At 62.7% G+C, this 57,671-nt stretch carries 51 protein-coding genes (2 of these 51 cut by a window edge); 25 read left to right on the forward strand and 26 right to left on the reverse strand.

What is annotated here, in order from left to right; translation table 11 throughout:
* Nucleotides 1-9,044: the 5' portion of an amino acid adenylation domain-containing protein gene (locus ACFT1A_RS27645; RefSeq protein WP_378449602.1), read on the reverse strand. Its footprint begins 7,198 nt before the window's first position; the window shows 9,044 of its 16,242 coding nt (coding positions 1-9,044); the start codon lies at nt 9,042-9,044; its stop codon lies beyond the left edge, outside the window.
* Nucleotides 9,045-9,236: 192 nt separating this feature from the next.
* Here ACFT1A_RS27645 and ACFT1A_RS27650 point away from each other — a divergent pair, with 192 nt between their 5' ends.
* Nucleotides 9,237-11,096, forward strand: coding sequence for a DUF4012 domain-containing protein (locus tag ACFT1A_RS27650; protein WP_378449603.1), 1,860 nt, complete (start codon nt 9,237-9,239; stop codon nt 11,094-11,096).
* Between the two features lie 201 nt (nt 11,097-11,297).
* Complete coding sequence (locus ACFT1A_RS27655; protein ID WP_378449604.1) at nt 11,298-12,329, forward strand: iron-siderophore ABC transporter substrate-binding protein; 1,032 nt, start codon at nt 11,298-11,300, stop codon at nt 12,327-12,329.
* 36 nt (nt 12,330-12,365) lie between these two features.
* Here the strand turns inward: ACFT1A_RS27655 and ACFT1A_RS27660 are convergent, their stop codons facing one another.
* The 6 genes from ACFT1A_RS27660 to ACFT1A_RS27685 form a co-directional block, all read right to left on the reverse strand.
* Nucleotides 12,366-12,869, reverse strand: a complete 504-nt coding sequence (locus ACFT1A_RS27660) for a MarR family transcriptional regulator (RefSeq protein WP_317826419.1) — start codon at nt 12,867-12,869, stop codon at nt 12,366-12,368.
* Between the two features lie 107 nt (nt 12,870-12,976).
* Nucleotides 12,977-14,215: a hypothetical protein gene (locus ACFT1A_RS27665; protein WP_378449605.1), complete on the reverse strand. Its 1,239-nt coding sequence runs from the start codon at nt 14,213-14,215 to the stop codon at nt 12,977-12,979.
* A 34-nt stretch (nt 14,216-14,249) separates the two neighbouring features.
* Nucleotides 14,250-16,241: an ArnT family glycosyltransferase gene (locus ACFT1A_RS27670; protein ID WP_378449606.1), complete on the reverse strand. Its 1,992-nt coding sequence runs from the start codon at nt 16,239-16,241 to the stop codon at nt 14,250-14,252.
* Between the two features lie 93 nt (nt 16,242-16,334).
* Nucleotides 16,335-16,841 carry a GNAT family N-acetyltransferase gene (locus ACFT1A_RS27675; RefSeq protein ID WP_378449607.1) on the reverse strand — a complete coding sequence of 169 codons (507 nt, stop codon included), beginning with the start codon at nt 16,839-16,841 and terminating at the stop codon, nt 16,335-16,337.
* A 140-nt stretch (nt 16,842-16,981) separates the two neighbouring features.
* Nucleotides 16,982-18,280, reverse strand: a complete 1,299-nt coding sequence (locus tag ACFT1A_RS27680; protein WP_378449608.1) for a DUF222 domain-containing protein — start codon at nt 18,278-18,280, stop codon at nt 16,982-16,984.
* Between the two features lie 48 nt (nt 18,281-18,328).
* Entirely contained in the window at nt 18,329-19,222 is an 894-nt protein-coding gene (locus ACFT1A_RS27685; RefSeq protein ID WP_378449609.1) for a 4-hydroxy-tetrahydrodipicolinate synthase family protein, read from the reverse strand.
* Nucleotides 19,223-19,293: 71 nt separating this feature from the next.
* On the opposite strand from ACFT1A_RS27685, the gene ACFT1A_RS27690 reads away from it, so the two are divergent.
* Nucleotides 19,294-20,202 carry a LysR substrate-binding domain-containing protein gene (locus ACFT1A_RS27690; RefSeq protein WP_378449610.1) on the forward strand — a complete coding sequence of 303 codons (909 nt, stop codon included), beginning with the start codon at nt 19,294-19,296 and terminating at the stop codon, nt 20,200-20,202.
* Nucleotides 20,203-20,208: 6 nt separating this feature from the next.
* Here ACFT1A_RS27690 and nadC read toward each other — a convergent pair whose 3' ends face one another.
* The 3 genes from nadC to nadA are packed head-to-tail and all read right to left on the reverse strand — an operon-like array spanning nt 20,209 to nt 23,686.
* Nucleotides 20,209-21,081: a carboxylating nicotinate-nucleotide diphosphorylase gene (gene nadC / locus ACFT1A_RS27695; protein ID WP_378449611.1), complete on the reverse strand. Its 873-nt coding sequence runs from the start codon at nt 21,079-21,081 to the stop codon at nt 20,209-20,211.
* Nucleotides 21,081-22,652, reverse strand: coding sequence for an L-aspartate oxidase (locus ACFT1A_RS27700; RefSeq protein ID WP_378449612.1), 1,572 nt, complete (start codon nt 22,650-22,652; stop codon nt 21,081-21,083). The genes nadC and ACFT1A_RS27700 overlap by 1 nt, the downstream gene beginning before the upstream one ends.
* On the reverse strand, nt 22,649-23,686 hold the full coding sequence (gene nadA, locus ACFT1A_RS27705; protein WP_378449613.1) for a quinolinate synthase NadA: 1,038 nt from the start codon (nt 23,684-23,686) through the stop codon (nt 22,649-22,651). The genes ACFT1A_RS27700 and nadA overlap by 4 nt, the downstream gene beginning before the upstream one ends.
* A 102-nt stretch (nt 23,687-23,788) precedes the next feature.
* Between nadA and ACFT1A_RS27710 the strand changes: the two genes are divergently transcribed.
* Nucleotides 23,789-24,517, forward strand: a complete 729-nt coding sequence (locus tag ACFT1A_RS27710) for an NUDIX domain-containing protein (protein ID WP_007733069.1) — start codon at nt 23,789-23,791, stop codon at nt 24,515-24,517.
* Between the two features lie 14 nt (nt 24,518-24,531).
* Here the strand turns inward: ACFT1A_RS27710 and ACFT1A_RS27715 are convergent, their stop codons facing one another.
* Nucleotides 24,532-24,864 carry a short-chain dehydrogenase gene (locus ACFT1A_RS27715; RefSeq protein WP_378449614.1) on the reverse strand — a complete coding sequence of 111 codons (333 nt, stop codon included), beginning with the start codon at nt 24,862-24,864 and terminating at the stop codon, nt 24,532-24,534.
* Nucleotides 24,865-24,975: 111 nt separating this feature from the next.
* Nucleotides 24,976-25,578 (reverse strand): TetR/AcrR family transcriptional regulator, encoded by a 603-nt coding sequence (locus ACFT1A_RS27720; RefSeq protein WP_378449615.1) that lies wholly within the window; start codon nt 25,576-25,578, stop codon nt 24,976-24,978.
* Between the two features lie 83 nt (nt 25,579-25,661).
* Between ACFT1A_RS27720 and ACFT1A_RS27725 the strand changes: the two genes are divergently transcribed.
* Nucleotides 25,662-26,492, forward strand: coding sequence for an SDR family NAD(P)-dependent oxidoreductase (locus ACFT1A_RS27725; RefSeq protein ID WP_378449616.1), 831 nt, complete (start codon nt 25,662-25,664; stop codon nt 26,490-26,492).
* An 11-nt stretch (nt 26,493-26,503) separates the two neighbouring features.
* Here the strand turns inward: ACFT1A_RS27725 and ACFT1A_RS27730 are convergent, their stop codons facing one another.
* From ACFT1A_RS27730 to bioB, 3 genes are read right to left on the reverse strand one after another with little or no spacing between them, the layout of a single operon-like run.
* Complete coding sequence (locus tag ACFT1A_RS27730) at nt 26,504-27,094, reverse strand: DUF2567 domain-containing protein (protein WP_378449617.1); 591 nt, start codon at nt 27,092-27,094, stop codon at nt 26,504-26,506.
* Between the two features lie 11 nt (nt 27,095-27,105).
* On the reverse strand, nt 27,106-27,330 hold the full coding sequence (locus ACFT1A_RS27735; RefSeq protein WP_019748812.1) for a hypothetical protein: 225 nt from the start codon (nt 27,328-27,330) through the stop codon (nt 27,106-27,108).
* On the reverse strand, nt 27,327-28,340 hold the full coding sequence (gene bioB, locus ACFT1A_RS27740) for a biotin synthase BioB (protein ID WP_024487821.1): 1,014 nt from the start codon (nt 28,338-28,340) through the stop codon (nt 27,327-27,329). The genes ACFT1A_RS27735 and bioB overlap by 4 nt, the downstream gene beginning before the upstream one ends.
* 164 nt (nt 28,341-28,504) lie before the next feature.
* Between bioB and ACFT1A_RS27745 the strand changes: the two genes are divergently transcribed.
* The gene (locus ACFT1A_RS27745; RefSeq protein WP_003941670.1) at nt 28,505-29,161 is read left to right on the forward strand and encodes a TetR/AcrR family transcriptional regulator C-terminal domain-containing protein; all 657 of its coding nucleotides are present in this window, start codon (nt 28,505-28,507) and stop codon (nt 29,159-29,161) included.
* On the opposite strand, the gene ACFT1A_RS27750 is transcribed toward ACFT1A_RS27745, so the two are convergent.
* Entirely contained in the window at nt 29,147-29,467 is a 321-nt protein-coding gene (locus tag ACFT1A_RS27750) for an AzlD domain-containing protein (protein ID WP_378449618.1), read from the reverse strand. The genes ACFT1A_RS27745 and ACFT1A_RS27750 overlap by 15 nt on opposite strands.
* Nucleotides 29,464-30,135 (reverse strand): AzlC family ABC transporter permease, encoded by a 672-nt coding sequence (locus tag ACFT1A_RS27755; RefSeq protein WP_378449619.1) that lies wholly within the window; start codon nt 30,133-30,135, stop codon nt 29,464-29,466. Before ACFT1A_RS27755 ends, ACFT1A_RS27750 begins: the two co-directional genes overlap by 4 nt.
* Nucleotides 30,136-30,241: 106 nt before the next feature.
* On the opposite strand from ACFT1A_RS27755, the gene ACFT1A_RS27760 reads away from it, so the two are divergent.
* The 3 genes from ACFT1A_RS27760 to ACFT1A_RS27770 all read left to right on the forward strand — a co-directional run bounded on the left by ACFT1A_RS27760 (nt 30,242) and on the right by ACFT1A_RS27770 (nt 31,746).
* Entirely contained in the window at nt 30,242-30,814 is a 573-nt protein-coding gene (locus tag ACFT1A_RS27760; protein WP_378449664.1) for a helix-turn-helix domain-containing protein, read from the forward strand.
* Between the two features lie 114 nt (nt 30,815-30,928).
* Nucleotides 30,929-31,342: a VOC family protein gene (locus ACFT1A_RS27765; RefSeq protein WP_378449620.1), complete on the forward strand. Its 414-nt coding sequence runs from the start codon at nt 30,929-30,931 to the stop codon at nt 31,340-31,342.
* A 29-nt stretch (nt 31,343-31,371) separates the two neighbouring features.
* Nucleotides 31,372-31,746 (forward strand): VOC family protein, encoded by a 375-nt coding sequence (locus ACFT1A_RS27770; RefSeq protein ID WP_347872989.1) that lies wholly within the window; start codon nt 31,372-31,374, stop codon nt 31,744-31,746.
* 5 nt (nt 31,747-31,751) lie between these two features.
* Here ACFT1A_RS27770 and ACFT1A_RS27775 read toward each other — a convergent pair whose 3' ends face one another.
* Complete coding sequence (locus ACFT1A_RS27775) at nt 31,752-31,916, reverse strand: hypothetical protein (protein ID WP_214888215.1); 165 nt, start codon at nt 31,914-31,916, stop codon at nt 31,752-31,754.
* A 288-nt stretch (nt 31,917-32,204) separates the two neighbouring features.
* Between ACFT1A_RS27775 and ACFT1A_RS27780 the strand changes: the two genes are divergently transcribed.
* The 7 genes from ACFT1A_RS27780 to ACFT1A_RS27810 all read left to right on the forward strand — a co-directional run bounded on the left by ACFT1A_RS27780 (nt 32,205) and on the right by ACFT1A_RS27810 (nt 39,214).
* On the forward strand, nt 32,205-32,333 hold the full coding sequence (locus ACFT1A_RS27780; RefSeq protein WP_003941742.1) for a hypothetical protein: 129 nt from the start codon (nt 32,205-32,207) through the stop codon (nt 32,331-32,333).
* On the forward strand, nt 32,317-32,850 hold the full coding sequence (locus ACFT1A_RS27785) for a tail fiber domain-containing protein (RefSeq protein ID WP_378449621.1): 534 nt from the start codon (nt 32,317-32,319) through the stop codon (nt 32,848-32,850). Before ACFT1A_RS27780 ends, ACFT1A_RS27785 begins: the two co-directional genes overlap by 17 nt.
* Before the next feature lie 10 nt (nt 32,851-32,860).
* Nucleotides 32,861-34,834 (forward strand): helix-turn-helix domain-containing protein, encoded by a 1,974-nt coding sequence (locus ACFT1A_RS27790; protein ID WP_378449622.1) that lies wholly within the window; start codon nt 32,861-32,863, stop codon nt 34,832-34,834.
* Nucleotides 34,835-34,940: 106 nt separating this feature from the next.
* Complete coding sequence (locus tag ACFT1A_RS27795) at nt 34,941-36,263, forward strand: hydroxymethylglutaryl-CoA reductase, degradative (protein ID WP_378449623.1); 1,323 nt, start codon at nt 34,941-34,943, stop codon at nt 36,261-36,263.
* A gap of 5 nt (nt 36,264-36,268) precedes the next feature.
* Nucleotides 36,269-37,234: a hydroxymethylglutaryl-CoA lyase gene (locus ACFT1A_RS27800; protein WP_378449624.1), complete on the forward strand. Its 966-nt coding sequence runs from the start codon at nt 36,269-36,271 to the stop codon at nt 37,232-37,234.
* 79 nt (nt 37,235-37,313) lie between these two features.
* The gene (locus ACFT1A_RS27805; protein WP_378449625.1) at nt 37,314-37,835 is read left to right on the forward strand and encodes a hypothetical protein; all 522 of its coding nucleotides are present in this window, start codon (nt 37,314-37,316) and stop codon (nt 37,833-37,835) included.
* Nucleotides 37,832-39,214 carry a tripartite tricarboxylate transporter permease gene (locus tag ACFT1A_RS27810; RefSeq protein ID WP_317826397.1) on the forward strand — a complete coding sequence of 461 codons (1,383 nt, stop codon included), beginning with the start codon at nt 37,832-37,834 and terminating at the stop codon, nt 39,212-39,214. Before ACFT1A_RS27805 ends, ACFT1A_RS27810 begins: the two co-directional genes overlap by 4 nt.
* A 55-nt stretch (nt 39,215-39,269) precedes the next feature.
* Here the strand turns inward: ACFT1A_RS27810 and ACFT1A_RS27815 are convergent, their stop codons facing one another.
* From ACFT1A_RS27815 to ACFT1A_RS27825, 3 genes are all read right to left on the reverse strand, one after another.
* Entirely contained in the window at nt 39,270-40,685 is a 1,416-nt protein-coding gene (locus ACFT1A_RS27815) for a diguanylate cyclase (protein ID WP_378449626.1), read from the reverse strand.
* A gap of 184 nt (nt 40,686-40,869) precedes the next feature.
* Nucleotides 40,870-41,553 (reverse strand): dethiobiotin synthase, encoded by a 684-nt coding sequence (gene bioD / locus ACFT1A_RS27820; RefSeq protein WP_378449627.1) that lies wholly within the window; start codon nt 41,551-41,553, stop codon nt 40,870-40,872.
* A complete protein-coding gene (locus tag ACFT1A_RS27825) occupies nt 41,550-42,695 on the reverse strand; it encodes an 8-amino-7-oxononanoate synthase (RefSeq protein WP_378449628.1) in 1,146 nt (381 codons plus the stop codon). The genes bioD and ACFT1A_RS27825 overlap by 4 nt, the downstream gene beginning before the upstream one ends.
* A gap of 38 nt (nt 42,696-42,733) precedes the next feature.
* On the opposite strand from ACFT1A_RS27825, the gene ACFT1A_RS27830 reads away from it, so the two are divergent.
* From ACFT1A_RS27830 to ACFT1A_RS27850, 5 genes are all read left to right on the forward strand, one after another.
* On the forward strand, nt 42,734-44,026 hold the full coding sequence (locus tag ACFT1A_RS27830; protein ID WP_378449629.1) for an adenosylmethionine--8-amino-7-oxononanoate transaminase: 1,293 nt from the start codon (nt 42,734-42,736) through the stop codon (nt 44,024-44,026).
* A gap of 57 nt (nt 44,027-44,083) precedes the next feature.
* Nucleotides 44,084-46,480, forward strand: coding sequence for a glycogen debranching protein GlgX (gene glgX, locus ACFT1A_RS27835; protein ID WP_378449630.1), 2,397 nt, complete (start codon nt 44,084-44,086; stop codon nt 46,478-46,480).
* A 13-nt stretch (nt 46,481-46,493) separates the two neighbouring features.
* A complete protein-coding gene (gene treY, locus ACFT1A_RS27840) occupies nt 46,494-48,887 on the forward strand; it encodes a malto-oligosyltrehalose synthase (RefSeq protein WP_378449631.1) in 2,394 nt (797 codons plus the stop codon).
* 94 nt (nt 48,888-48,981) lie between these two features.
* The gene (locus ACFT1A_RS27845; protein ID WP_378449632.1) at nt 48,982-49,794 is read left to right on the forward strand and encodes a mycofactocin-coupled SDR family oxidoreductase; all 813 of its coding nucleotides are present in this window, start codon (nt 48,982-48,984) and stop codon (nt 49,792-49,794) included.
* 66 nt (nt 49,795-49,860) lie between these two features.
* Nucleotides 49,861-50,790: an NADP-dependent oxidoreductase gene (locus tag ACFT1A_RS27850; protein WP_378449633.1), complete on the forward strand. Its 930-nt coding sequence runs from the start codon at nt 49,861-49,863 to the stop codon at nt 50,788-50,790.
* A gap of 18 nt (nt 50,791-50,808) precedes the next feature.
* Here ACFT1A_RS27850 and ACFT1A_RS27855 read toward each other — a convergent pair whose 3' ends face one another.
* On the reverse strand, nt 50,809-51,228 hold the full coding sequence (locus ACFT1A_RS27855) for a PaaI family thioesterase (protein ID WP_378449634.1): 420 nt from the start codon (nt 51,226-51,228) through the stop codon (nt 50,809-50,811).
* 55 nt (nt 51,229-51,283) lie between these two features.
* Between ACFT1A_RS27855 and ACFT1A_RS27860 the strand changes: the two genes are divergently transcribed.
* The gene (locus ACFT1A_RS27860; RefSeq protein ID WP_378449635.1) at nt 51,284-51,877 is read left to right on the forward strand and encodes a TetR/AcrR family transcriptional regulator; all 594 of its coding nucleotides are present in this window, start codon (nt 51,284-51,286) and stop codon (nt 51,875-51,877) included.
* Nucleotides 51,878-51,896: 19 nt separating this feature from the next.
* Here the strand turns inward: ACFT1A_RS27860 and ACFT1A_RS27865 are convergent, their stop codons facing one another.
* A complete protein-coding gene (locus ACFT1A_RS27865; protein ID WP_378449636.1) occupies nt 51,897-52,805 on the reverse strand; it encodes a DMT family transporter in 909 nt (302 codons plus the stop codon).
* 83 nt (nt 52,806-52,888) lie between these two features.
* On the opposite strand from ACFT1A_RS27865, the gene ACFT1A_RS27870 reads away from it, so the two are divergent.
* A complete protein-coding gene (locus tag ACFT1A_RS27870; RefSeq protein ID WP_378449637.1) occupies nt 52,889-53,779 on the forward strand; it encodes a LysR family transcriptional regulator in 891 nt (296 codons plus the stop codon).
* 1 nt (nt 53,780) lies between these two features.
* Here ACFT1A_RS27870 and ACFT1A_RS27875 read toward each other — a convergent pair whose 3' ends face one another.
* The 3 genes from ACFT1A_RS27875 to ACFT1A_RS27885 are packed head-to-tail and all read right to left on the reverse strand — an operon-like array spanning nt 53,781 to nt 55,070.
* Nucleotides 53,781-54,137: a PLD nuclease N-terminal domain-containing protein gene (locus ACFT1A_RS27875; RefSeq protein WP_019748838.1), complete on the reverse strand. Its 357-nt coding sequence runs from the start codon at nt 54,135-54,137 to the stop codon at nt 53,781-53,783.
* A 57-nt stretch (nt 54,138-54,194) separates the two neighbouring features.
* A complete protein-coding gene (locus ACFT1A_RS27880; RefSeq protein WP_378449638.1) occupies nt 54,195-54,818 on the reverse strand; it encodes a TetR/AcrR family transcriptional regulator in 624 nt (207 codons plus the stop codon).
* 57 nt (nt 54,819-54,875) lie between these two features.
* The gene (locus ACFT1A_RS27885; protein WP_378449639.1) at nt 54,876-55,070 is read right to left on the reverse strand and encodes a DUF1918 domain-containing protein; all 195 of its coding nucleotides are present in this window, start codon (nt 55,068-55,070) and stop codon (nt 54,876-54,878) included.
* 195 nt (nt 55,071-55,265) lie between these two features.
* Here ACFT1A_RS27885 and ACFT1A_RS27890 point away from each other — a divergent pair, with 195 nt between their 5' ends.
* Nucleotides 55,266-57,263 (forward strand): MFS transporter, encoded by a 1,998-nt coding sequence (locus ACFT1A_RS27890; protein ID WP_378449640.1) that lies wholly within the window; start codon nt 55,266-55,268, stop codon nt 57,261-57,263.
* A gap of 42 nt (nt 57,264-57,305) precedes the next feature.
* A protein-coding gene (locus ACFT1A_RS27895; RefSeq protein WP_378449641.1) for a TetR family transcriptional regulator crosses the window boundary here: on the forward strand, nt 57,306-57,671 show its 5' portion. 225 nt of this gene lie beyond the right edge of the window; the window shows 366 of its 591 coding nt (coding positions 1-366); it begins with the start codon at nt 57,306-57,308; its stop codon lies off the right edge, out of view.

Below are 57,671 nucleotides of genomic sequence, written 5' to 3' on the forward strand. Positions count from 1 at the left end.
TCGACGATGACATGCGGAACCATGTACGTCGGAAGAACTTCTGCGACGGCGGCGCGTAGCCGACCCGTGTCAACTCTCTCGGCGCCTGAACTTCTCACGTAGGCGACCAACAGCGGACTTCCACCTTCGGTCGCCCGTACCCCGGCGACGCAGAAATCGACCTTCGCGACAGACTGAATGACTGCCTCGATCTCGCCCGGTTCTATCCGGACACCGTTGACCTTCACCTGCGCGTCGGTTCGTCCGAGATAGTGCAGGCGATAGATATCGCCTTCGGGCTTCTGGGTTGCCGGTTTGGATATCTCAGGCTTCCACATCACCAGGTCGCCGGTTCGGTACATCCTGGCGCCTGAACTGGTTGCCACGAATCGTTCCGCAGTTCGGGCAGGTTGGCCGGCGTACCCGCGTGCGAGCATTCGACCTGCGAGATACAGTTCTCCGGCAACTCCCGGCGGCACCGGTACGAGTCGATCATCGAGCACCACCGCGTCGACCCCGGCCAGCGGATGTCCGACGGACCCGTCGTAAATGTCGCTCGACAAGTGTTCACTCGACAGGGGTTCGGTAGCAAGCGAATACATCGTCGACTCAGCGGGTCCGTATCCGTTGATCACTCTGCGTCCGGCGTGCCAACGCTTCGCCAACGCACCGCTGAGCCGCTCGCCTCCGAACATCACCGTTGCAAGGTCCGGCAGCGACGGAGTACCGATCGAGGCGACGACGGTAGGTGTGGCGCAAAGATGAGTAATACGCTCGCGCCTCAGCGCTGATGCGAGTCCCGAACCGAACAGTTCGTCGTCCTTCGCCAGGACGAGCGTCGCCCCGCACGTACTCGCGATGAGCACCTCGAGCATCGTCATGTCGAATCCTGGTGCTCCGCGATGGAGTACGCGAGAACCTGGCCCAGCCGAGAACCTACCCGGCAGGTCTTCGGCGATGACGTCGAGCCCGCCGTTGGTCACGATTACAGCCTTCGGGGTTCCGCTCGTCCCCGAAGTGAAGACTACGTATGCCGCAAGGCTGTCGGAATATTCGCGCGCCGAGTCTGTGACCTTCTCACCACCAGCGTTCTCACCAGCAGCGTTGTGGCTGCCGATCGTGCCGTCGCCCAGTGTTTCGAGAACACCGCGTAGCCGTGCCTGCGGCTGCTCCGGATCCACCAATGCCGGAGCTGCCCCGACCTTCGCGATTGCCCACAGTTGCACGATCGACGCAATGGACCGATCTGCAGTCCAGGCAGCGACCTGGTCGACTCCGATTCCCCGGGCGCGCAACTCGTCGGCTGCGACATTCGACTGGGCATCGAGTTCCCGATATGTCAGTGCGTTGCCCTCGCCCTCGACCGCCACAGCATCCGGGGCGGATTCGACGCCCAAGCGCAGCATCGAGGCAAGCGTCGTACCGGGACGTCGAGATCGACCAGGCCGGTCGGCCGCGCCGTGTGCGGGGACGAGAAGAGCTCGTTCCGCACTGTCCAACAGGTCGATTCCCCCTACGGCGACCTTCGAATCGATCGACACTTGACCCAGGAAGCGCTCGAACCGGCCCGCAAAGCTCGATACCGTCAGATCGTCGAATAGATCAGCGTTGTAGACGAATTCGAGGGCGAGACCGCCGCCGATCCCTGAATCCGTGACGTTGAGCTGCAGATCGAAATTTGCGTGCCTGACATCAGGAGCAATCTGTGTGACGGACAACCCCCGCACGGACCAGGTGGTGGGATGCACTGTTTGGAACGAGAGCGCCACCTGGAACAACGGGTGCCGCGAGCGTGATCGCGGAGGGTCGATCAAATCAACCAGCGATTCGAAAGGCATCTCTGCATGCGCGAACGCCGATACGTCGCGCTGACGAACCTGCTCGACCAACTGGCCGAAGGACTTCGACGGATCGACGTCGGTTCGGAGAACAATCGTCCCGGCAAACATGCCGACGAGCTCATCGAGTTCAGGTGCGGTGCGTCCGGACACGACAGTGCCGACAACCACGTCACTGCTGCCGGTGTGCCTCGCCATCAGCGCCGCGAGAGCAGCATGGACAACCATGAACATGGTTGCGTTGTTCGATCGTGCCACCGCTTGCAGGCCCGTCCGTACGGAACCTGAGATCGCCACTCGACACCTCGACGCGCGAGCGGACGTCGAGCGTGGGCGGTCCAGGGGTAGCGTCACCTGCTCGGGAAGGCCTTCGAGAGCTTGCTTCCAGTAACTGACAACGGGGTCTGGAACCCCCGATTCCCTCTGCCATGCACTGTAATCGGAGTATTCGAGCGCGAGCGGCGACCACTGCGGAGCTTGCTGCTCCGCGCGAGCGATGTACGCGACAGTGAAGTCACGTATCAGCACTTCCAGCGATCGAGCGTCGGCCGCAATGTGATGGACAACGACGGCCAGGACGTGCTCGTCGGGTGAAACCTCGAAAAGGGCCACCCGTACAGGCGGATCCGTGGTGACATCGAATCCCGAACCCACGAGTTCTGCGACGCGATTCTCGGCGTCCTCGCCCGCGAGCGCCGCGAGCTGAAGCGGCGGACTTGCCTCCCTGACGTCGAGCACCTTCTGAACCGGGCGCTCACCGACAACCGGGTACACGGTCCGCAGGGTGCGATGGTGATCGATCAGGTCACGAATGGCCAGTTCGGCTGCAACTACGTCCAATTCACCCGTCAGGCGCAACACGATCGGAATGTTGTAACCGGCGGACTTTGTATCCAACTGATTCAGAATCCACATTCGGTGTTGCGAAGCTGACAGCTGCACTTCTGTATTGTCCGAACGCGGAGCCAAAGACAGAGGCACCAAGGACACCGGCCCCGTGCCGTTTTGCCCCACACCGATTCGGGCAGCAGCAATTCCGGCCAGCTGATCGACGAATGGGCGCTCGAAGACATCGCGGACGTCGAGGTTGCAACCCAGGACGGCGTTCAGTCGCGACGAGAGTCGAGTGGCGATCAAGGAATTGGCCCCCTGATCGAAAAAATTCCGAACCGGATCGACATTCGGAACGTCCATCAAATCGCTCAGGATGGCTGCGACTGTCTGCTCGAAGAAGTCTCGTGACTGCCGAGAGGGCTGCGTGAGAGACACCGGGGTCGGCAGCGACGCACGGTCGATCTTGCCGTTGATCGTGACCGGCAATGACGCAAGTGGCATCAAAGCCGACGGCACCATGTACCCGGGCAACAACGAACGGGCAGTCCGCAATACGTCGTCGAGGTCGTGTCCCTTCTCCGGGGTGATGTAACCGACCAATGTCGGCCCGCTGTCGAGTTCTCGCACCACCACCGCGGCCTGCTCCACCGACCTGTGAGCCAGTAGCGCGGTCTCGACCTCGCCCGGTTCGACGCGGTAACCGCGCAGGGCCATCTGACCGTCGGCGCGGCGAACATATTCGAGTCGACCGGCTCGCCAACGGACCAGATCGCCGCTGCGGTACATCCTCGACCCGTCGAATCCCGGTTCAGGCACAAATCGTGAAGACGTCATCCCGGGTTGACCCAAGTAGCCTGCGGCCACCTGTGGACCGGCAACGTACAGTTCGCCGACAGATCCGGGAGGGACAGACTCGAGCGCGGTGTCCAGTACGTAGCTGCGCAAGCCCGGTAACGGAGATCCGATCGGCGAGGCAGCTCCGTCGCCGGCCGGTAGTTCGACACTGGTGACGTGAACGGTGGTTTCGGTGATTCCGAACATGTTGACGCCCCGCACATCCGGGTGCCGATCGAACCAGGCCTCCACGCGCCCCACGTCGAGGCGATCACCGCCGAAAACAATCGACCGGAGCGGAAGCAGCATTTCCTGCGTGACTTCCGCCAACGCATAGAAGGCAGCCGGGGTCTGATTCAGAACGGTCACTTGTTCCCGCACAATCAGATCCACGAATCTTTCGGGTGAGCGCGCGACGTCACCGTCCACGATCACCAGGGATCCGCCAGTGGTCAGCGCACCCCACATCTCCCATACCGAGAAGTCGAATGCGTACGAATGAAACATCGTCCACACATCTTCGGGCCCGAAGTCGAAGATCTCTCGAGTCGAGGCGAGCAGAGCCAACACGTTGCCCTGAGATACCACGACGCCTTTGGGGGCTCCGGTTGATCCGGAGGTGTAGATCACGTAAGCGGCGGACTCCAAGGGCGCAAGTGGCCAACCTTGCGCCGCGTCAGCCGTCTCGTCGACGGATACGACGGCATGTTCGTATTCACCGAAACGCGGAGCGGAACTGGGCGTCGACAGAATCGCTTTCGGACGCGCATCGGCGAGTACGTATCGGATGCGAGCGTCGGGATACTGCAGGTCGATCGGGACGTACGCGGCGCCCGCCCGAACGACCGCGAGAATCGCAACTACCAGGTCGATCGAGCGAGGGAGGCCGACGGCCACCCGATCCCCCACTCGAATTCCTCGATCGATCAAGGTGGCTGCGAGCGCCTCCGAACGAACGTGCAACTCTGCGTAGGTGACCCGAGAATTTCCACTCGTCACGGCGATTTCGTTCGACCGCTTCGTCGCGACCCCGGCGAACAGGTCGGACAGTGAGTTCGCACCAAGTGCTGGCGCCGGCACGTGCACCTGCAGTTCTTCGCGCTCGGCGACGCTGAGAACATCGATGTCACGCAACATAATTGACGAGTTCTCGGCGACCGAGTCGCACACTCGACGTAGCCGCTCGACCCAACCGCCCACGGTGGCCGCATCGAACAGATCGGCGGCATATCGGAAGGTGCCGCAAATGCCGCTCGCACCTCCGTCAACCGTACGATCTTCGCGCACAGTCACTTCGAGATCGAACCGCGGGTGCGCGGGAGGCAACGGAATTCCTCGAGCCGTCATCGTTCCCACGGCGATCTCGGGAACCGAAGCTACCGGATCGACGGCAAGAACCACGTGCAGGAAGGAATTCTTCTCGCCTGCGGCCCCACCGACCGCCCGCTCGACTACCCAGTCGAACGGGACGTCGGCATTGGACAGAGCCGCCACGTCGACGTCGCGTACTCGAGTCAAGAACTCACCGAAGGTGTCTCCATCGAGCAGGAGCGTTCGCAGCGCCACGGTTCCGACGAACATACCGACGGTGCCGTCGAACGAGGGGTGTGTTCGACCGGACGTCGGGGTTCCGATGACGATATCGGGCGCACCGGTGATCTTGCTCAGCGCGATCGCAAGGCAGGCGTGCAGCACCATGAAGGTCGTGCAGTCGTGTGCTCTGGCAATTTCGTTCAGCGCCGCGTGGACGGGCGAGGGCAGTTCGAACGTCACGTCCCGCGCCGACGACGGTTGGTCCGGCCGGCGGGATCTGTCCGCGGGAAGCGCCAGAGTCGGATCAACGCCGGCGAGAGCTGTTTCCCAGAATTCCAACTGACGGCCAGCTAGGCTCTGCGAATCCGTAGGATCACCGAGAACGGTTCTGTGCCAAGCGGAATAGTCGCGATAGTCGAGCGAGGGCGAAGGCCAGATCGGCGAACTCCCAGCGGCGCGGGCGTCGTACGCCGCAACAAGGTCCGAGACGATCGTCGCGAACGAAAGACCGTCCAGGGCGATGTGATGGGCGACCACGGTCATGCGATGGTCGGCCTCGCCGTCCGAGGTGAGGATCAACCGAAAGGGCAATTCGGTCGCCAGGTCGAACCCGGCCGCAACCAAATCCGCTGACGCAGAGTCGTATTCTTCGGACAGAACCTCGATCAGGGTCACGGACGCCGCAGACGCAGCCTGGATCGGCCACGTGTCGTGACTCTGGTCGAACGAGAACACCGTGCGCAGGACGGGATGGCGATCGGTCAGGTCAACTACCGACTCCCTCATCGCCGCTGCATCCAGAACACCACTGAACGAGACCTCGAACGCAATGTTGTACGCCGACGACTGCGGATCCAGACGGTTGAGTAGCCACAGACGTTGTTGTGCTGGAGCGATTTCCACGAGGACGTCGTCCGAAATCCGCTGGGGTTCCACCACCCACTCCGCCCGACCCTCGCGGATCTTCCGGGCCAGCTGCGCCGGCGTCGGGGCACCGAACACGTCCCTGACACCAATCCTTCTTCCGAAGGCGGAACTCACGCGCGCGGCGACGTACACGGCGTCGAGAGAACTACCGCCCCAGGCGAACAAGTCGGAGTGCGGTCCGAGAACTCCGACGCCGAGGACCTCGGCCATCACCGAGGCAATCAATTCCTCGTCGTACTCGATCGGGCGGCTTACCGCCGAGTGCTGCTCGGTGACAGCGGCCGTCGTCGGTTCAGGGAGCGCTGCACGGTCTGTCTTTCCATGGTTTGTGACGGGCAACGCTGCCAGAATCGTCACCGAACTCGGAAGCATGGAACGCGGAAGTAGTGAAGCCAGATGTTCGAGCACCGCCTCCTGACTCAACGGACGAGGTCGGTCATCTCCGTCTTCGCTCACGGTCACATACGCTGCAATCGACCCGGATCTCTCCACCACTGCTGCCTGCGAGACGCCAGGAGTCGACAGGAGCACAGCTTCGATCTCGCCCAGTTCGACGCGTACTCCCCGGATCTTCACCTGTTGATCAGTGCGGCCCAAGAACTCGAGTTGACCGGCATCGTTCCACCGCACCACGTCCCCGGTGCGGTACATGCGCGCACCAGCGTCGGCCGTACCTATGGGCGCCGCGACAAAACGCTCCGCCGTCAGCGCCGGCGAAAGGTACCCACGCGCCAGTCCTTGTCCCATCACGTACAGCTCACCCGCTGCGCCGACCGGAGTGGGACGCAACCACGAATCCAACACCACAGCGGCGACGCCGTCGATCGGGCGCCCGATCGGTGTATCACCGCCAGGCACCAGCGGCTCGCTCATGAATGCCGCGACAGTTGCTTCACTAGGGCCGTACGAATTCACGATGTCGACGTGACTCGACCACGCATCCACGAGCGACCCCGGCGGTCGCTCGCCGCCCACGTTCAATACTCGAAGATCCGGCAGTTCCCGAGGATCCATCGTCAGCGGAACCGATGGTGTCGAGATCAAATGCGTGACACCCTCGAGCCGCACATAGTCTTCGAGGTCCACTCCGCCGATCAATCCGGGAGGAACGATCACGGCAGTCGCACCGCAGCCGTGAGCAAGCAGAATCTCGAGGATCGCCACGTCGAACGACGTGGATGCCAGGAGCGCGACTCGGGAGGAACTATCGATGTCCAGTCGCCGTGCGTGAGAACGCAGCAACGGCAAAATGCCTCGGTGCGTGACCGAGACGCCCTTCGGCCGTCCGCTCGACCCCGAGGTGTAGACCACGTAGGCGGTATCGTCCAGGGACACGCGGGCGATAGATGAACCGACCCCCGCAGTTCGATCGATCGGCCCATCGACAGTTTCGTCGCCCCTGGGACTGACGACGCAGACCCAAGCCGGCACGCCTGCCGGATCGTCACCGACCACAACCGACACGTTGGCATCGTCGAGAATGAAAGCGACACGCTCGGAGGGTGTTTGAGGATCCACGAAAAGAAGAGCCGCACCGGCCCGCACTACCGCATGAAATGCAACTACGGAATCGGTCGACCGCGGGGCAAGGATCCCGACGACGTCACCTCGGCCGACGCCGTTCTCTACGAGCAAGGCGCACAGTGCATCCGCGCGAGCGCCGAGTTGGTCGTAGGTGACGTCCACACCTTGGTCGCGGATCGCGACGGCACTCCCCCGCCCTGTCCCGTCTCTGATGACCGAATCGAGCGTCGCGAATCCGTCCGTCCGCGGACCCAGCGCGGGGACCAGATCTTTCAGTTCGTTCGCCGAGAGGACAAGGAGGTCACCGAGCCCCCTGGTGGCCGAGTCGAGGAATCCCTCGAGTAGCCGAACGAACTGACGATGGTGCATCGCCAGATCACGTTCGCTGTACAGGCGCGGATTGGCTTCGAAGGACAGGCGAACGTTCTCCCCCGCGATCGACGGATAGATGCTGAAGAACAGATCTTCGGTGGGTCCGGATGTGAGGACGTGAAATTCACCGACGACGTCACCGAGCCGAATCGCTTCGTGAAACATCATGACGTTGACTGCCGGGCCCGCCGAGTCGCGGGATCCGCCTTGATCTCCCTGGAAACCCATGTCCTCGTAGCGGAATCGCTGGTGCCGCAGTGCGCCGGTCATCTGCACCGAGATCTGACGCACCAACTCTTGTGGCGACAGATCCCGATCAAGTTGCGCACGAACCGGCACGATGTTGGACAGCATTCCGCCCGAACGTCTCGACTTTGCCGTGGTGCGGCCGGACACCGGCAGGCTGAGGACGACGTCGTCGGAATCAGTCATCCGACCGAGATAGGACGCGAACGCACCGACGAGGATCGCCACCTCGGACGTAGTCCACTCTGTCGAGACATCCGAAAGCTGTTTTGCAAGAGTTGGATCCAAGGTCTGCACCATCATGCGCTGCGGCATGGACGTCAGCCCGGCGCCGTCGGCGAGGCGAACCGGGCGAGGCAGGCCCTCGGACATCTCCGTCCAGTACTGCTCGTCCGATCGATACCGCGCCGAGGATCGGTAGTCGACATCGAGGTCGTGCAGCGCACGTACCCCCGCACCACCGAAAGGAGTCAGCTTCTTGCCGTGAACAAGATGGGAATAGCGCTCGGCCACTCGCGTGGTGAGTGTCATCGCCGCATACCCGTCGAGCACGAGGTGATGGGCATGCGAATACCAGAAGTAGTGATTGTCTGCCAGGTGCAGCAAGGTCGCCGAGATCAAGCGATCCGACATCACGTCAAGTGGCCGTGAGTATTCCGCTGTCATCCACTCGTTCGCGCGCTGAACTGGATCCTCATCGCCGCGGAGGTCGAGGTATTCGAGATCGTCGACGATGGAGTGATCGACGACCTGAAGCGGCTCGGCATCAGTAGCGACGAGGCGAACGAACGCCGACTCCACTTCATGACATGCCGTATTCGTTGCCTCGATCAGCGCCTTGACGTCAACCGGTCCTCGTAGTTCCACGTACTGAGCCACCACGAACGGAGTTGACGGACTCAGTTGCTGCGCGAACCACAGCGCGAGCTGAGCCCGAGACAACGGAAAAGCACTCAACCCGTCACCTCACATTTCACCAGCCTTGTTATTCACGAACATTCGGTGGCTGATCACGTGAATCCATGGGAGCGAACACCACGAACGGCCGAACCGAACCCTACTGTCTCGTCTAAGTTTTCACCACCGGGCCAACACTGCTAGACATGTCGACGCAGCTTTCACGCACTCAAACGTCAGGAGCTTCAGCGGATGAACAACGACACGGTGGGACCAAAGTCCGACGACGATTCCGGGGCTGAACCGATCGGCTCCGACAACATCCCGCCGAGCGGTCCGGAGCGCGAATCCAAGGGGTCGGCTGCATTTCTCCGAAGCCACCGAACTGCAGTCGCGATCACGGCATCGACACTGGTCGTGGGCGGTTTTGTGGCCTGGCTCGGGTACACGGCATACGAGGCGCAGGGCAACCTGGAAGCGGCTCGCGACCATGCACAATCGGCAAAGAGTGCACTCCTTGCCGGGGATACGGGGGTCGCAGAGTCCGCCGCGGCGGAAGCCGATCTCGCGGCGTCGACCGCCTATGACAACACCCATTCGCTTCCCTGGAACATCGCCGCCGCTGTTCCGGTCATCGGGTCGCCCTTCGACTCGACGCGCCAGATGACCGAGGTCGTCCAGGGCCTCACGCGTGACGTTCTCGGTCCTGCTGTCACTGTCGGAACTTCACTCGCACCAACAGAATTGGTGCAGCCCGGCGGACGCTTGGCACTCGCACCGTTACGCGAAGCAGAACCGAAACTGGCCGAAACAGCTATCGCCGCGGAATTGCTGTCGTCGCAGGCACAGGAAGTTCCCGAATCGAAGTACCTGGGCCGAGTTAACGATGCCCGAGCAGAATTGCAGTCGCAGACAAGCGAACTGGCTACCCTGTTGACGAACACCGCCACAGCGGCTCGCATCGCACCGGCGATGCTCGGCACCGACGGGCCGCGCAATTACTTCATCGGTTTCCAGACCAATGCGGAAGCCCGCGGAACCGGTGGCCTCTTGGGCGGATACGGCATCGTCCGAGTCGACGACGGCGCCGCTCGGGTGGACACACTCTCCCCCAACTCCGAACTAACACTGGACAATCAACCGATAGACCTTGGTCCTGACTTCAACCAGCTGTACGGAACAAGTCGCCCGACCACCGATTCTCGCAACAGCAACCTCAGCTCGCACTTTCCCTACGCGGCACAGATCTGGCAGTCCCTGTGGTCACAGGAGTCCGGGGGTGAGATGGTCGACGGTGCGATAGCGACCGATCCGATAGCCCTGAGTTACATCCTGAAAGCGGTAGGGCCGATCAAGATGCCCGACGGGGAGTCGGTGACGGCTGACAACGTCGTGGAACTGACCGAGTCGACCGCGTATGCACGCTTCCCTTCCGACAACAAGGCACGAAAGCAGTATCTGCAGACGATCGCGGCTCGCGTCGTCGAGAAGATGACCGGGAACATCAAGTCCCCGAGCGCACTGCTGGAGGCACTGGGCAAGGGCGTCAGCGAGGGCAGAATCGCAGTGTGGAGCTCGCACCCCGACGAACAATCGGTGCTCGCCGACACGGTCCTCGGTCATACGATCCCCGGAGATTCGGCGCCGTATGCCGGTGTGGTGATCAACAACCAAGCCGGCAACAAGCTCGACTACTACCTCACAAGAGAAATCGACTACACGGCGCAGACGTGCACCGGCGACACCCGAAAGACAACGGTCACCGTTCGACTGACAAACAACGCACCCGACGCCGACCTGACCGAATACGTCAGCGGGATCGTCGACAACCCCGGACGACTGCCCAAGGGCACCAACGTGGCCGCAGTCACCCTGCTGGCAACGACCGGAGCAAAACTCGACGCGGTCTCGGTGGGCGGGCAGATTTCGTTTGCCGTCAACGGATCAGAGCAGGGTCACCCGGCCTACATGACGAGGGCCGTCATTCCGCGAGGACAGACTGTTGAACTGAAGTTCGATCTGACCGAGCCCACAGCCGAGGGCGAGGCGCGCGTACCGGTCCAGCCGCTGGTCGACGACCCGAAGATTACCGTCGACGTGCCTACCTGCTGAACGTGATCGGCAAACGTCTATCGCTCCCCTTCCGAGCGGACGTTTGCCGATCAGCGTCTTTCGGCAGCCTTCGATGAACTTTCAACAGATTTGAAACTTTGGCGAAGGCTAGCCTATGCTTCCTGACGCGCCTGGAACCGGCCGTCGGCTGCGATCCGTCGGAGTCTCACTCCTCGGCGCATCGACAACGGAAGGTTCCTCATGCGATACGCCCGTGTGCGCTCACTTCGCCGAACTGTGGCGCTGAGTGGATTGGTCATTGCCGCCCTAGTGGTCGGTGGATGCAGCAACAACAACGCTGAAACCGAATCAGGCAACAGCGACTTCGACACCGTCACCATCGAAAGTGCACTCGGAAACGCCGTCATCACGGAAAAGCCCAAGCGAATCGTGACCCTCGGCATGGGATCGGCTGAGACTGTGATCGCGCTCGGCACAATCCCGGTCGGCGTCGAAAAGTACTCATGGGGCAGCGACGACACCGGATATCTGCCGTGGGTCCACGAAGCGGTCACGAAGCAAGGTGGCGAATTGCCCGAGCAGTTCACCGGCGGAACCGACCTCAACATCGAAGCGATCATCGCTCTCGAACCAGACCTGATCCTCGCCCCCTGGTCCGGCATCACTCAGCAGCAGTTCGACTCACTCAACGCATTCGCGCCGACCGTCGCCTACGCAGAGAGCCCGTGGACCATCACGTGGGAAGAGCAGATCAACGTCATCGGCAAAGCCATGGGTGAATCCGAGAAGGCAATGGCCGAAATCGACAAGATCAAGTCGCAGTTCGCGGAATCGACTGCAGCACATCCGAACTACGCCGACGTCAGCTTCTCCTTCATCTACAACACGGGCCCGGGTACGCTCGGCGTCTTCTTCGCCGAAGAGCAGCGTGTGGCCATGGTCCGCGCACTCGGCTTGCAGGTGGATCCCGTCGTCTACACCTTGACGGAATCGGAAGGAACAGACTCAGCCGTCATCGGCCTGGAGAACGCAAACCTCCTCGACAAGTCCGACCTGCTCTTCACCTTCTACTCGGACCCGGCCAATCGGGCCGAGATCGAAGCGCAGCCCGCGTACCAGGCCATCCCCGCCGTGGCTCGGGGAACTGTGATCGCTCCGACCGAACAGCCCTTCGTCACGGGTTCCTCGATGATCAACCCCCTGACCGTGCCCTGGTCGCTCGAGCGTTACGTACCGATGATCGACGAGGCAATCGCGAAGCTGAACAAGTGATGTAGATACGCACTGTGCGATCGAGAAGCCCGTGTCCTATTCGGATGCGGGCTTCTTGCCGTCACGTTCGCTCTTGAATCGCATCCACTCACTGCTCAGCATGCGATTGTCGATGATCCACCCCATGTAATCGCGCATGTTGAGCACACGAATGTACGCGGGGCCGTTGGGGTTTGCGTATTGCAGCGCCTCGGTCGCAAGCTTGCGTTGATTCTCGAGATACACGTGCTCTGTTTCGAGGAATCCGCCCCACACGTCGGAATCCATGACGTAGTAGTGAGTCCGATCCCGAGGCTTGCGCGTGCGTTTGACGAAGCCCCGGTCGATCAACCGGCGAATGTAGGTGGACACCGATCCGCGACTTGCTCCGAGTGCCTGCGCCAACTCTTCGGCACTGACCCCTGGCGACTCGCTGATCAGCAGATAGCCCGCGATCCGCCCTTCGATACGAGCCCCACCACCGGACTGCCAGTACACGGAGAACTGGTCGATGAACCAGGTGGAGAAATCGTCACCGCGAGCAGGGCTGGCATCGCCCATTCGTTGAGCCTCCGACGTCACTGAGTACGAACAAAACTGAGTACGAACAAAACCGGTCCGAACAAACGGGGTCCGAACTATCCGCCACTATTGTGCCAGCACCACACTCACTGAACCGAAAGCATCAAGCCTGGAGTGGTTGCAATGAACTCGAGTTGTTCGGTCGTCAAGGGTGGTGCTGTAGTGGAGCCAGCCGATTTCGCGAACTGGGTAATCACTACGGTTTCGCCGGAGGGGTGGACAACCCGGACCGTGTCGTCGCCCGAGCCATAAGGATCGACCAGGCGAGTCACGGTCGTGGAGCCCGGCAACGTCAGTGTCTCACCCGGTTCCGGCACGGCGGTACCAACCGATATCTCGACATCGCTGCTGCCGTCCGCTGTCGAAGCGACGATTCGCTCGCACACTCCTCCCTGTCCGTAATCATTTGGAACCAACGAACCGAGTGGGCGTTCCAAGGTGACGCCTGCCGCGCCGAGGTCTTTCCACCGTGTATCGAGCAACTGATTCAGTCGGTCGACATCCATGCGCGTCGCAGGTGGGCCGGCATTCACAGAATCGGTGTAGCAGGATGCCATCGGCGGCGGCGTCGAGTCTGGAACCGGCGCAGTCACCGCAAGCCCTCGCGCGGTTGCGAGCCCGATCAGTTCGTCCATCGTCAAAAGCGGACCAGAATCCGTCGAAGTCTCCGTCGACGTGTCGATGCTGGCAACAACCCGGGATCCGTCGCCGAGATACGCGACGACACCTCGCTCGCCCCCGACATCCGAAGCGACTTCGTCCTCGAAATCGGCAATGTCCAGCACTGTTCCGTTCGCGAGATGCTCCCGCCGATCCACAAGACCCTCCAAGCACGGCGGCACCGGCTGATCCCATGCACGAACCTGAACCGAGACATCGGCCGTCTGCCCGCCGCGACTTACCGCCCCGCTTGCCCTCGTCGAACCGCTGAACTCGATCGGGTCGACCCCGTCAGGAAACGAGGCACCCCGGAAATTCTGGATCGGCGCAAACTCGAACGATTTCGACGGACTCGCAAATACAACGTCGACATCGGAAGGCAACGATTGGAGTAACGCGTCGCTCATGGCGGTGGCCTTCGGCCCCGAGAACCACGGATAGTCCGGATCGTCATAGCCAGGCTCGCCCGCGGAACCGTAGTTGAATCGTACCGGCGGACCTGGCGATTCAACCGAATCGCAGCCAGGAATCGACTTGCCTGTGTCCTCGTTCGTCACCGCCGCGACAACAGTTCCCAATGCGACGATCGAGACGATCACCAGCCCGTCGCGCCAGGTCCATTGCTCGCGACGACGGTTCGACTCGTGTGCGGTGTGCCCAGACATTTCTCGATCATTGCCTACGGCAACAACTACGTCACTATCCGACATACCCAGTGAGGTCGTAAACCGTGGAATTTCCCACTGTCGTCGATCCGAAATTGGCTTCGACCCATTCCTGGATGGCACTCGACGTGCTGTCCCCGCTTTGGCCCTCTCTCTGGCTTCCGCCCTGGCCACCGGCAATGTAGTAGTGAATTTTTCCGTCTGCCACGTACTGGATGAATTGATCCAATGTCGGTGCGGGATCGGAACTCCAACCGCCGATCGCCATCACCGCGGTATTGCTGGCCAACTCGTAGGTTGCTGCGCTTTGCGAACCGTTGGTCGCGGCCGACCACGTGGTGCTCGCATTGACCAGCATTGCCGTCAACTCGGAAGCACTTTCGCTGCCGCTACTCAGTTCTTGCCCGTCCGACGTCGGATTCACAGTCGCGTCAGAAGAATTCGGCGGAGCGTCACCGTTTCGCAGCTCTGGGCCCCCACCCATACCTCCTCCCCCATCCATTCCGGAATCGGACACCGCACCGGCGGGTCCGGCTGTCGGAATGGATCCGCCGTGCGCGGCTGCGGCAGTGGCAATCGCGTAAGACGCCGAACCGGCTATCCCTGCCAACGAGCCGATGATCAATCCAGCGACAGCAAGCTTTCGGAATCGATCCTTGGCTCCCACCAGAACCAGAATCGCGCCGACGATCGTGCCTACCAACAGAATCCACTTCAGCATCGGCAGCCAGTCGGCATTGCGGTGCAACAACACCCAGCTCCAGATTCCTGCGGCCAGCATCATCGCAGCCAAGCCGCAACGTCCGATCCAACGGGCACGGACCAACCACAGAGCGTATCCACCGGTCCCGATCATCCCCGCGACGGCGGGCGCAAGCGCAACTGTGTAGTAGGGGTGGATCGTGCCGGACATATAGCTGAAGATCAGGCCGGTAACGAGAAACCAACCACCCCACAGGATCAACGACGCGCGGAGAAGATCTGTGCGCGGTGCGCGTCCCCGGGCGAGCAGTCCGAACACCACTGCGATCAGTGCCGCAGGTATCAGCCAGGAAATCTGTATACCCATCTCGCTGCCGAACAGCCGCTCCAGTCCGGTACTCCCCCCGAAGCTCGAACCCGCACTGCCACCGTTCATTCCGCCACCGCCACCGGTGTTACCGAAAAGTCGACCCAATCCGTTGTATCCCAGCACCAAGTCCATGACGCTGTTGTTCGTCGACCCACCGATGTACGGGCGAGAATCCGCAGGCCACATCCACACTGCCAATACCCACCAACCGGCCGATACGACAACGGCCGTGGCTCCGATCGCCAAGTGGACCAAGCGAGCTCGCAGACGTGCCTGTCCGGCAATCACATACGCACCTCCGAATGCAGGTAATACCATCAACCCCTGCAACATCTTGGTGAGAAAAGCGAACCCCAGCGCAACACCGGCGAGGGCTACCCACATCGCGGCTCGCCGCCCCATCGCCGTGCCCATTGCCCGAATCACGAAGTAGCCGGCGAGAGTCATGAGCAGAACCAACAGTGCATCAGGATTGTCGAACTTGAACATCAGGGCGGCAGCCGGCGTAGCGGCCAACACAGCTCCCGCAACAAGACCCGCAGCGGGCGACGCCACTCGTTTGACGGCCGCATACACGAGCGCAACCGATCCGACGCCCATCAATGCCTGCGGAACTAGAAGGCTGGCACTCGAAAATCCGAAGATCCGTCCGGACAGACCCATGACCCACAACGAAGCGGGCGGTTTGTCGACCGTGATGAAATTCGAGGTATCGAGGGACCCGAAGAACCACGCTTTCCAATCTTGTGAGCCGGCCTGCGCAGCCGCAGCGTAGAACGTGTTGGCGTATCCACTCGCGGTCAGATTCCACAGATACAGGACCGCCGTTGCCGCCAACAGGGTCGTCAGCGCCAATCCTGTACGGCGAGTGCGGAACCACGACGGCGAGGGCTCCGCTCGATGGGCAGTCGGTGCCGGCCGCTGAGGTGGGGCCGGATGCAGAACGGCGGTCATCAGGAAGTCCCTTCACGAGTTACTGTCCTGTTAACGATCGCGTCTCCAACCCTGGCGTCACTGCGACCCGGCTGGAAGGTTGCTGTGAATGGATCAGGTCAGAGCGCGCTCGAACAGCACGACACTGAACCAACCGTTGTCGGCATCATCTCCGAAGTCACGACGCCCGACCTCGGTAAAACCGGCGTCCAAGTAGTAGCGACGCAATCGCACGTTCGTTTCCACACAATCGAGCCGCAGGTACTGCGCACCCTCCTCTACAGACCGTCGACACGCCCAGCGCAGTAAGCGTTCACCCATCGAGTCGCCCGAAAATGCTCGATCGACAACCAACCCGTGCACGTAGCCTGCAGGTTCATCCGAATCGGGCCAAACCTGAGGGTCTGACCAGATCAACCTCAGCGCACCGACGATCCTCGACTGCACCTGGTCTCGCGCGACATAGAACTCCCCTCGCGAAATCTGGGCCTCGATCTGCTCGAGAGACACTTCGCGAGGACGCCACTGAGCGATTCCACGTTCCGTCAACCAGTCTTCCGCTCCATGCCGAAGCGCCAAGATCGCCGGCGCATCACTTGCGATCGCCCGAACAACGTCCACAGTCGTGATCCCTCCCCTCGATACGACCATCCACAGGTGCGGCCCACAGCGGCACGACCTCTAGGCTCCGCCTCGGATGTATCTGCGAGATGGAGCCTATCGGCGTGAAGTTATGTCTCTGAACAGGTCCCACCACTCGGTCAGGTTTTGAATGTGGTGTTCGCCGGCCTGGGGTGCCGCTGCGGGTCGATCGAGGGCGGCGGGATGAACCACGGTTTGTTGTCGACACCCATTCTGATGTCCCACTTACCGACGAACCCGGATTTACGGTGCATCAGCCGGTGATGTGAACGGCACAGCAGGACAAGGTTGCTCATCACCGTCGGACCGCCGTTCGCCCAGTGCCGAATATGGTGCGCATCCGTCCACGCCGGAACGCAAGAACACCCCGGGAACGCGCAACCCCTGTCTCGGGCAATCAGCGCCACTCTCTGTTCGGCGGTGACCAATCGTTTTCCGGGTTTCGCATCCAACGGCGCCCCGTGATCATCGAGCAACACAGTCGACAGGAAACAATCACACCCCAACAACCTCGTCTGCGACACCGACAGCGGCCCGAGCCACGGCATGTGCCCGACATCAAGATCCGGCCGAGACTCTTCACCATCAGAAGGCGCTGCGGCGCAGTCCCGATGCTCAGCCAGATCACGCGCGTTGATGTGTACGTTCACGTGCGGGCGTTGGCCGCCGTCTGTTCCGGTTTTTGCGCAGTCGAGGTAGCGGCGGATCAGTTCGGTGAACCCGTCTGCCGTCCGCTTTGCTGCGGACCGGGCGTCGGGAGTTCCATCGGGTGCTGGGGTGGGCATCGTCAAATTCAACAGGGCCGAGAGCAGCATTTCGCCGGTGAGGGCGTCGAAATCCCCACGAACCACCACCCGACCGGTCAAGGTCGAGGCGATCCGCAGTTCGTTCCGGTCGACGTCTTCGGCGGGCGGAATCTCATCGGATTCGAACAACCGCTCCAACGTCGCGATAACGTGCCGTACCTTCGTCGTCGTCGCCTCCACCCCCGACGCAGCCGCCAACAACAAATCGATACAGCGAGGTAACGCTTCCTCCGGCATCCCCTTCGGCGGGGACTCGCAGAACGCCGCGATCAAGACTGCGTGATCGAACGAGCAATCCCCATCATCGAATCTCGCTGCTACCGCGGGAAACGGCCGCAGCGCGGCGCCCAGGGCGGCGATCTTCTTCCCGTCCCGAACCTGCAGCATCGTGTTCGCCGCCAACCATGCACCGACGCCGCGGCTGGCAATCACCTGATCATCCGGACGCATCGAGAGTTCGTCGACCACCGCCACCCGCACCGCTTCCAGGCGCAGAATCGCCGCACTCGCCTCGACAGCAGCGGCGCGCAACTCGGCAGCAGTCAACTGCCACAGGCGTCCGCGTAACCCCACCGCCGAGCCAGACACCACGTCCGACGACAAAACACTCATTGAATCCCCCGATCCCCACCCCCAACAATACTCGAACATACATTCGAGTCAAGAGTGATAGATCTCCAGCGCTCGATCCACCGATTCATCGCTCGCCGGTAGCAACGGCAATCGCACTTGGGGCGTCGGAATCTGCCCCAACGCATGCAACACACCCTTGATCACAGTCGGGTTCGGTTCGGAAAACAGGGCCCCGGACAGCTTCGACAACCGTTGTCCAAGGTCGCGAGCACTGTCCACATCGCCACTGTCCCAAGCCTTTACCAAGCGGACGAAGTCACCAGTCGACACATGAGCCGACGCCAAAATGCCGCCGGACGCGCCCAAGGCCAGGAGCGGTGCGAGGAACAGATCATCCCCGGCCAGTACGGCGAAGTCGTCCGGAAGATCCGCGAAGAGTTCGACGGCAGCTGCGTCGATACTGCCGGCGGCATACTTCACAGCAACAACCCCGGGCAACGCTCCCAGCTCCCGCAGTGTGCGACCGTCCAAATCGCACGCAGTTCGGTACGGCACGTGATAGACGATGAGCGGTACCGGGCTCGATTCCTGCAGGTACGTAAAATGCGCCACCACACCGGCTTTCGACGGCCTCGTGAATGAGGGAACCGGAACCAACGCCGCCGAGACCTCCGGCCACCGACTCAGACTGTCGAGCGCCCGCGCACTGCCCACCGTGTCGCTACCGCCAGCGCCGACGATGAACGTCGCGCCCCGCGCACGGCACACGCTCGCGCAGGTGTCCAGAACGGCCACTCTCTCCTGCTCCGTCAGGGTTGCGCTCTCCGCCGTCGTCCCGAGCGCAACGAGTCCGACCGCACCATCGGAGAGAACCTGGTGCGCAAGCCGTTCGAGTGCGTCGGTTGCGATACGACCGTCGCTCTCGAATGGGGTGATCAAAGGGACATGGATTCCGGCGAGGTCAATTCGAGCAGTGGTCATAGAACTCAGCCTCACCCAACAAACCTTGTAGGTCTAGTTCGCGTTTCCATCGTCGAGCGTAAGCTGAGCTGATGCTTGATGTTCGTCGACTGAGGCTCTTGCGTGAACTAGCGCTGCGCGGCACCATCGTTGCCGTCGCCGAGGCGTTGTCATTCAGTCCCTCTGCCGTGTCGCAGCAGTTGGCCGTTCTCGAACGTGAAGCCGGCGTTCCTCTGTTGGAACGCACGGGGCGTCGGGTGCGCCTCACGCCGGCAGGCGAGAACCTCGCACGTCACGCCGAAGTCATCCTGCAACGCCTGGAACAGGCATCGGGTGAATTGGTCGACGCTCGTCGTGGCCTCGCCGGACCGCTACGCATTGGTACGTTCCCGACCGCCGCACGCGCGATCCTCCCTCAGGCCTTGATCGCACTGTCGCACGACCACCCGGGATTGGAACCGATGGTCTCGGAAATCGACCCAGCCGACGTCGCCGACGCGCTACGAGCCGGGAATTTGGACTTGGCTTTGATTCACGACTACGACTTCGTCCCTCGCCCCACCGAACCGGGCCTGACGACATTGCCGCTGTGCAGCGAAGCCGTGTACCTCGCTTCGAGTGACATCGAGTCAGATCCCGGTAACGCTGTCGCATCGTTGACCGACTGCGTAGAACGTCCCTGGATTACCGCGATCCCCGGAACCGCTTGCCACGCAATGACCATTCGCGCGTGCCAAGCTGCCGGGTTCACACCGAAAGTGCGTCATCACATCGACGAGTTCGCCACTGTTCTCGCCCTCGTTGCTGCGGGACAGGGAGTTTCACTGGTCCCGGAACTCGGAGCAAGTCATCCACCACCTGGAGTGCAGCTCACGCCGATGCCTATTCGGCGAAGGACCAAGATCGCCCACCGAGCCGGCTCCGACGCACACCCGGCAGTCACAACCGTGACAAGCGCGCTTCGCTCGGCAGTCCCGCTACTGCTGGACGCCGAGCACTAGCGACACTTACATGTCGAGTCCGAGGTCGAGCACCGTCACCGAGTGTGTCAGTGCACCTACGGCCAGGTAGTCGACGCCGGTTCGGGCGTACTCTGCGGCAACGTCGAGGGTGAGACCGCCCGAGGACTCGAGCTTGGTTTCGGGAGCAACAGCGTCGCGGCGTTGGACCGCAATCTGCGTCTGCCAGAGCGGGAAGTTGTCCAGCAGAACAAGTTCGACCTTTTCCGCCAGCACCTGATCGAGCTGAGTGAGATTGTCGACCTCTACTTCACACTCGATGTCCGGCGCGAGTTCGCGGACAGCGCGAAGTGCAGCAACCACCGAACCGGCAGCAGCAACGTGGTTGTCCTTGATCAATGCGGCGTCACCCAACCCCATGCGGTGGTTGACTCCCCCGCCCACGTGCACTGCATATTTCTGCAGAGAGCGCAGGCCTGGCAACGTCTTTCGACTGTCGCGCACTTTGGCATGAGTGCCGGCGATGGCGTCGACCCACTGTGATGTCGCCGTGGCGATCCCCGAGAGATGGCAGACGAGATTGAGCATCGTCCGCTCTGCCGTGAGAAGTCCGCGGGTGGGCGCGACAACGGTGAGCACCGATTGACCTGGCGCAACCCGAGTTCCGTCGGAGACCCGATCGACTACCTCGTAGTTGCCCGCGCCGATCACCTCGTCGAGAACAAGCAGTCCGACGTCGATGCCGGCGACGGTACCCGATGAGCGTGACACGACCGAAGCCTTCGCGACCGCGTCAGCGGGAACCGTTGCGGTAGAGGTGATATCGGGGCCATAGCGCAGATCCTCGTCGAGAGCGAGCCTGACCAATGTGAGCAGCTCGTCACGGTCGAGCGGCGCGGGCAGGATCTTCTGCTCGGTCATCAATGAACTCCTGTCAACAACATGTCGGGTATTTCGAGCGCTCCATCGGCGCCCATCTTGATCCGAGTGCTGCGACGCTGATTCGGATCTGTCTCAGGATAGTCGGTGCGGGTATGGCAGCCACGGCTCTCGGTTCGCGCCACGGCCACGTCGACCAATGCAGTCGCGGTCAGTGTGAGCGCCGCGTCTTCGAGGTCCGGAGCGGCCACCGCCACTGTCTGTTCGGCGTCGGCAAGCGCGGCTCGCGCAGTCTGGAGACCGCCTCCGTCGCGAACCACCGACGCGTGTGCCGTCATGACGGACTGCACGGTCTCTCGCGGCAGGATCGGCATCGGCTTGCGCACCACGTTGACCACTTCGGCATGGACATCGCGACGCTCGGCAGCTGCGATTCCTGCACGCTCCCCGACTACCAAACCCTCGAGAAGGCTGTTGGACGCAAGGCGATTCGCGCCGTGCAATCCCGTGCGAGCCACTTCACCCGCTGCGTAGAGTCCAGGCACTCCCGTTCGTCCATGGACGTCGGTGGCGACTCCCCCGCACGAATAGTGCGCGGCCGGAGCGACCGGAATTAGTTGGGTGCGTGGATCGATACCGGCTTCGAGGCAGGACGCGGTGATGGTCGGGAATCTCGAATCGAAACCGTCGAGCTTTCGTGCGTCGAGATAGACGTGATCGGTGCCGAGATCTCGTAGGCGTGCTGCGATTGCCCGCGAAACCACATCACGCGGGGCGAGATCACCCAGCGGATGAACACCTGCGGTGACCGAATCACCGTTGGTGTCGACAAGAATCGCACCCTCGCCGCGGACCGCCTCACTTATCAGGGGTCGGCGGCCTACCCCACCCGGAGTGAAGAGCACCGTCGGATGGAACTGAACGAACTCCAGGTCCGCAATCGCCGCACCAGCCTCGAGTGCCAACGCGATTCCGTCGGCAGTTGCGCCTGGCGGATTTGTGCTGCACGCATACAGCTGACCGAGTCCGCCGGTAGCGAGCAGGACCGCTGGTGCATGGATCACCCCGAGTCCTTCCGGGGAGGAGACGATGAGTCCACACACCCCGCGGCGGTTGGTCACCACCTGAACTGCCGCCGCACCGAACAGGACGGGCAAGCCGGCAGCATTGAGAGCCCGCTGCACTTCCGCGCCCGTGGCGTCGCCGCCGGCGTGGATGATCCGACGTGTGCTGTGCCCACCCTCGCGGGTGCGCGACACCTCACCGTCTCGCCCGCGATCGAAGACCGCTCCCAACGCGGCCAGCGCAGCAACAGCGTCGTGACCAGCTTCGACGATGGAATAGACGGCTTCCTCGTCGCACAAACCGACGCCGGCCTCACACGTATCCGCAACGTGCGATTCGACGGAATCCGTATTCAGATCGTCGACGACCGCGATGCCACCCTGCGCGTACTGAGTCGAGGTGTCCGTCGGACCACCCTTGCTGACAGTGAGTACTTTCAGTCCCCGCAGAGAAGCGGTGCGCGCTGCGGTGAGGCCGGCAACACCGCCTCCCACGACGACCAGGTCGGCATGGGCCTCCCAGGCGAAACGCCCGGCAGGGCTGGTCACTCGCCGCCGCCCGGATTACCGATCTCGATCATGCGCTGCACCGACTTCTGTGCACGCTTGGCCATCTCGAGATCGACGTGGACCTCGTCCTTGCCCTCGAGAAGGCAGCGAAGCAACGCGGCAGGCGTGATCATCTTCATGTACGGGCACGATGCGCGGTCGTTGACGGCCTGGAAATCGACGTCGGGCGCTGCCTTGCGCAACTGGTGCAGCATCCCGATCTCGGTTGCGACCAGAACCTGCTTGCTCTTGGTGACGCGGGCAGCGTCGAGCATTCCGCCGGTGGAGAGGATCTTGACCTTGTCCGCGGGGACCGCGCCTTCGCCAGCGAGGTACAGAGCCGAAGTGGCGCAACCACATTCAGGGTGCACGAACAGCTCGGCATCGGGGTGCGACTTGGACTTGGCCGTCAGCTCGTCACCGTTGATGCCGGCGTGCACGTGGCACTCGCCCGCCCAGATCTGCATGTTGGTACGGCCGGTCACGCGCTTGACGTGGGCTCCCAGGAACTGGTCCGGCAGGAACAGCACCTCGCGGTCGGCATCGATCGAGTTGACCACGTCGACGGCATTGGACGAGGTGCAGCAGATGTCGGTGAGTCCCTTCACCTCTGCCGTGGTGTTCACGTACGACACCACCAGCGCGTTCGGGTTGTCGGCCTTCCACTCACGAAGCTGCTCGGCATTGATCGAGTCGGCCAGCGAGCAGCCGGCCCGCTCGTCCGGGATCAGCACGGTCTTGGACGGCGACAGGATCTTCGCGGTCTCGGCCATGAAGTGCACACCACAGAAGACAATCGTGTCCTCGGGTACCTCGGCTGCGATTCGCGAGAGAGCCAGGGAATCTCCGACGTGATCGGCGACGTCCTGAATCGCAGGCAGCTGGTAGTTGTGCGCAAGAATCGTCGCGCCGCGTTCGCGAGCCAGACGTTTGATCTCAGCGGCCCACTCGGGGGTCGCTTCGACTCCGTTGTATCCGCCGGGGCCGTCGTGAATCTGCGAGGCCGATCCCTCCCATAACGTCGTGGTCGTCATGGCGTTCTCCTTCACCGTGAACCCGGGCTCGTCACCCAGTTCAAATCCGGACGGGCTGGCCCGGATTTCCGTATTCGAGGTTTTCGACTTAGGATCGAAAACGTGCCCAATAGTAACACCACCCACGAAGTGCTTGCAGCGGTGTTCCAAGTTCGCACCTTCCCCGCAAGCATCGCCGCAGGTGACGGCGATCACTGCCCACAAGGACGCGAAGAGTTGGCCGTGCTGCTGTGGCAGCGTGCACTCAACCCGCAGAAGGGCACGTGGTCCCTGCCCGGGGGCACTTTGCGCGACGACGAGGACCTGACGACCTCCGCTCGACGACTCCTCGCCGAAAAGGTCGACCTACGAAAGGTCGCCCACCTCGAACAACTCTCCGTCTTCAGTGATCCACAACGAGTGCCGGGCCCGCGCCGCATCGCGTCGACCTTCCTCGGACTCGTTCCCCTCAGTGCCGATCCACAACTTCCACCGGACACTGCCTGGCACCCCGTTTCGAAATTGCCGGAGATGTCGTTCGACCACGGAACCGTCGTGCGGCACGCGCGCAATCGACTGGCTGCAAAACTCTCCTATACCAACATCGCATTCGGGCTGGCGCCCGAAGAGTTCGCGATGTCGACGCTTCGCGAAATCTACTGCGCTGCACTCGGTTACCAGGTCGATGCCACCAACTTGCAACGCGTACTGGGGCGTCGAGGCGTTCTGACTCCCACCGGCAACACCGCACCGTCCGGCAAGTCGGGTGGACGTCCACCGGCGCTGTACCGTTTCACCGACTCCACCTTGCGGGTCACCGACGAATTTGCCGCACTACGGCCCCCGAGCTGACGTCGATCAGATTCTCAGGCAACGGCTTCGAGATTTCCGCGTTGCAACCACACCGAGGTCACGGCGCCGCCCGGATCGATGACCCGGTTGATTGCACCGAACCGTGTCGTCACCCGATCGAGAATCCGATCGGCCTGCCAACGATCCGTCGGATCGGCGACGATCGCAAAGAAGCGATGGGCAGGTTTGCCCGCCATGACGCGCACCAATTCGGTGACCGTCCGAGCCGTGACTGCCACGCTCCAACCAGCGTCGAGAAACTCGGCGGCAGTGCGCGCACCGTGCTCGAATCCGATGTCCGTAACCAGTACAACTCCCCTGTTCGGGGCGATCTCTGAAACACTCATTGCGGAACCTCCAGTCGGAATCAAACTTCTTGACTCCTATGTAAGTCCGCAATCTTGTGCTTCCCTTGTGCTGGTTCTGTGAGAACTCTGGGGAATTGCGCGCGCCCCACCTCAGACAGATCGAGACAGCCCCGCCCAGAAGACCGTCGAGGCCGCGTTCACCACATCGCCGACCGGTACGTCGCCCAACATTCCGCCCGCAGCAAGCGTCGCGACGCCATGGAACGTCGCAAAGGCAACCAGCGCAATACTTTCCGGATCACCGGCGGCAATATCACCCGCGGCCTGAGCCTCCGATACGAGCCGGACGGTCAAGTCCATCGTCGCGAGCCCCGCGTTGACGACAGTTTCGGCGGCGCCCGGTGCATGCTTGTTGCTGTACATCAACGACAAGAGTCCGGGATGGTCCAGCGCAAAATCCACGTAGGCATTCGCGAGCGAGGAGAACCGGGCCCTCGCGGTCGGTGGAGCATCCGCGACTGCCCGCTCGAGCGCACCGGTCATCCGATGGAATCCACTTTCGGCCAAGGCATCGAGCAAAGCCTGGCGATCACGAAAGTGCTTGCCAGGAGCCGCGTGGCTCACGCCCGCCTCGCGCGCGAGTTGCCTCAGCGACAACTTGTCGACGCCATCTCGTTCGAGTGTTGCTTCGGCCGACACCAGGAGTTCCTGTCGCAGGCTGCCGTGATGGTACGGCTGTTCGTGGGCGGGCATGGTGGCACCATATCAAAATGTTGTCATTGACAACTATGGTGTCAGTGCCTACATTTGGGATCACCCGAACCGAAGGAGCCACCATGGCCATCGACGTAGCCGGAACCACCGTCCTCATCACCGGAGCCAGCGCTGGGCTCGGAGTGGAATTCGCTCATCGCTTTGCCGCTCGCGGCGCACACCTCGTTCTGGTCGCCAGGCGGGCAGACCGCCTCGAGGCACTCGCCACCGAACTCCGTGGCGCCCACGGCATCACCGTGACAGTCCTGCCCGCCGACCTGGCCGCACCCGGCGTCGGCGCGACCCTGCACCAAGAAATCGCCAGTCGCGACATCACGGTCACGTCCCTGATCAACAACGCCGGATTCGGAACACACGGAGCATTCGTGGACGAAAACCTCGAGCGCGTCACGTCCGAAATTCAGCTCAACATCGCCACACTCGTCGAACTGACGCACACATTCCTGCCCGACCTTCTCACCGGCCGCGGAGCACTGGTCAACATCGCCAGCACCGCGTCGTTCCAGCCGACACCGGGCATGGCGGTCTACGGCGCATCAAAGGCGTTTGTACTCAACTTCACCGAAGCGCTCTGGGCAGAAGCTCGCGGTAGCGGATTGACCGTGTTGGCAGTATGCCCCGGTCCGACGCGCACCGAGTTCTTCGACGTAGTCGGCTCCGAGGACGCAGCGGTCGGGCGAATGCAGACGGCAACTCAGGTGGTGGACACCGCTTTCCGAGCACTGGATCGACGCAACGCGCCGCCGACCGTCGTATCAGGACTGCCGAACTGGGTGTCCTCGATCAGCACTCGCTTCGCAACCCGCCGGTTGGGGGCGCTGATTTCGGGCCGACTGCTGGGTGACGTGCGAATGAAGTCCGAAGCGAAGCGCTCGTCGACGTCGCCGGCATAGCGATGTAACAGCTACGGGAGCTTCGGCTGGATCTCGTCTTCGGTCTGTTCGGTCTCGGTGGCCGGATCCCCGGATTCCGGATCCCCAGATTCCGGATGGTCACCCACACCGAGGTCGTCGTACGGATTGAGCACTGCGAGAACCAAAGTCACGACGCACGCCGCGAGCGGCTGAAACAGAAGGACGAGCAAGGTGCCGATGTTCGGCGCCCGCGCGATGATCTCCCCGACCGCCGGATTGTCGGCCGTGGGGAATCGCAGTTTGGTCACACCCGAACCCACGAGTGCCATCAGGCCTGCTCCTACCGCTGAGCCGACGATCAACCCGCCCAGGGCATACGGGCCTCGACTCAGGTGTGCCAGCCAGGCAGCCACCGCCGACAGCACACCGACGATCAGTGCCAGCCAGATGAATACTGCGCTCGCGTCGAACTGGTGAAGACTCTCACCGGTCAACGCGACGCCGCGCCCCTCGGACACCACCAACAGGTGCTCTGCCGGAGCCAAGAACGCCCACAGCACACCAACGAGCACGCTCACACCCGCAGTGGTTGCGGCGATCACGATCGCGGTGCGCAGACGAGTCTGCCGAAGAGAGATCACACAGAGTGACGCTACCTGCGGGCGGCGTCGATCGAGTCGACGACACCGTGACGGGAGCATTTCGCCCACCATCCGTCAGGACTGACCTGAACGATCATGCGACGTCCGCACTGCTCGCAGAAGCGAGGTGGCTCGAGCCCCATCGACGCCGCAGTCGGCGTCGGATCGTCGACACCGTCGACGATCCGACGCCCGGTGAACGGGTTGTACCGCTCCTCGGTCACCGGAGTGCTCACAGAGTGTCGTTCAGTGCTTTGATCGGCATCTGCAGATCGACCAACAGATCCAGATCCTTCTCGGCGGGACGCCCAAGCGTCGTCAGGTAGTTGCCGACGATGACGGCGTTGATTCCGCCGAGGATGCCCTGCTTGGCACCCAGGTCGCCGAGAGTGATCTCGCGTCCACCGGCGAAGCGCAGGATCGTGCGAGGCAGCGCGAGACGGAATGCCGCCACGGACTTGAGCGCCTCGCTGGCGGGCAGCACGTCCAGATCACCGAACGGGGTGCCCGGACGCGGGTTGAGGAAGTTGAGCGGGACCTCGTCCGGTTCGAGTTCAGCCAGGTTGGCCGCGAATTCTGCGCGCTGCTCCAGCGATTCGCCCATGCCCAGGATTCCGCCGCAGCACACTTCCATGCCTGCTTCGCGAACCATCCGCAGGGTGTTCCACCGCTCTTCCCACGAGTGCGTGGTGACGACGTTCGGGAAATGCGACTTCGAGGTTTCCAAGTTGTGGTTGTACCGGTGCACACCCATGGCGGCAAGTTGGTCGACCTGTTCCTGGGTCAGCATGCCGAGCGAACAGGCGATCTGGATGTCGACCTCGTTGCGGATCGCCTCGATGCCGGCGGCGACCTGAGCGAGCAACCGGGCGTCGGGTCCGCGGACGGCTGCCACGATGCAGAACTCGGTAGCGCCCGACTTCGCAGTCTGCTTGGCAGCTTCCACCAGGCTCGGGATGTCCAACCAGGCCGCACGAACCGGCGACTGGAAGAGTCCGGACTGCGAGCAGAAATGGCAGTCCTCAGGGCAGCCGCCCGTCTTGAGGCTGATGATGCCCTCGACCTCGACCTCCGGTCCACACCACTTCATACGCACATCGTGGGCGAGAGCCAGCAGGTCTTCGAGCCTGTCGTCGTCTAGCCGGAGTACGTCGAGCACCTGGCTTTCGGTCAGGCCAACTCCTCTTTCGAGAACTTGCTCGCGCGCCTGGTCGAGGATGTCGACCGTCGCAGGGGCCGTGCTAATCGGGGGCGGGGTCACAGACGTCTCCTTCAGAACCAGCAAAATTGAACACCGTACAAGTTGAACGGTGTTCACGTTAGAGACGTGGTGGAATACTGTCAAAGGCGGGTCCGATCGACATCTGATCGCGAGCGGTCAACAGCGAGGCGAAACGAGGGGAACAACAAGTGCAGTTGCGACGCGGCGACGTGCTGGACGGCGCCATGGCGATACTCGACGAGTTCGGGCTTGCCGACCTCACGATGCGTAGGCTCGCAACCTCGCTTGGCGTCCAACCCGGCGCTCTCTACTGGCATTTCCCGAACAAACAGACCTTGCTCGGCGCGGTCGTCGACAAGATCCTCGAAGACCTCGACGCCCCCGTTGACGCGGACACGTGGCAAGAGGCGTATTCCGAACTGGCACACAGACTTCGGTCTGCCCTGCTGGCGCACCGCGACGGCGCCGAGTTGGTCAGCGCCACCTTCGCCTCGCGGATGACAAGCAGCAAGGTGCGCGAGCACTTCGTGCAAGCCGGGCAAGAATCCGGCCTCTCACGAGAGCACGCCCAACTCGCGGCGTATGCCCTGCTGTATTACGTACTCGGCCACACCGTCGACGAGCAGTCCCGAGCGCAGATGGAAGAAATGGGGGCACTCACCCGGGCTCCCATCTCCCCCGACTCCCCCGAGGTCATCGGCGGCGGTTCCGACGAGGACCTCCTCGACGGCGATCCGACAGTGCGATTCCAGTTCGGCCTGGACCTCTTCATCGACGGCATTCGCACTCGCCTGAATTCGATCCCCGATTCAACGCCCATCGAATCGGCTCTACGACACTCCTGACAGTCGCAGCAATGCAGTAGTGCCGGCCGCGACAATCACCACGACCACCAACGGGGCCTTGAACCAGGCGCAGATACCTCCGGCCACCACGCCGAGCATCCGCGCCGGACCCGCAACGTCATGTCCGGTGAAGATCGTCGAGGTCGCAACCACTGCAAGCAACAGCACCACGACAGCACGATCGAGGGTCTTCTCGGCGAAGCCGGAGAGCGTCACCCGAGCTCGGAGCAGAACACCACTGACCCGCAAAGCGTAAGAGCCGCAAGCGAACACGACAATGCCGATCCAGACCGATGCAGCATTCATCGAACCTTCTCCCGGAACGGTATCGTCACCGCGATACTCAGCAGAGCTACGAGCGGCGCGGTACCCGACGGCAGGAACGGTGACGTGGCCACTGCAACCGCTGCACCGATCACAGCGGCAAGCAATGTCACCTTTTCCCTCAATGCGGGCAGGACAAGGGCCAGAATGACGACCGGAAATGCGGCATCCAATCCCAACGCGGCCGGATCTTGGACGACGCTGCCGAGCAGCCCACCCAGGAGAGCTCCGATCGGCCACGACACCGCGATCCCGATCCCACAGAACCAGAAAGCCGCACGCTTCTGCTTCACCGAGCCCTGCGCCATGGCAACCGCGACGCTTTCGTCGTTGACCAGGTGCGCGCCGACCACCTTGCGCCAGCCCGAGCCCCTGCGCCAGCCTGAATCCGTGTGGCGAGCCTCGCCGAGAAAAGATCCCGCTGCCAATCCGTAGGCGAAGTTTCGGGAGTTGATCAGCAAGCCGGCTACAACTGCAGCGAGGGCGCCGCCTCCGGCCGCGATGATTCCGATGAACAGGAACTCCGACGAGGCACCCAGAACGAGCACAGCCAAGGCAAGCAGCTGCCACAGCGAGAATCCAGCTGATCCTGCCGTCACACCGTAGGACACGCCGACGATGGCCACGGAGAGACAGATCAGCACACTCACCCGGATTGTGTCGCGATCAACTGTTCGCCATAAAGAACGCATGTATTCTATGTTGAACGCATTGAACCCGTTCGTCAAGAAGAACGATCGATCGGAGAATCGAACGATGGGTAGTGGTGAAACCAGCACGGATCAGAGCCCTCAGAAGCTGGTGGCAGTCGCACTCAAACGCGAGCGCACCCGAGCGGGCTTGAGCCTCTCGGAGGTCGCCCGGCGCGCCGACATCGCCAAATCCACACTCTCCCAACTCGAATCCGGCCTCGGAAACCCGAGCCTCGAAACACTGTGGGCACTCGGCAACGCATTGGGTGTGCCATTCTCACAACTCGTCGACTCGCAGGCACAGACCGTTCAGTTGATTCGAGCCGGAGAAGGGCCCGCGATTGCGTCGGCAAACGCGTCGTACATCGCGACTCTCCTGGCGCCCAGCCCACCGAACGCTCGCCGCGATCTGTATCGGATCGTCGCCGAGCCGGGCGATCCGCGCATTTCGACTCCGCATGCCCGCGGCACCACCGAACACGTTGTGATCGGTACGGGTCGGGCCGAGGTCGGGCCGACCGCAGATCCGATCGAGCTCGGACCGGGCGACTACCTCGCATATCCCGGCGACGAGGAGCACATCTTTCGGGCACTCGAACCAGGCACGACGGCGATCCTGGTTTCGGAGCACACCTGAGCCTCGATCAGTTTCACCGATGAGTTTCGTCGCTGCGGGAAGTCTGTATCTGCAAGGTGATGTGGCCAGCGCCTCGATCACCGACGCCAGTAACGACCAACAGCAGGAGGACACATGTCCGGATCCAGCATCAGCAGCATTTTGCTCTCGAGCACCAACCCCGAACGCTTGCGCGACTGGTACGCCGAGGCGTTCGCCCCGAAGGTGGACCGCACCCCGGGCGAACCCGGCTACGACGTCCTCGAGTTCAACGGTTTCTACGTGATGCTCGACAGACGCGACGACGTCGGCGATACCAACCCGCAGCCCGGCCGAATGTTCCTCAATGTCGAGACCGACGACGCCCGGTCGATCGCGCAGCGCATCGATGCACTCGGCGGAAACTGGTTCGCCCCACTCGAAGACCGCGGGGGCAGTTTGTTCGCCACCGCTATCGACCCCGACGGAAACTACGTTCAGATCATCGAGTTCAGCGAGGAAGCCAGGGCCGAGATGGAATCCGGAATGACGGATTCCCAAATCACCTAGTCCGGCAACCGCTGGGAACGGAGATAGTCATGCTTGCAGACACGAAAGCATTCAGCGGATTTTCGGTGACTGACATCGACGCTGCAAAGAAGTTCTACGGCGAAACACTCGGGCTGAAAGTGACCGACGAAGACATGGGACTCATTCGCCTACATCTTGCCGGCGGAACCGAGATCCTGGTTTATCCGAAACCGAATCACGAAGCGGCGACGTACACGATCCTCAACTTCGTCGTCGACGACATCGACACAACCGTCGATCAACTGACCGCACGTGGTGTGGAGTTTCTGAAATACGACGGATTCCCCCAGGATGCGCGAGGCATCATGCGTGGCAACGGCCCCGATATCGCGTGGTTCACCGACCCCGCCGGCAATGTTCTGTCGGTAATCAAGGAGTCCTGACGCGCTTAACCGCTGAACAGCTGTGACTGCCGCTGTTCAGCGGTGTCGGTATTGGAGCGTTCCGCTGCCGCAGTTTCACGCTCGGCCGCCAATTGCTCGGCGCTTTTTGCGTCGACAACGGGCTCCGACGCACTGAGGTCGGAAAACAAGCCACTGTTCGATTCGTTCACATGCCACCCTTTTGCCTGGTCATCGTTGCCGCGCGCAGATAAACCTGCGTTAGAGATCGGTCGATGGCTACTTAAATACTGCCGCCCGTACGGCGCCGACAAGACGCCGATGACTCAGCAGTTCTTCACCCAGTCTTGCACGCCTGTGTTTTCCACGAGAAATTCGGTCCAGACGGGTTGTCATCGACCGCACGGCGGAGCAATGTGAAAGATGAGCGCGGAGCAGGTCGGCAGCACTTTCGTCGGACACCTGGCCCCTCAATTCACCGCACAATTTTTGGAGGAATCATGTTGGGAATTGCTTTGGGCCTCGGCAGCGCTGCTGTCGGAATCGGCCTCGGACTGCTCGGCGCAGGAGCGGGAATTCTGCTGAGCGACAAGACCGTCAAAACCGCACGACGTGAACTCACCGCCTGACGAGGGCGAGCGCACTGAAAGAGGCGAGCGCACTGAATACCTCGGCGTTGGAGTCAGCACTCGAGTGAACGCCGCGATGCGCCATCCCGCGCACTGGGTGTTCTCACGGGCCACGCGACGACGGGGCGTGCATACGGACGCGGTTGTTCCGACCAGCGCCCAGGATGTGCTCGACAGGTTGACAGCCCTTCGAATAAGCACGTGGAGTTACGGTTTCGACCACAAGTCGATCCGTCACCTGGGTCCGATGGCGCAGGATTTTGCAGCGATTTTCGGCTTGGGATCCAACACCCGTCGTATCTCCGCCGTCGATGCGAACGGCGTGTGCATGGCGAGCATCCAAGCCTTGAACCGCAAAATAGGCGCCCTCGAGACAAAAGTCAGCGCGCTCGAGAAGGAACTCGACACACTGCGCACGAAGACGGGAGAGACGAGAACGGATCGAAATACGTTAGAGATGAACAACAATCACAAATCCTCGGCGCTCGACGAATTCGGCGGTTCCACCGGTCTGTAGTTTGTTCGGTGTGACCGCCCCTGATTCAGACTCCGACTCGGACCCCAACCAGATTGCCGCACTGTTCGACGTGACATCCGACGCTGTCGGAGACGAACACGTCGAACAGGCACTTTCCGAATTCGGCCTTGGCACAACGGAGATCACGGCGACCGCGGCCCGCATCCGGGCCAGTCGGTCGGAATTTCGTCGACTGCGCCGCCGCGAGAACGAATTGGCGGTCCTCTATTCGAGTGCGCGCGAGCTTGCGCAGGTTCGCGACGTCGACACACTGCTGCAGAGACTGGTCAACCGCGCACACGACATCATGGGTACCGACGTCACGTACCTGTCCGAGTTCGACGTGATCACTCGCGACCTGAATGTTCGAAAGACGGCCGGCGCGGTCTCGCCGGAGCTCCAGCATCTGCAGGTTCCTGCGGGCGCCGGCTTGGTCAGCGCGATTGCCGAATCTCGTGCGGCCCAGTGGGTCCAGAACTACAGCGAATACACGCAGTCGCGGCACGACGAGGTGGTCGATGCCGCGATCGTCGCCGAGGGTCTGGTGGCGATTCTCGGTGTGCCGATGCTCTCGGACGGCCAGATCCTCGGCGTCCTGTTTGCCGCCGACCGCCGGGAACGACGATTTACCGCAGATCAGATCGCCCTGCTCTCTGCTCTCGCCGATCACGCCTCGGTAGTCCTGCAAACCGCACGGGCGCTGGACCGGGCCGAGGAATCCGCCGCCGAGACCGGGCGAGCACTCGACGAGCTGCGCGAGCACGTGTCCGCGCGGGACAAATCGAACATCGTCCACCAGGATCTGATCCATGCCGTTCTCCGCGGCGGTGGCTATGCCCAGGTTGCACGAACTCTCAGCAGCGCACTCGAGCGCAGCACCGTCGTCGTCGACAACGAGCTACGCCCTCTCGTGACATCGTCGGGTGAGCAGATCACGACGGTGCCGTTGTCGCTACCTCGCGCCGTGTCCGATGCCATCGACCAGAGTCGCCGCAGTGGCCGATGCACGTTTGTCGCCGATAACAGCGAGACCGTGATCCAACTCGTCAGCGCCGTCACCGCCGGAGAATCATTCCTCGGGGCGATCTTGCTGAATCGATCGGACGCGCCGATCGGACCCGTCGAACTCAGGACCGTGGAACGGGCAGCTCAGGTTACAGCGATTCTCGTGTTGCAACACTCGGCGGCAGCAGCAGCGGATCGGCGCGCACGTGACGAACTGGTCGCCGACCTGTTGAGCACTGCGCCCGAGCGGAGGCGCGATCTCGAACGTCGGACCCGCAACCTCGGTATCTCCCTCGGCGAACTCGACACCGTCCTCGTGGTGTCGGTCGCTCCGGAACTCCGCACCGCGACGCTCCGTGCAATCGGGCAGAGTCTGCCGGTCGGAGCTTTGGCGTCGCAGCACGCCGGATTGATCGCGGTGGTCTCGCGCTCGGGGAACCCTGCAGCCGCGGCGACCGTCGTTCACCGCCAGATCACCGGTTCGGTAGGACCCCACGCTGTAGTGATCGCGCCGGCAACGGCGGAGCGCCCCGAAGAGCTCCCGGCGCGCTTCACCTCTGCGCTGCGCACCGCCCGCCTACTGTCGGCGTTGGGCAAGACCGACGGCGCGGTCACGACTGCGTCGTACCTGCCGTACACCGTTCTGTTCGGCGAGAATCCGGAATCACTCCATCAATTCGTCGACGAAGTAATCGGCCCGGTACTCGCCTACGACCGTGACAAGGACACCGATCTCATGGCGACCCTTCGGGCTCTGGTCCGCAACGACGGCAGCCCGACCAAGGCTGCCCGCGCACTCAACTACCACCCGAACACCGTCGTTCAGCGACTCGACCGCATCCGCACGCTCCTCGGTCACTCGTGGCGTGAAGACGAGAACTTCTTTCGCGTGTCCATGGCGACGAGGCTCGACGAACTTCGAGAAGTGGGAGCCGAAGAGGGTGGAAGCGACATCAACGACAGCGGCGATGGTGCATGACACTACAATTTCGACCGATCGATGTGTTGTGAGCACGTGGTCTGGCAGGCATCAACCTCCCTACTGTGAAGCGGAGCACAGAACCACTTCAGGAGGACGACCCCCCGTGTCATCAACCAACAGCCGATCAACCAACAGCCGATCAACCAACAGCCGATCAACCAACAGCCGCATCGCCGATTTCCGGTCCTACGACGTCGCCGCACGGCGCGCCGAGATCGTTCGCCAGACCGACCTGACCGAAGCAGACATCGCGGTCTACGACGCTGCCGACGGCCTCACCATCGATCAGGCCGATCGCATGGTCGAGAACGTCCTCGGCGTCATCGGCATCCCGGTCGGCGTGGCCACCAACTTCACGATCAACGGCAAGGACTACCTGATCCCCCTCGCCACCGAGGAGCCGTCGGTGGTCGCCGCCGCGAGTAACGCTGCTCGCATCGCACGCGGACTCGGGGGCTTTCACGTCTCGAGCACCCAGCCGATCATGCAAGCCCAGATTCAACTCGTCGACGTAGTGGATCCGGCAGCTGCCCGCATCCGACTCCTCGAGGCACGTGAAGAAATCATTGCACTCGCCAACGAGCAGGACCCGAAGCTGGTCAGCGTCGGCGGTGGTGTGAAGGACATTTCGGTTCGCATCATGTCCTCGGACAAGGCCGCCTACGTCGTCCTCCACCTTCACGTCGATGTACGAGATGCGATGGGCGCCAACGCAGTCAACACGATGGCAGAGGCAATCGCGGATCGAGTAGCCGAGATCGGCGGCGGGCATGTCGTTCTTCGCATTCTCACCAACAAGGCAGATCTGCGGCTGACGCGCGTTCGTGCCGTGTTCGACGCCGAATTGATCGGCGGCGCAAAGGTAGTGGACAACCTGATCCATGCCGCACGCTTGGCAGAGCTGGATCCCTACCGCGCCGCGACACACAACAAGGGCATCATGAACGGCATCAGCGCCGTGGTGTTGGCGACCGGAAACGACACGCGCGCAGTCGAAGCCGGGTGCCATTCCCATGCAGTCAACGCCGACGGAATCTACTCCTCACTCTCGCATTTCGAGAAGAATGCCGACGGCAACATCGTCGGCACCCTCGAGCTACCCATGCCGGTCGGCCTCGTCGGCGGCGCCACCAAGGTGCACCCGGTAGCGCAGGCCGCAATCAAGATGCTCGGCGTCGAGAGCGCCGAAGAACTCGCCGGCATCATTCTGGCAGTTGGCCTCGCACAGAACCTGGCTGCTGTCCGCGTTCTCGCCAGTGAGGGTGTCCAGCGCGGGCACATGGGACTACACGCCCGCAACATCGCTGCCACCGCCGGAGCCCAGAAGAGCGAGATCGACGCCGTGGTTGCACGCCTGATCGCGGACAAGAGCATTCGCGTCGAACATGCCGAGAAGGTTCTCGCCGAGATCCGCGGCGGAAACTGACCACGATGACCGAAACAGTTGCAGGATCAGTGTGGAAGCCGGCGCCTCATCGAGTGTCGGCGACGGATCTACCGACCGCGGTCCGGGTCTACGAAGTCGGACCACGCGACGGACTTCAAGCCGAAACGGCAGTGATCCCGACCGAGACGAAGGCCCAGTTCATCGAACGCCTGGTCGCGGCCGGTTCCCGCACCGTCGAATTGACGAGCTTCGTCTCGCCTCGATGGATCCCGCAACTTGCCGACGCGGAAGAATTGATGGGTCGACTGCACCTGCCGGACTCGGTACGCACGGTCGTCCTTGTCCCGAACCGCAAAGGTCTCGAGCGGGCCGTTGCCGCCGGGGCAAGCGAAGTTGCCGTATTCGTCAGCGCCACAGAAGAATTCGCAAGACGCAACCTCAACTCTACGGTGGACGGCGCAATCGCCGCGGCCGCCGAGGTCACTGCCGCCGCGCGAGCCCTGGGACTTCCCGTCCGCGGGTACATCTCGATGTGCTTCGGCGACCCCTGGGAAGGCGCCGTGCCGGTCGAGCGTGTCGCCGACATCGCGAAAGCATTGATCGACTGCGGTGCCACGTCGCTCTCTCTCGGCGACACCATCGGCGTCGGCACGCCTGGCCATGTGCTCGCCTTACTCGGTGCGATCCGCGAACGTGGCATCCCCACTTCGCAGATCGCGATGCACTTTCACGATACCTACGGCCAGGCACTGTCGAACGTCTACGCGTCGCTGACTGCGGGTGTCTCCGAATTCGACAGTTCCGCAGGCGGTCTCGGACGGTGCCCGTATGCCAAGGGCGCGACCGGAAATCTCGCCACCGAGGACTTGGTGTGGATGCTCCACGGCCTCGGGATCGACACCGGCATCGACCTGGATTCCCTTACCGACACAAGCAGTTGGATGGCGGAACAGATCGGACACCCGAGTCCGTCCCGAGTTGTCAGCGCCCTCCGCGCAGCACGCACCTGACACTCGTCGCGCAAGCCCCTCATCTCGCAAGTCCCCCACCTCGCAAGCCTCTCGCCATGCATGACACTGGAGAAGACTGATGTCACCACCGCAGTCGGCAACGACGCCGACCACCACCACCGAACCGACCGAGCAGCAGACGTACCTCGAAGTCTGGGGCGACACCGTCAACGGTCGACACCTCGCGATCTCCGTCCTGGTCGGCAGTGTCGTCGGCGCTTCGGCCCTTCTCGCGGCCCAGGCACTGTTCGAACGGGTCGTCAGTGAACCGTCGTTGGCCCAGGCGTACAGCCTGCTGGTCGGCATCGCGGCCTGCCTGCTCGCCGGCGTCGTCTGCGGAATCTTCATCAAGCCGAAGAGGATAGTCGCGTTGGCGGCCGCCGACGCGGAGTCGATCGACGGCGTCATCACGATGATGAGTGAACAACGCCAGGGTCTGGGCACTCTCGCCGACATCCCGGAACAGAGCCAACAGGAACTTCGCGAACTCGGTCTGTACGACCATTTCGCCGCCGCCGAGGCAGAGCACGCACCGGCCTCGAACGCACCGGCCGAGCACGCACCGGCCTCGAACGCACCGAAGGACGGTGGGCGCGCATGAGTTCGGTCCTGACCAACGAAATTCTGATTGCCGTTCTCTTCGGCATCATCGGCGCGGTCGCATTCACGTTCATCGGATTGATTTCCGGCACGGACGAGACCGCCACCATCGCGCCACTGACGCTGCTCGTGATCCTGCTCGGCGCTCCCCCGGCCGCGGTGTTCACGTTCTTCCTCTCCGGCGCGATCGCCAAACACATGACGCACGCGGTGCCGACGATGCTGCTGGGCATTCCCGGTGACACGATGGCGATTCCGCTTTTGCCGGAGGCGCAGATGATGCGCTCACTCGGCATCCCGCACATCGCACTCCGCAAGGCGATCTCGGGAGCAGTGATCTCGGCGTTCGTCGCTGTGCCGGTTGCCGTGCTGTTCGCGACCATCCTCGCGCCGTTCGCCGATACCGTTCAATCGATAGCACCCTGGCTGTTCCTGGTCGCCGCCATCGGTATCGCCTACGCCTCGCCGGGCCGCTGGGCCGGGGTCGTCGCTCTCGTTCCCTTCGTGATCTTGATCCTCGGCGCCCGCGCGTTGACGTCGAATTACGATGTGTCGCTCAACATCAGCTACTTCCTTGCCATCGCAGTCGGGCCGCTGATCGCGGACCTCGCACTGACCTTGGGTCCGTCGACCCGTAAGGACATGGAGCGCAGTGAACCCAAAACTGTTGCACTGGCCCCGGACATCAAAGGGTGGAAGGGATACTTCCCCAATCCCCTGAAGGTCCTCGATCGCAAGCAGATCGGTTACACCGCAGCCGCTTCCACGGTATCGAGCGCAACATTCGTCTTCAGCCCCGTCGCCATGACCGTTCTGATGGGTGAGCTGGTAGGTGCGCGAATCAAGAACGGCTATCACCGACTGACCACGATGGTCTCGGCGAAAAACGGTACTACGGAATCCACCTACATCGCAGAAACCCTCATCCCGCTCGTCGCGTTCGGCCTTCCGCTCAGCCCGCTCGCGGCAGGTCCCGCGGCACCTCTCTTCAACGCTCCGCCGGTTTTCGAGACCAATCAGGAAACCGGAGTGATCAACAATCTCTCCACGTACCTGACGCAGTGGGAGTTCCTGCTCTACGGCCTGCTGGCAGTGGTCACGGCAACGGTCATCGCATATCCGTTTGCCATGAACTACGCGTACCGCGCAGCGTCAGCGGTGGTCAAGCACATCAGTCACGAAGCTGTGATCGCGGTGTTCACGGGACTCGTCGTCGTCATCAGCATCTGGGAGGGCGGCATCCTGGGCCTCCTGATCACCGTGACCGTCGGCTTGGTCGGTGGCCTTCTCGGGCGTCTGTTCAAGATTCACGGCGGTGTCCTGTTCATGGGTTACTACGTCGCCCTGTTCAGCGTTCCGGCACTGATCAACCTCTTCTGAATCGCTCGACACCACCAGCCCGTGCGGACCTGCAAACACTGCGGGTCCGCACGGGTTACGTGACTTCTCCGAGCGTCAGCGAGACCGTTCGATTCCGGTCGAGTTTCTTCGCTTCGTACAAGGCTTCGTCGGCGCCGTCGACCAGTTGCGTCAGATCTGCGTCGCCGTGAGGTGAACACGCGACACCGATGCTGACGGTCGGCCCGAAGTCGCCCAACACTGCTGACGAATTCTCCGCCTGCGCGCGTCGAATCATCTCGGCCGTTGCGGTTGCACCTTCCAGATCGACACCTGTCATCAAAACGACGAACTCCTCGCCGCCCAAGCGGGCGAACAGATGCTTGTCGTCGAGGTTCCGCCGGACCTGGTCGGCAAAACTCACCAACGCGGTGTCGCCGGCGCGGTGACCGAGGTTGTCGTTCACCAGCTTGAAGTGATCCAGATCCATCATCAGGACGCTGACCGGACGTCCGGAGCGTCGACGCGGATCGGTCGCACCCGTCACGCCGCCGCCTCGCCGGAAGAACTCGTCCCGACGCAACGCACCGGTGAGGTCGTCGTGGGTCACGGCTTGCGTCAGCGCTTCGAGCGCGCGGCGGCGCTCGAGGATCACACATGCCACCGCGATCGGCGCTACCGCCAGCAGCGACAATCCGATCTGGACCGACGCACTGACGGGCGAGAGGCCTTCGCTGGACAATCCGAGATGACCGTCGGCCGTCAGCACCAACGTCCAGGCAGTTGATACCGCTGTGAGCATCGACGTGACAAAAACATTGGTGAGCAAGGCTGCAGTCACGAGCGCGGGCATGGCGAACGCGATCGCTCCGGCTCCGCCGATCACCCACTCCAAAATGATGCAGACCGCCAGGAGCGCTGTCGGAACGAGCGATCGACGCACAAGTGCGGCAACGGCTTTCGGGTCTCGATCAACTCGCCGAAGCGAGGGGAACGTCAGCACCAATGGGACGATGGTCATGTAGTTGACGAACTCACTCGAGAACCAGAGCAACCAGCCGTCCCACCACTGTCCGCCGAACAGCACGCGGTTTGCGATTCCGCCGACGAGCGCTGCCATCGACGCGCCGACGACCGTCATCGACACGAGATATCCGACAGACTGAATACTGGTCAGACGACGATCCTCACCGTCAACCCAGCGAAAGGCGTAGAAGGCGCTCGCGACCCCGACGATGTTGGCCGCGTTGAGCCACACCGTGGACTCCCACGCCCCGCCGGTGATCAGGTCGGCTCCGACATAACCTGCCACTGCGCAGATCCAGGTGAGCGGTGTCGCGGAACGCGGTGACCGAAAGAGAATCCCGAGCAGCAGCGCGTTGGCCGGCCAGAAGACAGCAAGCGTGCCGGGTAGGCGGCTCAGAATTCCGACCAGGCACGAGACGAAGACGACAACACCGATGAGCACTGCGCGGCGTACGGCCGATGACGACAATCTTCCGACCGTACTCACCACCTACATTCGACTGACCAACTCACAATTCGACAACCACGATCGGGTGACTCGGGCCCAGGACTCTGGGTCGCCCAAGACGCCGGCCGAAATATACCGACCGGAATCGTACGCGAGGGACGCCGAATTCCAGGCGCCCCGCTGTGCCTTGGCTATCGATGCAGACAAATCGGATGTTACGGCTCTAGTTGGCCAAATGAGACTTGCCGAGCGCGGCCCAAGCGGTCTGAGCAAACTCTCGGGCACTCACGCTGCCGCTACCGGCCGGCATTGCTCCGACAAGGGGGACGCCGCTGACCGAGACCAGATCCTCGCGATTACACCTCTCGGCCAGGTCCGGTTCCTGCGGCCACGAACCGATCACCAACCCGGCGCAGTCCACGCCGGATGCCCCGAGCGCTTCCACTGTCAGAGCAGTGTGATTGAGCGTGCCCAGGCCGGAGGCGACCACCAGCAAGACCGGCGCTGACAAAGCCGCGGCAAGATCACGCGCGGTGAATCCGTCCGTCCCCAACCGGACCAGCAAGCCGCCGGCGCCTTCGATCAGAGTCAGGTCGTGAGTGGCGTCCAGGTCGGAAGCGACCCGGACCACGTCGTCGAGCGCCAACAACGGGAGACCACTTCTACGCGCAGCAGTATCGGGCGCCAAAGGTTCGGGATACCGCGCCAACTCGACCAGCGTCACACCGCCACCGGTCAGACGGTCGACCTCGGCCAGATCACCCGCACCGTCCACGTCGACGCCCGTCTGCGCTGGTTTGAGCACAGCGACCGACTTTCCGGACTGCAGGGCCACCGAGGCCAGTGCTGCCGTCACCACAGTTTTCCCCACGTCGGTCGACGTTCCGGTGACCACGAGAATGCTCATGCGCGGGCACCTGCCAATACTTCGCGTAGTACGAGTGAGATCTGCTCCATCTCGGAAGGAGACAGCGTCGCTCGTGCGGTCAGACGCAGCCGTGACGTCCCTTCCGGTACCGACGGTGGCCGGAAGCATCCGACATGCAGCCCCTGGTCCCGGCACGCCGACGCGGCATCGAACGCCCGTTGCGGATCACCGAGAACGACCGAGACGACGGCAGATTCAGGCGATGGGGCCCCGGTGACGTCGGCGAGTTCGGTCGCCCGGGCAAGGACGTCGAGCGCTCGCGTCGGCTCGCGCTGGAGGACGGCGAGTGCAGCCCTGGCCGCGCCGACGGCAGCCGGTGCGAGACCGGTGTCGAAGATGAACGTTCTTGCCGCGTCGATGAGATGCGCGCGGATCTTGTTGTCGCCGAGCACAACTCCGCCCTGGCTGGCGAGCGACTTCGACAACGTCGCCGTCACGACGACGTCGGGTTCACCGGCCAAGCCCGACTCGTGAACGAGTCCGCGTCCACCGGCACCGCGCACACCGATACCGTGCGCCTCGTCGACCAGCAGAATCGCGCCGTGTTCGCGGCACACCTGATGCATCTCCCGCAGCGGAGCGAGATCTCCGTCGGCACTGAAGACCGAATCGGTGACGACCAGCGCTCGCTGTTCGGATCTGGTGCGCAGCGTGTCGGCGAGAAAGTTCACGTCCGAATGCGGGGCAACTGCTATCCGCGCGCGTGAGAGTCGGCAGGCATCCACGAGCGAGGCGTGTGATCCTGCGTCGGAGACGATCAACGACCCGGGCCCCGAGAGGGCCGTCACCGCGCCGAGATTGGCGGTGTATCCGGAGGAGAAGACGAGCCCGGAGTCCGCCCCGACGAACTCGGCCAGTTCGACTTCGAGCAGTTCGTGTTCGGTGGTGGTGCCGGTGACCAGACGCGAACCCGTGGCGCCTGCGCCCCAACGGCGCAGAGCCGCCGTTGCGCCCTCGATCACGTCGGGGTGCCGTACGAGTCCGAGGTAGTCGTTCGACGCCAGGTCGATCAGCGGGGAGTCGACCGTGCGCGGACGGAGTTCGCGGCGCAGTCCAGCGGCCCTACGGTCCGCTTCGACGGCAGTGAGCCAATTCAGCGAGGTGTTCACTTTTCCGACCATACTTGAACACCGTTCAACTCAATGGTTAGGGTGCATCCGTGCTCACAACCGGACTTGATCCTCATGACGTCTCCGCCATCGATGCCGATGTCCTCTGGCATCCGTACGGATCGTTTCCCGCGTCGACTCGTCCGCTGATCGTCGACTCTGCCCAGGGGGCCACCCTCACGCTCTCCGACGGCCGGCGACTCGTCGACGGGATGAGCTCGTGGTGGGCCGCCATTCACGGCTACCGCAATCCCGTACTCGACGCCGCCGCCGCGCGGCAACTGGGCAAGATGAGCCATGTCATGTTCGGCGGACTGACGCACGAACCCGCCGCTCGCCTCGGGCGAATGCTCGTCGACATCACACCACCTCACCTCGACAAGGTGTTCCTCTCCGATTCCGGTTCGGTGGCCGTCGAAGTCGCAGTCAAGATGTGCCTGCAGTACTGGCGGAGCCTCGGAAAGCCGTCGAAAAATCGTTTGATGACCTGGCGCGGCGGATATCACGGTGACACATTCACTCCCATGAGCGTCTGCGATCCCGACGGCGGCATGCACTCTCTCTGGACCGACGTCCTTCGCCCTCAGGTCTTCGCCCAGACACCCCCGGCGGACTATCTCCCCGAGTACGTGCAGGAGTTGGAAGCGCTGCTGGCGGAGCATCACGACGAGCTGGCCGCAGTGATCGTCGAACCGGTAGTCCAAGGCGCCGGCGGAATGCGCTTCCACGACCCCGCGTACCTGATCGACCTCCGTAACCTCTGCGACAAGTACCAAGTCCTCTTGGTCTTCGACGAGATCGCCACCGGATTCGGACGCACCGGAGAACTGTTCGCCGCCGATCACGCCGGCGTCAGTCCCGACGTCATGTGCGTCGGCAAAGCACTGACCGGCGGGTACATGAGTCTGGCGGCAACGCTGTGCACCACGGAGATAGCGGAGACCATCACCGCCGGTGAGGGCGGCGGGCTGATGCACGGCCCCACCTTCATGGGCAATCCACTGGCGTGCGCCGTCGCGGTGGCGTCGACCGAACTCCTACTCGCGATGGACTGGCGGCGTGACGTCGCCGCCCTCGAACATGGTCTCGCTCGCGGCCTCGCCGAAGCCGTCACCATCGCCGGGGTTGTCGACGTCCGGGTCAAAGGCGGAATCGGAGTGATCGAACTCGAGCAGCCGGTCGACATGCAGAGCGCGACCGATGCAGCCGTCGACGCCGGAGTCTGGCTACGACCGTTCCGAAACCTCGTTTACGCGATGCCGCCCTACCTCTGTTCGGAGGCAGAGGTGGAACAGATCACAGCCGGAATGCTTGCAACCGCCCGCAGCCAGGCAAAACGGTGATCAGAGGCGTAGACAGTCGACGAGATTCGATCGGCTGCACCCGATAGGGTCTGATTCATGGATCAACCGCCGAGCGCGCCCTCAGCCACTCCCATCCCGGTATGGCCTGGCAGTGCGTACCCACTCGGTGCAACCTACGACGGCGCGGGAACCAATTTCTCGCTCTTCTCCGAGGTCGCCGAAGCTGTCGAACTGTGCCTGATTGCCAAGGACGGAACCGAAACCCGCATCAGGATGGACGAGGTCGACGGTTACGTCTGGCATGCGTACCTTCCGTCGGTATCCCCCGGTCAGCGATACGGCTACCGCGTGCACGGGCCGTACGATCCGGCGGCAGGTCTGCGATGCGATCCGAGCAAGCTCCTGCTGGACCCGTACGGAAAAGCGTTCGACGGAGATTTCGACGGAGATCGTTCGCTGTTCTCCTACGACGTCGAGTCGGCGGGTGATCCCGATACTTCGGCTGACGACGACACTCCTGCAGTGGAGTCGGAAGAAGCGACCGACGGGACGAGTTCGGAAGCCGAATCGGCCGAAGCTGAACCGACTGAAGGCGTGTCGACTGAAGCTACATCGACCGAGGTGGACCTCGAGGACGAAGACGAGGACTCCACCGGCGATCAAGAGTCGGACGAGGTCCTGGGCTCCGACCCCGAACCCTTCGACCCGGAACCGCTGGTCGACGAACCCGCCACCATCCCTTTCCCCCAACATGATTCGCTCGGTCACACGATGTCGACCGTCGTCATCAATCCGTTCTTCGACTGGGCATCCGACCGCTCACCGAAGCGTCCGTACCACGAGACGGTCATCTACGAAGCGCACGTCAAGGGCATGACCGCAACGCACCCCGGAGTTCCGGAGGAGTTGCGCGGCACCTACGCCGGACTCGCGCATCCGGTGATCATCGAGCACCTCACCAATCTGGGTGTCACGGCGATCGAACTGATGCCGGTCCACCAGTTCATGCACGACCAGGTGCTGCTCGACCAGGGGCTGCGAAACTACTGGGGTTACAACACCTTCGGCTTCCTCGCTCCGCACACCGACTACTCCTCGGCAGCAAAACCCGATGCGGCCGTAGCGGAATTCAAGGCCATGGTGCGCAGCTTCCACCAGGCGGGTATCGAAGTGATCCTCGACGTGGTCTACAACCACACCGCCGAGGGCAACCACATGGGACCGACCATCAGCTTCCGCGGAATCGACAATGCCGCCTACTACCGCCTGGTCGACGGCGACGAAGCGCACTACATGGACTACACCGGAACGGGCAACAGCCTCAACGCCCGTCATCCGCACACCCTGCAGCTGATCATGGACTCGCTGCGGTACTGGGTCACGGAAATGCATGTCGACGGTTTCCGCTTCGACCTCGCCTCCACACTCGCCCGTGAACTGCACGACGTGGACCGGCTCTCCGCCTTCTTCGATCTGGTGCAACAGGATCCGATCGTCAGTCAGGTGAAGCTGATCGCCGAGCCGTGGGACGTCGGCGAAGGCGGTTACCAGGTCGGCAACTTCCCCGGCCTGTGGACCGAGTGGAACGGCAAGTACCGCGATACCGTCCGCGACTACTGGCGCGGTGAGCCGGCGACCCTGGGCGAGTTCGCTTCCCGCCTCACTGGTTCCTCTGATCTCTACGAGGCAACCGGACGACGCCCCGGCGCGAGCATCAATTTTGTCATCGCCCACGACGGTTTCACCCTGCACGATCTCGTCTCGTACAACGAGAAGCACAACGAAGCCAACGGCGAGAACAACAACGACGGCGAGTCACACAACCGATCCTGGAACTGCGGCGTCGAAGGCCCCACGGACGACCCGGAGATTCTCGAACTGCGTGGACGCCAGAGCCGGAACATTCTCGCAACGCTGATGCTCAGTCAAGGCACCCCGATGCTGGCTCACGGTGACGAGATGGGTCGAACTCAGCAGGGCAACAACAACGTCTACTGCCAGGATTCGGAACTTTCCTGGATGGATTGGACTCTCGCGGAAACCAACGCGGACCTCGTCGAGTTCACCAAGCGCGCAATTGCCTTGCGCGCCAAGAACCCGGTCTTCCGGCGTCGTCGATTCTTCGAGGGCCGACCCATTCGAAGTGGCGATCAGAGTCGCGACATAGCCTGGCTCACGCCGTCAGGCGAGGAAATGACTCCGGCCGACTGGGACAGCGGTTTCGGCAAGTCGTTGGCTGTCTTTCTCAACGGCGACGCGATCCCGGAACCGAACTACCGCGGCGAGCGCGTCACCGGAGATTCGTTCCTCCTCTGTTTCAACGCCCACTACGAGGATCTCGAATTCTCCACCCCCAACGCGGACTACGCGTCGGAGTGGACCGTCGTGCTCGACACGTCGGTCCCGACCGGTGAGAGCGACACCGTGATCAAAGCCGGCACAACGTTGGATGTAAAAGCGCGAGCATTGACGGTACTTCGCAGAACCGCCTGAGGGAGACGTGCACATGGCCCCGATAACCAGCACCTACCGACTGCAGTTGCGCCCGGACGCGTTCACCCTTCGTGATGCGGCCGCACTGGTGGACTACTTCGACGCGTTGGGGGTCTCACATCTTTATCTCTCCCCCATCCTCACGGCAACGTCCGGGTCGACGCACGGCTACGACGTCACCGATCCGACAACCGTGTCCGCTGGACTCGGCGGCCGCGAGGACTTGGTGGAGTTGTCGCACGCGGCCCGGGCACACGGAATGGGCCTGATCGTCGATCTCGTCCCCAACCATGTCGGGGTTGCCAAGCCACGCGAAAATGCCTGGTGGTGGGACGTTCTCACGCATGGACGGGGGTCGGAGTACGCGGATTTCTTCGACATCGACTGGGCCGAGGACAACGGAGCCAACGGAGCCAACGGCGCGGACGGCGCGGACGGCGCCGACGGAAAACTTTCGCTCCCGGTACTGGGCAGCCAGGACGATCTCGAAGCCCTGACTGTCGAAAAAGATGGCGAGGAAACACTTCTCGCGTTCTACGAGCACCGCTTCCCTGTCGCGGCCGGTACCGAATTCGGATCCCCACAGGAGGTCCACGCCAGGCAGTCGTACCGACTCGTCCCGTGGAACGCCGGAATCATCAACTACCGACGGTTCTTTGCCGTCAACGAACTCGCTGCCCTGCGCCAGGAGGATCCCCGAGTCTTCGAACTCTGCCATCGGGAACTGAAGTCGTGGGTCGACGAAGGACTGATCGACGGAGTTCGCATCGATCACCCGGACGGACTCGCCGATCCGGCAGAGTATCTGGGGCGTCTGCGGACACTGCTCGGACCAGAGCAGTGGCTTGTGATCGAGAAGATCCTCGGCCACACGGAACCACTCGATCCGCTGCTCCCGATCGACGGCACCACCGGATACGACGCCCTCAATCAACTGGGCGGCATCTTCGTCGATCCCGCCGCCGAACTCGAATTGACCGAACTCTCTGCAGATTTGACCGGCGACGACGGGGACGGCGCATGGTTGCATCACACCGAACGTCAGTTCAAACGCGACACCGGGCGCGGTGACCTGGCACCCGAGGTTCGCAGGCTCGTACGCGCAATCCAGCGCGAAACCGGAAGTCGTTGCAGTGAGACCGAACTGAACGACGCAGTTGTCGTCGCGATCGCCCGGATGCCGGTGTATCGATCCGACTACAGTCCCCTTGCCGGTTTGGCCGCTCGTATCGTCGGCGACATGCACGAGTTGGCCCCTGGGCATGAAGCAGCGTTCAACGTATTGGCGCAAGCGCTGGTGAACGGCGGTGAAGCAGCGGTTCGTTTCCAGCAGGTGTGCGGCGCTGTCATGGCCAAGTCCGTGGAAGATCGACTCTTCTATCGAACGGCGCGCCTGGTCTCGCGTCAGGAAGTCGGCGGCAACCCGGCATCGATTGCTGTCTCCGTCGCCGAATTCCATCTCCACAACGCAGACCGAGCGAAGCAGTGGCCGCGTGCGATGACGAGTCTTTCCACTCACGACACCAAACGCGGCGAGGACGTGCGAGCGCGAATCGGTGTTCTGTCCCAGGTGCCGACCCTGTGGTCCCGGCTGATTCGCGACTGGGAAGACGTCTGCCCCAGCCCTGATCCACTGACCGGATTGTTCTTGTGGCAGAACATCATCGGCGTGTGGCCGACCGACGGTCGTTCCGCGGCCTCGGTTCCCGAGCTGCGCGAGCGTATACACGCCTATGCGGAGAAGGCTGTCCGCGAATCCGGCGCGAAGACTTCCTGGAACGATCCGGACGCCGGCTTCGAATCGGACGTGCACAGGTGGATCGACGAGGTGATCGACGGTCCGGTCGGCGATTCGGTCAGCGAGTTCGTCGGCCGGATCGCTCGTCACGGCTGGTCGGACTCTCTGGGCCAAAAGCTGCTCCAACTCCTCGGGCCGGGCGTTCCCGACGTCTATCAGGGCACTGAGCTGTGGGAGGACTCGTTGGTCGATCCGGACAACCGGCGCCTTGTCGACTACGGAGCGAGGCGATCACTCCTCGAAGCCGACGCCGCGACGATCGACGCGACGGGAGCTGCGAAGTTGCACCTCGTTCGCACGGCACTGACTCTGCGGCGCGAGAATCCCTCGTGGTTCGACCGCGGTGAGTACCGGCCGATATTCGCTTCGGGTTCCGCGTCCGGTCATCTGGTCGGGTTCTCGCGCGGCCCCGTCGGCGAATCGGCCAGAATCGTTGCTCTGGCGACGCGGCATTCACTCGGACTCTCGGCGCATGGTTGGCGAGATACGCGAGTCGACCTGCCAGATGGCGACTGGGTCGATGCTTTGAGCGGACGGCCCGTCACGTCCGCGGATGCGCGGGAAATTTTCGCCGCCGGGCCCTGTGCGCTGTTGACCGGAGCGCGCTGAGCGATTTCCGCTGACTGGACATTCCCGCCCGAAAAGAACTTCGTCGCGCTAACTTCCGAAGAGCAGATTGTCACCACTATTCGGAGGTTTGAGCATGACTGCCAGTCGATTCACCGGGAAAGTCGCCTTCATCACCGGGGCAGCCCGCGGTCAGGGGCGCGCTGAAGCGGTCCGCCTGGCAGAAGAGGGCGCAGACATCATCGCCGTCGATGCGTGTGTTCAGTTCGAATCCACCTCGTATGCCGGCGCCACCGAAGACGACCTTGCCGAAACGGTCGAACTGGTCAAGGCACTGGACCGTCGAATTGTCGCCACCAAAACAGACGTCCGCGACTTCGCTGCGCTGTCGGCGGCGCTCGAGGCCGGCATCAACGAATTGGGGCGCCTCGACGTCGTCGTCGCGAACGCCGGCATCTGTTCGGCCAACATGTCGTGGGAAATCACGCCCGAGCAGTGGCAGGAAACGCTCGACGTCAACCTGACCGGCGTCTTCCACACCGCAAAGGCAGCAATCCCGCACCTGATCGAACAGGGCACCGGCGGCTCGATCATCTTCACCAGCTCCGTGGCGGGCCTGCGCGGGCTCCCCTTCCTCGGCCACTACGTCGCGAGCAAACACGGCATCACCGGCCTGGCGAAGACGATGGCCTCGGAGTTGGGGCAGTACAACATTCGGGTCAACACGATTCATCCGCACGGCGTGGAAACCGGTATGCAGATGACCGACATGAGGCCACTCATCGACGCACACGCTCACACGCTCGGCCCGATCTTCATGCAAACCTTGCCCGATCCCGTCAGCCAGCCCGAGGACATTGCCGCCGCCGTAGCGTTCCTCGGTTCCGACGAAGCCCACCACATCACGGGGATCGCGATGCCACTGGATCTGGGAACGCTGATCCGCTGATCGAATCTTCTCGAGTTTTTCCCGTCCTCGGGGAATATCGCTTCCCCGAGGACGGTTGCGCGACACATGACCAAAACTGTTGTAGCGCAGACATACGGAACGCCCGAGGTCCTGAAGCTCGTTGACGTGGATCTACCGTCGCCTGGATCAGGAGAAGTCCTGGTCGATGTCAAAGCGATCGGCGTGAACCCCTTCGACTTCAAGCTCTACAGCGGCGCGTTCGGCACCGACCCCGAGAAACTTCCGATCCGCCTCGGCGGCGAGGCTGCGGGTGTCGTCTCGGCCGTCGGTGACGTCGTCACCGACGTGGCCGTCGGCGACGAGGTGATCGTCAGCCCTGGCAACGGTCTTTACGCCGAACAGGTAGTCGTGCCGGTCTCCTCGGTCACCGCGAAGCCCGCCGGCATCAGCTGGGAACAGGCGGCCGGCCTCCTTCTTGTCGGCGGAACTGCGGTCGACGCCCTCGACACCATTCGAGTCGGCTCCGGGGACACCGTCCTCATCCACGGCGCGTCCGGCGGTGTGGGCGCGATTGCCGTCCAGTTGGCAGTGGCTCGTGGAGCCACCGTGATCGGCACCGCGGGAGCCTCCAATCAGGACTACGTGCGTTCACTCGGCGCGACGCCGGTGCTTTACGGCGAAGGACTCGGAGCGCGTGTTCGTGAACTCGCACCGAATGGCGTCGATGCGGCGTTCGACACCGCAGGAACGGACGAAGCCGTCGATGCATCTCTGGCTTTGGTGACCGACAGGAGTCGCATCGTCACAATTGTCGCGTTCGGGCGAGCTCAGACCGACGGCTTCGCTTCCGTCGGCGGCGGTAATCCGGCGAGCGCCGAAGCTCGGTTGAAGGCACGATCCGAACTTGTCGAACAAGCCGGTTCCGGGCACCTCATCGTGAAGATCGCCAAGACCTTCCCGCTCGCGGACGTGGCACTCGCTCACACCGAGTTGCAGAGTTCGCACCCCGCCGGAAAATTCATCCTCGTTCCGTGACCTTCAGCTCTGTCTTGCCTAGGCCTTAGGGGCGAGTGGAACCAACAGGGTGGTGCCGAACGCGACGAGCACCGATTCGCCTTCGCGTTCGGCATGTACCTCGGCAGTGACGAACACCTGCTTGCGCCCGGCCTTGACCGAGCGCGCCGTGGCGACAAATGCGGTTCCGACGCCCGGACTCACGAAATTGACCGCGCAGTTGGACGCCGCCACGACACCTACCTGGGTGAAAGCAGCAAATCCGCACGCGGTGTCGACGAGTCCCGCCACGAGCGCAGCGTGCAGGTGTCCCGAGTACTGGCCCAGATCCTCACGCCATTCGAGGCGCAGACAGACGCGACCCGGTTCTGCCTCCGTGACTTCGAATCCGGCCCAACGGTTGAAGGCCGCCGAGGCGTTGACCGCGCGCAACTGTTCGAGTATTTCAGAATTTCCCATGTAGACCAGTCTACATAGATTGTGGTGGATCGCCGGGGTGTTTAAGCTCCAACTCGTGGCAACTCCCCCGAAACACCGCGAAGCGCTGGTCCGAGCAGCGGCCGATCTTTTTCGCCGCCAGGGGTATGCGGCAACAGGACTCAACGAGATCCTCAAGTCGAGTGGAGCCCCGAAAGGTTCGCTCTACCACTACTTTCCCGGCGGAAAAGAGCAGATCGGCGCGGAGGTCGTTCGCGTCGGCGGGAAGTTGGTCGCAGACACTCTGACAGAACTCGCCGACAGTCAACCGGACGCCGGGTCGCTTCTACGCGAGTACGCGCGGTTACTGGTCGGATGGGTGAGCGAATCCGAATTCCACGAAGGCTCACCGATCACGACGGTGCTCCTGGAGCTCGCCCCCGATTCGGAGAGCGTCACCACCGCCGGGCAGGCGGTCTACCGACAGTGGTCATCGCTACTGCGCGACTCACTGATCGGGTCCGGTGTCGCGCGCACCCGAGCGGAGCGCCTTGCCGTCCTGGCGGTGTCGGCGCTCGAGGGTTCGCTGGTTCGGGCTCGCGTCGAACAATCAGGTCAGCCGATTCTCGATTCCCTCGGCGAAGTCGCCGACCTGTTCGATGGCGCGATCGCGGCGGCGAACTCCCGCTGAGCGAACGGCACTCTCGGTCTCATGAAGGCGCCGAAAGGTACGTTCGCTCGGAATCGGAGGGTGGGTCAGCCGGCTTCTGGGCCCCGTCCCGAGCACCACCTCGAGCACCACCTCGGGCCGCGCCGACACCGGCGACGACGACGCAAGCGATACCGGCCACAGCCAGAATGCTGGGGACCTGGTGCAGCACAACCAAACCGATGAGCTGAGCGAACGCAGGTTCGAGACTCATCAGCGTGCCGAACGCCGCCGTGGAGAGCCTGCGCAACGAGACCATCTCCAAGACGAAGGGGACGACGGGCAGCAAAATCGCGAGCCCGAGTCCCACGAGAATCAGGTGCGGGGTCAGTCGCCCAATAGCCGAGTGCCCCACGGCAATTGTCGCTGCCAGTCCGGCAACCGCCATCGACACCGCCAGCCCGTTGATACCGGCAACCTCGTCGCCGACCCGCTGGGTGAGCAGTATGTACATCGCCCAGCAGAGTGCGGCACCGAGTGCACAAGCCACGCCGACCAGGTCGACCGTTCCCGCCCACGGCTCGGTCAGAAGCACTACTCCGGCGCCGGCCAGAACCGGCCACAGAATGCGGCCACGCCCCCGCAGCAATGCAACTGTCAGCGGACCCAAGAACTCCAGCGCGCTTGCCGTTCCCAGCGGAAGGCGCTCCACGGCCGCCATGAACAGGAGCGTCATCCCGGCGGTGACCACACCGAGGACCACGCAGGCCAGAAACGCCTTGCGGGTGAACGCGGACGGCCGGGGTCTGACGATGATCAGAAGAATGATGCCCGCCCAGGCGAGACGTATCCACGCTGCTCCGTCTGCTCCGAGCTGATCGATCAGACCCACCGACACGGCGAGCCCGAGCTGCACGCACAACATCGCCAGAACAGCCAGGCCGACGCCGGCTCGCGCTCTCGTATCCATAGCTGAATTGAACGGGACAGCGACCGTTCGCGTCCACGCGATTTTGACCCACATAATGTTCACGATTAGTGAATGATCAAGGGATGGAAACCCGTCGACTCCATCTCCTCCTCGAACTCTCGCGTCTTGGTTCGATGCGCGCCGTCGCCGAAGCTCACAACCTCACGACGTCGACGGTGTCCCAACAGCTCGCGGCCCTGACTACGGAAACCGGCACTGTCTTGATCGAGCCGGAAGGCCGACGCGTCCGCCTCACGCCTGCCGGGCAACGACTTGCCGATCACGCCGTCACGATCCTGGCCGCTCTCGACGCCGCTCGACTGGACCTCGATCCGGACGCAGAACCGGTGGGAACTCTGCGAGTCGGCGGATTTGCGACTGCCATCAGAACCGCGATGCTCCCCGTCGCACAAAGCCTGCAGCGAAGTCATCCGCGGGTGGACGTGGTGATCTGTGAATACGAACCAGTCGAGGCCTTTGCACTCCTCGAGCGCGACGACCTCGACCTCGCACTGACCTACGACTACAACCTCGCCCCCGCGTCGCCAAGCCCCCTACTCGAAGCAATTCCGCTCTGGTCGACGCCGTGGGGGCTGTGCGTTCCCGACAACGCGAAGACTCCCGACGAGCCCGGGAGATCCGGGATCGATCTCCGCGCCTTCGCAGACACACCGTGGATAGTGAACTCACGAAACACTGCAGACGAGCGAGCCGTCCGAACACTCGCATCCCTGGCCGGATTCACCCCTCGGATCACTCACCAGATCGACAGTCTCGACTTGGTCGAACTCTTGATCCTCAGCGGTTACGGCGTCGGGCTGATGCCTCTCGAACGCAAGACTCGCGAAGGCGTGCGCGTCGAACCACTCGTCGATCCGCCCGTCATCCTCACTGCCTATGCGGTGACCCGTCGCGGGCGAACATCCTGGCCGCCGCTTCGTCTCGTACTGGACCAGCTCATGACGTATCGGTAACTCAAATCCGATCGGCGTCGCCGTCGCGGCGCTGCTGCTTGGCAATTCGCCGCTGCTCCTCCGCCCGCTCGCGGCACTGACGCAGGAAGGCTTCGTCCGCCGCGGGATCCTGGGCAACCGCGCGTCCCGGACGCTCGTATTCGCCGTAACCGGTTGGGCCGACGTACCCACGCGGTGCGTTCTGCCCGCGACCGACCACCAGCCACAGCACCGACCCCAACGTGGGAAGGAAGATGATGATCAGAATCCAGACGACCTTGGGTAGGTACTGGATATAGGCGTCGTCTCTCGTGATCGCGTCGACGATGCAAAAGATCCAGAGCAGCATCGTAATGAGGCCGAACAAGGCATAGGGCACGCTGGCGATTCCTCCCGAGTATAAAAAACCCTCGCCATGCTAACTAAAACAGACCGATTAGTACATTAGATTGTGACGAATGTTGAACTCGAGCCACGTTCGATACGCGTCGACGTCCCAACCGCTGACACGACGCAATTGCTGGTGAAGCTGAGGCGAGACGAAGGCGGCAAGGATTCCGGCGGCCTTGTCGAGCGAAATCTCCGGCCTCAGCAAACCGTGCTCCGACAGGCCCTCCGCTATCGACATCGCGTTGACTGCCGATTGCTCGGCTGATTCCTCGGACAGACGACGCATATCGGAATCGGCACCGGAGGATTCCACTGTGACCATCATGAGCGCGCCGGCGCGTTCGAGCAGTCCGATGCCCTGCGCCACGATCTGGGAGACGATCCGCCGAACGTCGTCAGGGTCCGAGGCCGAACTCGGCGCGCCGAGAGGAACCGGATCGGCGTCGAGGGCCTCGGCGAGCGCCGCTTCGAAGATCTCGAGCTTTCCACCGGGGAACGCTGTGAACACGGTCCGATTGGCCACGCCGGCGGCGTCGGCAATCTGTTTGACAGTGGCGCTGACGTACCCGTCCCGCACGAACAGAGCCTGTGCCGCATCACGAATGAGTTCTCGGGTTCGCTGCGCCGAGGCCTCGCGCACGCGGGAGTGATATTGGCGTTTGCCCTCCATTGCGCACACTCTAGCCGCATTCGATACAACAGCCATGCATGGAAAGAACTGCGCAGATCAGGGGCCTTTTCCGGGGTGGTCGATCCAACCGTCACTACCGGGAAACACGAGCGCCTCATGCCCATTGTCGTACCTCACCAGATACGGCGGTCCCCCGTCATCGCCGTGAACTTCGAGAACCTCGGCGGTCACCTCGGACTGACCGACCACTCGCCCCTGAACATGAAGGCGGTCACCTACTTCGGCACGCATCACTCCTCCTTGCCGCCCGCCCAGCGCAGGCACAGAACACCACTGTCGTTGTTCCCGCGAAACCGGCAAGGAAACCAACAGCGTCATCGTGATCGTGAGTGAAGACACAATCGCCCGACGTGACAATTGGAGGTGAACAGTGATTCACTCGGGGGTGAATTACCGTTCACCCTACGCCTCGCGAAGGATTGTCACTTGGCATTGCACTCGTCTCCGACCCCCCGCCGTTCGAGTCGGCTCATCACCGCAATCCTCTGTCTCTCCGGCACCGTGGTCGCACTGCAACAAACGATGGTCATTCCGTTGTTGCCCGAGTTTCCGAAGATCCTCGGCGTCAGCGCTGACGACGCGTCCTGGCTCGTCACCGTCACCCTGCTGACCAGTGCCGTCGCCACCCCGATCGTCTCCCGCCTGGCAGACATGTTCGGAAAACGACGCATGATGCTGATCTCGATGACGATGATCGTGGTCGGTTCCCTGGTCGCAGCGATCGGCGGCAACTTCATTTCCCTGCTCATCGGACGCGGTCTTCAAGGCTTTGCCATTTCGATGATCCCGGTCGGCATCAGCATCATGCGCGACGAACTCCCCAAGGAGAAGGTGGCGTCGGCGACCGCGTTGATGAGCGCCACTCTCGGAGTCGGCGCCGCACTCGGACTCCCGCTGTCGGGGTTGATCTTCGAACATCTCGGCTGGCCGGCCATCTTCTGGCTCTCGGCAATCGTCGGCGTTCTGCTGATCATCGCGGTAGCGGTCGTGGTCCCGGAATCGAGTGTTCGTACCCGCGGCAAGTTCGACTTCCTCGGCGCAGTCATGCTCTCGGTTTCGCTTGCCGCACTCCTTCTGGCAATTTCCAAGGGCGCCCGCTGGGGATGGACCAGTGAACCGACGTTGCTGATGTTCGTCATCGGGATCGTGACTCTCGCGCTGTGGTTCCCGTACGAGCTCCGCGTCACCCAACCGATGGTCGACTTGCGAACGTCGGCCAAGCGGCCGGTTCTACTGACCAACGTCGCCTCGATCCTCGTGGGCTTCTCGATGTACGCGAACAACCTCTCGACCACCCAACAGTTGCAGATGCCGAAGATCTCCGGATACGGCTTCGAACTGGGAGTGATGGCGGCCGGCCTGTGCATGATTCCGGCAGGACTCGCGATGGTCTTCTTCGCTCCCGTGTCAGCGAACATCACCAAACGATTCGGCGCCAAAACCACCTTGATCGTCGGCGGCACGGTGCTCGCGCTCGCCTACATAGCGCGCGTGTTCCTGACCGGCTCGATCACGCTGATCATCATCAGTGCGGCGATCGTCAGCATCGGGACTGCGATCGCCTACTCCGCGATGCCGATGCTGATCATGCGCTCGGTGCCGATCACCGAAACCGCGTCTGCGAACGGCCTCAACTCGCTCCTTCGCTCGGTCGGTACCTCGATCTCCAGCGCCGTGGTGGCCGCCATGCTCACCTCGATGGTCATCCCGTCCGGACCCGGCGAAGGCCTTCCGTCGATCGATGCTTTCAAGAACATCTTCTGGCTCGCCGCCCTCGCCGCCGTGGCTGCTGCCGCGGCCGCCGCGTTCATTCCTCGCCGCGGTGCGAAACCGGAAACGGCTCTTCGCCCGGTGACGCCGGAGGGATTCGAGCTTCCCGACGCGGCAGTGAGCGATACCGAGATCGTGGTTGCCGGTCGTGTCGTCCGAGCGGACAGTCGACCGATCCGGCAGGCAGTTGTCACCGTGATGGACATGGAGGGCCGACCGATCGACTGGAGTCGCGCCGACAACGAGGGCAATTTCTCCCTCGCTCTACCTCAGCCAGGACGGTACCTGGTGGTCACGAGTGCCGACGGCTGGTCCCCGAGGTCGCAGGTGATCGCTTTCGACAGCGCACAATCGACGCACACCGTCGAACTCGGTGAGCGCCTCACCATCTCCGGCAAGGTCGGCGTGGACGGGCAGACAACTTCGGGAACTGTCGTCACACTCACGAAACCGACCGGCGAGTTCGTCGCATCCACCGTCACCGACGGAGCCGGACACTATGGAATCGCGCTCCCGACATCCGGTCGATACATCCTGACCGCATTGACCGCGAGCGGACACGGCACATTGGCGCGGCAGATCGCGGTGATCGCACAGTCCACCGTCATCGACTTCGACGTTCCCCTGGACGCAGAGCCCCTGACACCAGTCTGAGCACCCGACCGTGCGAGCATCGGGCAGCGAGAAAGGCCTGACATGAGTACCGCCGAGGACCGCATCCTCACTGCAGCGAAAACCCTTTTCGCAGAACGCGGATACGCATCGACGAAGATCAAGGATGTCGCTGCAGTGGCCGGCTACTCCCCTGCCCTGGTCATGAAGATATGTGGGAGCAAAGCTCGGTTGTATTCGGCGGCGATCCCATCGACACCTCCGGTGGACGAGGCGCCGCATGACGATTCCTCCGGTGACATCGGCTACCGATTGGTCGAGAAACTCGTCGACCGCAGGGAAGCCGACGAAACAGACCCGTGGGCGATGCTCGCAATACTCGTGCACGAAGCCCCGGACCCGGACGCCGCCCGGGCCGAGATCAAGGAACGCTACGTACACGGGATCGCC

This window comes from Rhodococcus sp. NPDC057135 (genome assembly GCF_042670865.1).
GTDB lineage: Bacteria > Actinomycetota > Actinomycetes > Mycobacteriales > Mycobacteriaceae > Rhodococcus_F.

Coding starts and splice junctions, on each gene's coding strand:
- treY (WP_378449631.1), top strand. CDS start 46,494: ATGGCCCCGATAACCAGCACCTACCGACTGCAGTTGCGCCCGGACGCG.
- ACFT1A_RS27760 (WP_378449664.1), top strand. CDS start 30,242: ATGGGTAGTGGTGAAACCAGCACGGATCAGAGCCCTCAGAAGCTGGTG.
- ACFT1A_RS27885 (WP_378449639.1), bottom strand. CDS start 55,070: ATGCGTGCCGAAGTAGGTGACCGCCTTCATGTTCAGGGGCGAGTGGTC.
- ACFT1A_RS27720 (WP_378449615.1), bottom strand. CDS start 25,578: ATGCCCGCCCACGAACAGCCGTACCATCACGGCAGCCTGCGACAGGAA.
- ACFT1A_RS27685 (WP_378449609.1), bottom strand. CDS start 19,222: ATGACCACTGCTCGAATTGACCTCGCCGGAATCCATGTCCCTTTGATC.
- ACFT1A_RS27715 (WP_378449614.1), bottom strand. CDS start 24,864: ATGAGTGTTTCAGAGATCGCCCCGAACAGGGGAGTTGTACTGGTTACG.
- ACFT1A_RS27770 (WP_347872989.1), top strand. CDS start 31,372: ATGCTTGCAGACACGAAAGCATTCAGCGGATTTTCGGTGACTGACATC.
- ACFT1A_RS27855 (WP_378449634.1), bottom strand. CDS start 51,228: ATGGGAAATTCTGAAATACTCGAACAGTTGCGCGCGGTCAACGCCTCG.
- bioD (WP_378449627.1), bottom strand. CDS start 41,553: ATGAGCATTCTCGTGGTCACCGGAACGTCGACCGACGTGGGGAAAACT.
- ACFT1A_RS27665 (WP_378449605.1), bottom strand. CDS start 14,215: ATGTCTGGGCACACCGCACACGAGTCGAACCGTCGTCGCGAGCAATGG.
- ACFT1A_RS27690 (WP_378449610.1), top strand. CDS start 19,294: ATGCTTGATGTTCGTCGACTGAGGCTCTTGCGTGAACTAGCGCTGCGC.
- nadA (WP_378449613.1), bottom strand. CDS start 23,686: ATGACGACCACGACGTTATGGGAGGGATCGGCCTCGCAGATTCACGAC.
- ACFT1A_RS27655 (WP_378449604.1), top strand. CDS start 11,298: ATGCGATACGCCCGTGTGCGCTCACTTCGCCGAACTGTGGCGCTGAGT.
- ACFT1A_RS27650 (WP_378449603.1), top strand. CDS start 9,237: ATGAACAACGACACGGTGGGACCAAAGTCCGACGACGATTCCGGGGCT.
- ACFT1A_RS27825 (WP_378449628.1), bottom strand. CDS start 42,695: ATGGTCGGAAAAGTGAACACCTCGCTGAATTGGCTCACTGCCGTCGAA.
- glgX (WP_378449630.1), top strand. CDS start 44,084: ATGGATCAACCGCCGAGCGCGCCCTCAGCCACTCCCATCCCGGTATGG.
- ACFT1A_RS27805 (WP_378449625.1), top strand. CDS start 37,314: ATGTCACCACCGCAGTCGGCAACGACGCCGACCACCACCACCGAACCG.
- ACFT1A_RS27865 (WP_378449636.1), bottom strand. CDS start 52,805: ATGGATACGAGAGCGCGAGCCGGCGTCGGCCTGGCTGTTCTGGCGATG.
- ACFT1A_RS27750 (WP_378449618.1), bottom strand. CDS start 29,467: ATGAATGCTGCATCGGTCTGGATCGGCATTGTCGTGTTCGCTTGCGGC.
- ACFT1A_RS27725 (WP_378449616.1), top strand. CDS start 25,662: ATGGCCATCGACGTAGCCGGAACCACCGTCCTCATCACCGGAGCCAGC.
- ACFT1A_RS27810 (WP_317826397.1), top strand. CDS start 37,832: ATGAGTTCGGTCCTGACCAACGAAATTCTGATTGCCGTTCTCTTCGGC.
- ACFT1A_RS27870 (WP_378449637.1), top strand. CDS start 52,889: ATGGAAACCCGTCGACTCCATCTCCTCCTCGAACTCTCGCGTCTTGGT.
- ACFT1A_RS27880 (WP_378449638.1), bottom strand. CDS start 54,818: ATGGAGGGCAAACGCCAATATCACTCCCGCGTGCGCGAGGCCTCGGCG.
- ACFT1A_RS27800 (WP_378449624.1), top strand. CDS start 36,269: ATGACCGAAACAGTTGCAGGATCAGTGTGGAAGCCGGCGCCTCATCGA.
- ACFT1A_RS27670 (WP_378449606.1), bottom strand. CDS start 16,241: ATGACCGCCGTTCTGCATCCGGCCCCACCTCAGCGGCCGGCACCGACT.
- ACFT1A_RS27780 (WP_003941742.1), top strand. CDS start 32,205: ATGTTGGGAATTGCTTTGGGCCTCGGCAGCGCTGCTGTCGGAATCGGC.
- ACFT1A_RS27845 (WP_378449632.1), top strand. CDS start 48,982: ATGACTGCCAGTCGATTCACCGGGAAAGTCGCCTTCATCACCGGGGCA.
- ACFT1A_RS27765 (WP_378449620.1), top strand. CDS start 30,929: ATGTCCGGATCCAGCATCAGCAGCATTTTGCTCTCGAGCACCAACCCC.
- ACFT1A_RS27680 (WP_378449608.1), bottom strand. CDS start 18,280: ATGAGTGTTTTGTCGTCGGACGTGGTGTCTGGCTCGGCGGTGGGGTTA.
- ACFT1A_RS27850 (WP_378449633.1), top strand. CDS start 49,861: ATGACCAAAACTGTTGTAGCGCAGACATACGGAACGCCCGAGGTCCTG.
- nadC (WP_378449611.1), bottom strand. CDS start 21,081: ATGACCGAGCAGAAGATCCTGCCCGCGCCGCTCGACCGTGACGAGCTG.
- ACFT1A_RS27660 (WP_317826419.1), bottom strand. CDS start 12,869: ATGGGCGATGCCAGCCCTGCTCGCGGTGACGATTTCTCCACCTGGTTC.